The sequence below is a fragment of the Chromohalobacter moromii genome, assembly GCF_023091865.1.
Classification (GTDB): Bacteria; Pseudomonadota; Gammaproteobacteria; order Pseudomonadales; family Halomonadaceae; genus Chromohalobacter; species Chromohalobacter moromii.
On the sequence record NZ_JAHXDI010000002.1, the window covers coordinates 562,881 to 619,501 of the forward strand.

At 61.0% G+C, this 56,621-nt stretch carries 53 protein-coding genes and 1 tRNA gene (2 of these 54 cut by a window edge); 37 read left to right on the forward strand and 17 right to left on the reverse strand.

The genetic code is table 11. From position 1 onward, the window contains the following. The 6 genes from KZO83_RS09105 to KZO83_RS09130 all read left to right on the forward strand — a co-directional run. Positions 1-640, forward strand: partial view of a FadR/GntR family transcriptional regulator gene (locus KZO83_RS09105; protein WP_247620541.1) — the 3' portion only. The gene continues 143 nt to the left of window position 1, outside the view; only the last 640 of its 783 coding nucleotides appear in the window; the start codon falls outside the window, past its left edge; the stop codon is at positions 638-640. A gap of 36 nt (positions 641-676) precedes the next feature. After that, positions 677-1,825, forward strand: a complete 1,149-nt coding sequence (gene dgoD / locus KZO83_RS09110; protein WP_247620542.1) for a galactonate dehydratase — start codon at positions 677-679, stop codon at positions 1,823-1,825. 10 nt (positions 1,826-1,835) lie between these two features. Then, a complete protein-coding gene (locus tag KZO83_RS09115) occupies positions 1,836-2,522 on the forward strand; it encodes a 2-dehydro-3-deoxy-6-phosphogalactonate aldolase (protein ID WP_247620543.1) in 687 nt (228 codons plus the stop codon). Beyond that, positions 2,519-3,430: a 2-dehydro-3-deoxygalactonokinase gene (locus KZO83_RS09120; RefSeq protein WP_247620544.1), complete on the forward strand. Its 912-nt coding sequence runs from the start codon at positions 2,519-2,521 to the stop codon at positions 3,428-3,430. Before KZO83_RS09115 ends, KZO83_RS09120 begins: the two co-directional genes overlap by 4 nt. Before the next feature lie 261 nt (positions 3,431-3,691). Next, positions 3,692-4,579: an HAD-IIB family hydrolase gene (locus KZO83_RS09125; protein ID WP_247620545.1), complete on the forward strand. Its 888-nt coding sequence runs from the start codon at positions 3,692-3,694 to the stop codon at positions 4,577-4,579. After that, positions 4,576-5,796: a glycosyltransferase family protein gene (locus tag KZO83_RS09130; protein WP_075370502.1), complete on the forward strand. Its 1,221-nt coding sequence runs from the start codon at positions 4,576-4,578 to the stop codon at positions 5,794-5,796. Before KZO83_RS09125 ends, KZO83_RS09130 begins: the two co-directional genes overlap by 4 nt. A 15-nt stretch (positions 5,797-5,811) precedes the next feature. Here KZO83_RS09130 and KZO83_RS09135 read toward each other — a convergent pair whose 3' ends face one another. The 3 genes from KZO83_RS09135 to KZO83_RS09145 form a co-directional block, all read right to left on the reverse strand. Beyond that, complete coding sequence (locus KZO83_RS09135; RefSeq protein WP_246920255.1) at positions 5,812-6,558, reverse strand: amino acid ABC transporter ATP-binding protein; 747 nt, start codon at positions 6,556-6,558, stop codon at positions 5,812-5,814. Then, entirely contained in the window at positions 6,555-7,229 is a 675-nt protein-coding gene (locus tag KZO83_RS09140) for an amino acid ABC transporter permease (protein WP_097024183.1), read from the reverse strand. The genes KZO83_RS09135 and KZO83_RS09140 overlap by 4 nt, the downstream gene beginning before the upstream one ends. 62 nt (positions 7,230-7,291) lie before the next feature. Continuing rightward, positions 7,292-8,050: an amino acid ABC transporter substrate-binding protein gene (locus KZO83_RS09145; RefSeq protein WP_246920257.1), complete on the reverse strand. Its 759-nt coding sequence runs from the start codon at positions 8,048-8,050 to the stop codon at positions 7,292-7,294. Positions 8,051-8,355: 305 nt separating this feature from the next. On the opposite strand from KZO83_RS09145, the gene KZO83_RS09150 reads away from it, so the two are divergent. The 7 genes from KZO83_RS09150 (at position 8,356) to KZO83_RS09180 (ending at position 15,406) form a co-directional block, all read left to right on the forward strand. After that, positions 8,356-9,267 carry an MBL fold metallo-hydrolase gene (locus tag KZO83_RS09150; RefSeq protein ID WP_247620546.1) on the forward strand — a complete coding sequence of 304 codons (912 nt, stop codon included), beginning with the start codon at positions 8,356-8,358 and terminating at the stop codon, positions 9,265-9,267. 58 nt (positions 9,268-9,325) lie between these two features. Continuing rightward, complete coding sequence (locus tag KZO83_RS09155; protein WP_247620547.1) at positions 9,326-10,594, forward strand: NAD(P)/FAD-dependent oxidoreductase; 1,269 nt, start codon at positions 9,326-9,328, stop codon at positions 10,592-10,594. A gap of 61 nt (positions 10,595-10,655) precedes the next feature. Further along, positions 10,656-12,449 carry a SulP family inorganic anion transporter gene (locus KZO83_RS09160; RefSeq protein ID WP_247620548.1) on the forward strand — a complete coding sequence of 598 codons (1,794 nt, stop codon included), beginning with the start codon at positions 10,656-10,658 and terminating at the stop codon, positions 12,447-12,449. 54 nt (positions 12,450-12,503) lie between these two features. Then, the gene (locus tag KZO83_RS09165; protein ID WP_247620549.1) at positions 12,504-12,962 is read left to right on the forward strand and encodes a YeeE/YedE family protein; all 459 of its coding nucleotides are present in this window, start codon (positions 12,504-12,506) and stop codon (positions 12,960-12,962) included. Next, on the forward strand, positions 12,959-13,372 hold the full coding sequence (locus KZO83_RS09170; protein WP_247620550.1) for a DUF6691 family protein: 414 nt from the start codon (positions 12,959-12,961) through the stop codon (positions 13,370-13,372). Before KZO83_RS09165 ends, KZO83_RS09170 begins: the two co-directional genes overlap by 4 nt. A gap of 13 nt (positions 13,373-13,385) precedes the next feature. Next, positions 13,386-14,087, forward strand: a complete 702-nt coding sequence (locus KZO83_RS09175; protein WP_247620551.1) for a response regulator — start codon at positions 13,386-13,388, stop codon at positions 14,085-14,087. Next, a complete protein-coding gene (locus KZO83_RS09180; protein WP_247620552.1) occupies positions 14,084-15,406 on the forward strand; it encodes an ATP-binding protein in 1,323 nt (440 codons plus the stop codon). The genes KZO83_RS09175 and KZO83_RS09180 overlap by 4 nt, the downstream gene beginning before the upstream one ends. 24 nt (positions 15,407-15,430) lie before the next feature. On the opposite strand, the gene dsbG is transcribed toward KZO83_RS09180, so the two are convergent. From dsbG to dsbD, 3 genes are read right to left on the reverse strand one after another with little or no spacing between them, the layout of a single operon-like run. Continuing rightward, the gene (dsbG, locus tag KZO83_RS09185) at positions 15,431-16,198 is read right to left on the reverse strand and encodes a thiol:disulfide interchange protein DsbG (RefSeq protein ID WP_247620553.1); all 768 of its coding nucleotides are present in this window, start codon (positions 16,196-16,198) and stop codon (positions 15,431-15,433) included. A gap of 13 nt (positions 16,199-16,211) precedes the next feature. Beyond that, positions 16,212-17,036, reverse strand: coding sequence for a TlpA disulfide reductase family protein (locus KZO83_RS09190; protein ID WP_247620554.1), 825 nt, complete (start codon positions 17,034-17,036; stop codon positions 16,212-16,214). Continuing rightward, positions 17,033-18,871: a protein-disulfide reductase DsbD gene (dsbD, locus tag KZO83_RS09195; protein ID WP_247620555.1), complete on the reverse strand. Its 1,839-nt coding sequence runs from the start codon at positions 18,869-18,871 to the stop codon at positions 17,033-17,035. The genes KZO83_RS09190 and dsbD overlap by 4 nt, the downstream gene beginning before the upstream one ends. A 229-nt stretch (positions 18,872-19,100) precedes the next feature. Between dsbD and KZO83_RS09200 the strand changes: the two genes are divergently transcribed. Then, positions 19,101-19,625 (forward strand): DsrE family protein, encoded by a 525-nt coding sequence (locus KZO83_RS09200; protein ID WP_247620556.1) that lies wholly within the window; start codon positions 19,101-19,103, stop codon positions 19,623-19,625. Here KZO83_RS09200 and KZO83_RS09205 read toward each other — a convergent pair. The 4 genes from KZO83_RS09205 to KZO83_RS09220 form a co-directional block, all read right to left on the reverse strand. Then, complete coding sequence (locus tag KZO83_RS09205; RefSeq protein WP_246920296.1) at positions 19,622-19,954, reverse strand: DUF190 domain-containing protein; 333 nt, start codon at positions 19,952-19,954, stop codon at positions 19,622-19,624. The genes KZO83_RS09200 and KZO83_RS09205 overlap by 4 nt on opposite strands. Continuing rightward, complete coding sequence (gene crcB / locus KZO83_RS09210) at positions 19,951-20,349, reverse strand: fluoride efflux transporter CrcB (protein ID WP_247620557.1); 399 nt, start codon at positions 20,347-20,349, stop codon at positions 19,951-19,953. Before crcB ends, KZO83_RS09205 begins: the two co-directional genes overlap by 4 nt. Positions 20,350-20,613: 264 nt before the next feature. Beyond that, positions 20,614-22,416 (reverse strand): sugar phosphorylase, encoded by a 1,803-nt coding sequence (locus tag KZO83_RS09215; protein WP_247620558.1) that lies wholly within the window; start codon positions 22,414-22,416, stop codon positions 20,614-20,616. 120 nt (positions 22,417-22,536) lie between these two features. Continuing rightward, on the reverse strand, positions 22,537-22,785 hold the full coding sequence (locus KZO83_RS09220; protein ID WP_247620559.1) for a GlsB/YeaQ/YmgE family stress response membrane protein: 249 nt from the start codon (positions 22,783-22,785) through the stop codon (positions 22,537-22,539). 188 nt (positions 22,786-22,973) lie between these two features. Here KZO83_RS09220 and nrdR point away from each other — a divergent pair, with 188 nt between their 5' ends. The 7 genes from nrdR to KZO83_RS09255 all read left to right on the forward strand — a co-directional run bounded on the left by nrdR (position 22,974) and on the right by KZO83_RS09255 (position 28,603). Further along, complete coding sequence (gene nrdR, locus KZO83_RS09225; RefSeq protein ID WP_040243189.1) at positions 22,974-23,459, forward strand: transcriptional regulator NrdR; 486 nt, start codon at positions 22,974-22,976, stop codon at positions 23,457-23,459. A 40-nt stretch (positions 23,460-23,499) separates the two neighbouring features. Then, complete coding sequence (ribD, locus tag KZO83_RS09230) at positions 23,500-24,669, forward strand: bifunctional diaminohydroxyphosphoribosylaminopyrimidine deaminase/5-amino-6-(5-phosphoribosylamino)uracil reductase RibD (protein ID WP_247620560.1); 1,170 nt, start codon at positions 23,500-23,502, stop codon at positions 24,667-24,669. Between the two features lie 175 nt (positions 24,670-24,844). Continuing rightward, positions 24,845-25,993: a bifunctional 3,4-dihydroxy-2-butanone-4-phosphate synthase/GTP cyclohydrolase II gene (gene ribBA / locus KZO83_RS09235; RefSeq protein WP_247620561.1), complete on the forward strand. Its 1,149-nt coding sequence runs from the start codon at positions 24,845-24,847 to the stop codon at positions 25,991-25,993. A gap of 199 nt (positions 25,994-26,192) precedes the next feature. Beyond that, entirely contained in the window at positions 26,193-26,675 is a 483-nt protein-coding gene (gene ribH, locus KZO83_RS09240) for a 6,7-dimethyl-8-ribityllumazine synthase (protein WP_247620562.1), read from the forward strand. Next, positions 26,672-27,172 carry a transcription antitermination factor NusB gene (nusB, locus tag KZO83_RS09245; RefSeq protein WP_246974819.1) on the forward strand — a complete coding sequence of 167 codons (501 nt, stop codon included), beginning with the start codon at positions 26,672-26,674 and terminating at the stop codon, positions 27,170-27,172. Before ribH ends, nusB begins: the two co-directional genes overlap by 4 nt. A 1-nt stretch (position 27,173) precedes the next feature. After that, positions 27,174-28,133 carry a thiamine-phosphate kinase gene (gene thiL / locus KZO83_RS09250; protein WP_247620563.1) on the forward strand — a complete coding sequence of 320 codons (960 nt, stop codon included), beginning with the start codon at positions 27,174-27,176 and terminating at the stop codon, positions 28,131-28,133. Then, positions 28,130-28,603 (forward strand): phosphatidylglycerophosphatase A family protein, encoded by a 474-nt coding sequence (locus KZO83_RS09255; protein WP_178999825.1) that lies wholly within the window; start codon positions 28,130-28,132, stop codon positions 28,601-28,603. The genes thiL and KZO83_RS09255 overlap by 4 nt, the downstream gene beginning before the upstream one ends. Before the next feature lie 101 nt (positions 28,604-28,704). Here KZO83_RS09255 and mqo read toward each other — a convergent pair whose 3' ends face one another. Together mqo and KZO83_RS09265 are read right to left on the reverse strand one after the other, a co-directional pair. Further along, positions 28,705-30,231, reverse strand: a complete 1,527-nt coding sequence (gene mqo / locus KZO83_RS09260; protein WP_247620564.1) for a malate dehydrogenase (quinone) — start codon at positions 30,229-30,231, stop codon at positions 28,705-28,707. Between the two features lie 200 nt (positions 30,232-30,431). Next, positions 30,432-31,088, reverse strand: coding sequence for a histidinol-phosphatase (locus KZO83_RS09265; protein ID WP_178999827.1), 657 nt, complete (start codon positions 31,086-31,088; stop codon positions 30,432-30,434). 187 nt (positions 31,089-31,275) lie between these two features. On the opposite strand from KZO83_RS09265, the gene KZO83_RS09270 reads away from it, so the two are divergent. Together KZO83_RS09270 and ptsP are read left to right on the forward strand one after the other, a co-directional pair. Continuing rightward, complete coding sequence (locus KZO83_RS09270; RefSeq protein ID WP_040243185.1) at positions 31,276-31,773, forward strand: RNA pyrophosphohydrolase; 498 nt, start codon at positions 31,276-31,278, stop codon at positions 31,771-31,773. 107 nt (positions 31,774-31,880) lie between these two features. Beyond that, positions 31,881-34,142 (forward strand): phosphoenolpyruvate--protein phosphotransferase, encoded by a 2,262-nt coding sequence (gene ptsP / locus KZO83_RS09275; protein ID WP_247620565.1) that lies wholly within the window; start codon positions 31,881-31,883, stop codon positions 34,140-34,142. Between the two features lie 45 nt (positions 34,143-34,187). Here ptsP and KZO83_RS09280 read toward each other — a convergent pair whose 3' ends face one another. Beyond that, on the reverse strand, positions 34,188-34,970 hold the full coding sequence (locus KZO83_RS09280; protein ID WP_247620566.1) for an NRDE family protein: 783 nt from the start codon (positions 34,968-34,970) through the stop codon (positions 34,188-34,190). A gap of 150 nt (positions 34,971-35,120) precedes the next feature. Here KZO83_RS09280 and KZO83_RS09285 point away from each other — a divergent pair, with 150 nt between their 5' ends. The 6 genes from KZO83_RS09285 (at position 35,121) to KZO83_RS09310 (ending at position 41,941) form a co-directional block, all read left to right on the forward strand. Next, complete coding sequence (locus KZO83_RS09285) at positions 35,121-37,172, forward strand: response regulator (protein ID WP_247620567.1); 2,052 nt, start codon at positions 35,121-35,123, stop codon at positions 37,170-37,172. Positions 37,173-37,257: 85 nt separating this feature from the next. Beyond that, positions 37,258-38,064, forward strand: coding sequence for a prolipoprotein diacylglyceryl transferase (gene lgt, locus KZO83_RS09290; RefSeq protein WP_075368966.1), 807 nt, complete (start codon positions 37,258-37,260; stop codon positions 38,062-38,064). Between the two features lie 63 nt (positions 38,065-38,127). Beyond that, complete coding sequence (locus KZO83_RS09295; protein WP_075368967.1) at positions 38,128-38,922, forward strand: thymidylate synthase; 795 nt, start codon at positions 38,128-38,130, stop codon at positions 38,920-38,922. Continuing rightward, a complete protein-coding gene (locus tag KZO83_RS09300; RefSeq protein WP_247620568.1) occupies positions 38,919-39,455 on the forward strand; it encodes a dihydrofolate reductase in 537 nt (178 codons plus the stop codon). Before KZO83_RS09295 ends, KZO83_RS09300 begins: the two co-directional genes overlap by 4 nt. Positions 39,456-39,594: 139 nt before the next feature. Beyond that, positions 39,595-40,368 (forward strand): ProQ/FINO family protein, encoded by a 774-nt coding sequence (locus KZO83_RS09305; protein ID WP_247620569.1) that lies wholly within the window; start codon positions 39,595-39,597, stop codon positions 40,366-40,368. Positions 40,369-40,843: 475 nt separating this feature from the next. After that, positions 40,844-41,941, forward strand: coding sequence for a porin (locus tag KZO83_RS09310; protein ID WP_247620570.1), 1,098 nt, complete (start codon positions 40,844-40,846; stop codon positions 41,939-41,941). 360 nt (positions 41,942-42,301) lie between these two features. Here the strand turns inward: KZO83_RS09310 and KZO83_RS09315 are convergent, their stop codons facing one another. Continuing rightward, positions 42,302-42,817 (reverse strand): peptidase associated/transthyretin-like domain-containing protein, encoded by a 516-nt coding sequence (locus tag KZO83_RS09315; RefSeq protein ID WP_247620571.1) that lies wholly within the window; start codon positions 42,815-42,817, stop codon positions 42,302-42,304. A gap of 939 nt (positions 42,818-43,756) precedes the next feature. On the opposite strand from KZO83_RS09315, the gene KZO83_RS09320 reads away from it, so the two are divergent. The 5 genes from KZO83_RS09320 (at position 43,757) to KZO83_RS09340 (ending at position 49,641) form a co-directional block, all read left to right on the forward strand. Then, on the forward strand, positions 43,757-45,286 hold the full coding sequence (locus KZO83_RS09320; RefSeq protein ID WP_247620572.1) for a sugar ABC transporter ATP-binding protein: 1,530 nt from the start codon (positions 43,757-43,759) through the stop codon (positions 45,284-45,286). Beyond that, positions 45,267-46,283 (forward strand): ABC transporter permease, encoded by a 1,017-nt coding sequence (locus KZO83_RS09325; protein WP_247620573.1) that lies wholly within the window; start codon positions 45,267-45,269, stop codon positions 46,281-46,283. The genes KZO83_RS09320 and KZO83_RS09325 overlap by 20 nt, the downstream gene beginning before the upstream one ends. A 70-nt stretch (positions 46,284-46,353) precedes the next feature. Then, positions 46,354-47,307 (forward strand): ABC transporter substrate-binding protein, encoded by a 954-nt coding sequence (locus KZO83_RS09330; RefSeq protein ID WP_040242445.1) that lies wholly within the window; start codon positions 46,354-46,356, stop codon positions 47,305-47,307. 67 nt (positions 47,308-47,374) lie between these two features. Next, positions 47,375-48,430: a sugar phosphate isomerase/epimerase family protein gene (locus KZO83_RS09335; protein ID WP_247620574.1), complete on the forward strand. Its 1,056-nt coding sequence runs from the start codon at positions 47,375-47,377 to the stop codon at positions 48,428-48,430. Positions 48,431-48,477: 47 nt separating this feature from the next. Next, positions 48,478-49,641: a Gfo/Idh/MocA family protein gene (locus tag KZO83_RS09340; RefSeq protein ID WP_247620575.1), complete on the forward strand. Its 1,164-nt coding sequence runs from the start codon at positions 48,478-48,480 to the stop codon at positions 49,639-49,641. Between the two features lie 403 nt (positions 49,642-50,044). Here the strand turns inward: KZO83_RS09340 and KZO83_RS09345 are convergent, their stop codons facing one another. Further along, positions 50,045-50,599 (reverse strand): hypothetical protein, encoded by a 555-nt coding sequence (locus KZO83_RS09345; RefSeq protein ID WP_247620576.1) that lies wholly within the window; start codon positions 50,597-50,599, stop codon positions 50,045-50,047. Between the two features lie 1,100 nt (positions 50,600-51,699). On the opposite strand from KZO83_RS09345, the gene KZO83_RS09350 reads away from it, so the two are divergent. After that, positions 51,700-52,059: a hypothetical protein gene (locus tag KZO83_RS09350; protein WP_247620577.1), complete on the forward strand. Its 360-nt coding sequence runs from the start codon at positions 51,700-51,702 to the stop codon at positions 52,057-52,059. An 89-nt stretch (positions 52,060-52,148) separates the two neighbouring features. Here KZO83_RS09350 and KZO83_RS09355 read toward each other — a convergent pair. After that, positions 52,149-52,225, reverse strand: a tRNA-Arg gene (locus KZO83_RS09355). Between the two features lie 66 nt (positions 52,226-52,291). Beyond that, a complete protein-coding gene (locus KZO83_RS09360; protein ID WP_247620578.1) occupies positions 52,292-54,760 on the reverse strand; it encodes a sensor domain-containing protein in 2,469 nt (822 codons plus the stop codon). A 259-nt stretch (positions 54,761-55,019) separates the two neighbouring features. On the opposite strand from KZO83_RS09360, the gene KZO83_RS09365 reads away from it, so the two are divergent. After that, positions 55,020-55,796, forward strand: coding sequence for a methyltransferase domain-containing protein (locus KZO83_RS09365; RefSeq protein ID WP_247620579.1), 777 nt, complete (start codon positions 55,020-55,022; stop codon positions 55,794-55,796). After that, on the forward strand, positions 55,793-56,621 hold the 5' portion of the coding sequence (locus KZO83_RS09370) for a class I SAM-dependent methyltransferase (protein WP_247620580.1). Its footprint extends 167 nt past the window's final position; 829 of the gene's 996 nt are visible here — the first part of the coding sequence; the start codon lies at positions 55,793-55,795; its stop codon lies off the right edge, out of view. The genes KZO83_RS09365 and KZO83_RS09370 overlap by 4 nt, the downstream gene beginning before the upstream one ends.

A 56,621-nucleotide genomic window follows, 5' to 3' on the forward strand; every position in this document is an offset into this window, starting at 1 on the left:
AAGCACGGTGCGTAGCGTTTTGCAAAATCTGGTTTCGGCGGGGCTTTTGGTGCGGATCTCAGGCCAGGGCACCCGAGTGCGTGAACTGACCCAGTGGCATATGCTCGATCCGCGAGTGACCGAGTGGATGGCGCGCTATGCCGAGCCCAATCCGCGCTTCCAACGTGAAATCTATGCGTTCCGTGTGGCTGTCGAGCCGTTCGTGGCGTATCTGGCGGCCACCGCTGCCACGGCGACCGATCTGTTGGCAATCGAGCAGGCCTACGAGGGCATGATGCGAAGCCTTGATGCGCCCGATCATTGCTGGGAAGGGCGCTCGCACGATGATTATGACGTGGCCTTCCATGAGGCGATTTTCGCTGCGACGCACAATGTGGTGTGGACGCAGCTCAGTCATGTGCTGCGGCCCACGATTACGGTGCTGGTCCAGCGCTCCAACCAAAGCGCCGATGAGCTTGCCGATAGCATGGAACGCCACCGCAAGGTAATGGAGGCGATTCGCCTGCGTCAGCCGGCGCGGGCACAAGCCTGTGCCTTGGCGGTTCTCGAGCGCACCGGGCAAGATCTGGGTATCGCCGAATCCCCGACGAACCTGCCTTCATTATCCCCGCTTGGCGGCGCCAATTCTGACGGGCGCTGAGCGAGTCATCATTTTGCATCGACAAGGAGACCTCTCGTGAAGATTACCCAGCTCAAGACCTGGCAAGTACCGCCGCGTTGGCTGTTTCTCAAGATCGAGACCGATGAAGGTTGCTATGGCTGGGGCGAGCCGGTCGTGGAAGGGCGCGCGGCCACCGTCGAGGCGGCGGTGCATGAACTCGCCGACTACTTGGTCGGCCAGGACCCGCACCGTATCGAATACCTTTGGGACACGATGTACCGTGCGGGCTTCTATCGTGGCGGTCCTATCCTGATGAGCGCCATCGCGGGGATCAACCAGGCGCTTTGGGACCTCAAGGGTCGCGATCTCGGTGTGCCCGTGTATCAGTTGCTGGGCGGCAAGGTGCGCGACAAGATGCGCATGTACGCCTGGACCGGCGGTGATCGGCCCAGCGACGTGGGGGCAGGCGCCAAGGCGTTGGTCGACAAGGGTTTCACGGCGTTCAAGATGAACGGCACGCCGGAAATGCAGATCGTCGATTCGCACCGCAAAATCGACGAGGCCGTGGCGCGGGTCGCCGAGGCGCGCGAGGTGGTGGGCCCGGACGTGGGCATCGCCATCGACTTTCATGGGCGTGTGCATCGTCCCATGGCCAAGGTTCTGATGCGCGAGTTGGAGCCCTATCACCCGATGTTCGTCGAGGAGCCGGTGCTGCCCGAGCATCTGCCTAGCCTCAAGCACATTGCCGGCGGCCTGGGCTACCCCATTGCGACCGGCGAGCGGTTGCATACCCGCTATCAGTTTCGCGACCTGTTGGTCGACGGCATGGTGGATATCATCCAGCCCGATCTCTCGCACTGCGGCGGCATCAGTGAGGGTATGAAGATTGCCTCGCTGGCGTCGTGTCACGATGTCGCGCTGGCGCCACATTGTCCGCTGGGGCCGTTGACGCTGGCCGCGTCGCTGCACGTGGATGCGGTGAACCACAATGCGTTCATCCAGGAGCAGAGCATGGGCATCCACTACAATCGTGATAACGATGTACTGGATTACCTGGTCGACAAATCCGCGCTGGCCATCACCGATGGCTTCTGCGCGATTCCCGAAGGGCCCGGCCTGGGAGTCGAGATCGACGAGGAATTCGTCGAGGAGCGCGCCAAGGTGGGGCATCGCTGGCGCAACCCGGTGTGGACGCACGAGGATGGGTCGATAGCGGAGTGGTAAAGGAGGCTTTATGAACGAGACACAACGCGCCGCGCTCGACGCGGCACTCAGGGAATTGCCGCTGGTGGCGATTCTACGTGGTATCCGCCCCGAAGAAATCGATAAGGTCTTCGACGAGTTGGTCGAGGCGGGGTTTCGTCTGATCGAGATCCCGCTCAACTCTCCCTTGCCGTGGAAGAGTATCGAACGCGTTGCGGCACGTTGCCCTGAGCATGTGCTGGTGGGCGCCGGTACGGTGCTGGAGGCCACTGATACAGCCGAACTGGCGCGTCTTGACGCCCCGTTGATGGTCACTCCCAACAGCGATCCCGAGGTGATTCGTGCCGGTGTCGAGCAGGGGCTGGCGCCGCTGGTCGGCTGCATGACGCCGAGTGAGGCGTTGAGCGCGGCGCGTGCCGGTGCTACGGCGCTCAAGTTGTTCCCGGCTGGGCGCCTGGGAACCGGTTACTACAAGGATATCAGCGCGATCCTGCCGCCTGAGCTACCGGTATTCGCGGTGGGTGGCATCGACAAGAGCAACATGTCGGATTGGCATGGCGTGGGCATTCGTGGTTTCGGTTTTGGGAGCAACCTTTACCGTCCCGGGCGCAGCGCCGTCGAGGTGGGCGAGGTCGCGCGCGAGCTCGTCGCCGAATGGCGGCGGCTCGAGGAACTCTACACCATGACCGAATTGTTCGAGCACGAGGGCGATCAATGAGCGCCGAGCAGCGACTGATCGTCATCGACTGGGGCACCAGCAATTTCCGGGCGTTTCTAGTCGATCGGCAAAGCGGTACCTGCCTCGAGTCGCGGCGTAGCGAGGCAGGGCTCAAGGCGCTGGAAACCGCTGAGTTTCCGCATTACTGCCAGGCTCAAGTCGGCGATTGGCGAGAAGGCGGTCGGGTGCCCGTCTATCTGGCGGGCATGGTCGGTTCCAAGCGCGGCTGGAGTGAGGCACCGCAGCTCGATTTGCCCGTCTCGGGGCGTGATCTCGCCGCCCATGTCGTGGCCGCGCCGGGGTTGGAAAACACCTGGATCGTGCCGGGCGTGAAGCACGTCGATGAGACGCACTGTGACGTCATGCGCGGTGAAGAGGTTCAGGCATTTGGTGCCCTGGCGCTGGCGGGCGTCTTCGACGCCGACTGCTGCCTGCCCGGCACCCACAGCAAGTGGGCGCGACTACGCGATGGTCGCCTGACGGCCTTCACTACGCTGATGACCGGCGAGCTTTACCATGCGGTACGTTTCCACACCCTGCCGGGCGAACCCGCCCGCGATGACGCGCCGTTCGATGAAGGTGCATTTCACCAGGGACTGGCGCGTGCCCATAGCGAGGACGGCGTACTGCATGCGCTATTCGAGGCGCGCAGCCGGCACCTCTATCGCGGTCTGTATGCCGAGCAGGTAGGCAGCTTCATCTCCGGGGTGTTGATCGGTGAGGAAGTCCGTGCGATGCGCGCCGCGCGTCCCGATCTCGAGCGCTTGCTGTTGATCGGCGCCGAGGCGTTACGGCGTCCTTATACGCTGGCGCTCGAAACGGCCGGTCTCGAGGTCACGCCGCTGGATAGCGATGCGGCGACGCTCGCCGGGTTGGCGGTGATTGCCGAACATCATCACGCCGAGTAACGCGTTCTGCCCAAGGCTAAGGCTTTATACGCCCCGTTGTAGTGCATTAGATGCGCTGCGACGGGGCATTTTTGTGCCTGGAGGAAGGCAATGCACCGTTGCGACGCGTGCATGAGTCCTTGGTGGCCGGGCTCGCAGGGTTGCTTATCAGAGGGTGGCACGATCCGTGCTACCTTCATCTGAAGAGCACCTTTCATGATCGCATCGAGATCGTGTGGCGCATTCCAGGACATGTGAGGCGGTGCCAAGGGGAGAAGGCTCATGACGCAGTCGGTTTCGCATACGCCGTGGCTGGTGTTCACCGATTTGGATGGCACGCTACTCGACCACGACAGTTACACGTGGCAACCCGCCGCCGCCTGGTTGACTCGGCTCGCCGAGGCCGATGTCGCGGTGATTCCCACGACCAGCAAGACCCGCGAGGAACTACTGGCCCTGCGCGATGAACTGGGGCTCACGGCGACGCCGTTCATCGCCGAGAACGGCGCGGTGATCGGATTGCCGGCGCGTTGGCAACATGCTCGGCTGGATCGTGACCCCGCCGCGCCGGGTGGACTGATCGTCAAGACGCCGTCGCTGGATATAGGGTTCATCCGCAGACGGCTCGACGTGTTGCGTGAGCGGCTGGGCGTGCGCTTTCGCAGCATGGCGGAATTGTCCCTCGAGACGCTGTGCGAGTTGACCTCGCTGAGTGCCGACAAAGCGCGTCAAGCGTTGGCCCGCGAAGGCAGCGAGCCGTTGATATGGGACGACGACGAGGCCGCGCTGGCGCGCTTTCGACGGGCCCTGGAAAGCGATGGCTTGCGGCTGACTCGGGGTGGGCGCTTCTGGCATGTGATGGGGGCGGTCGACAAGGGCCAGTCGCTGCGCTGGCTGGTCGAGCGTTATACGGCGCTACGTGGTGTCAGGCCCGCGACCGTGGGGCTGGGCGATGGACCCAACGATATCAGCCTGCTCGAGGCCGTCGATCACCCGATACTGGTGCGCGGCAAGCATGGTGCGACGGTCAATGTTGCCACTGAAGCACCACTCTTCCGCACCCGGCAACCCGGTCCCGACGGTTGGGCTGAGGGCATCGCCGACTGGTGGCAGACCTGCATGGATGCGACGTCCGAAGACAAGACTCCCCAGGAGGGCACGTCACGATGAGCGATTTCTACCAGAACGGTATCGTCACCACCTTTCATAATCTCACCCAGCGCCCGGTGGAAGCCCTGGAAGCCGATTTGATGAGGTTTTCCAAGCGCCGGCCGATGGGCTTGATACTGCCCTCGCTGTTCTCCGAACTCGAGGGGCCTGCGTTGTCGAATATCGTCGATGAACTGGCGCAGGTGCCGTATCTCTCGGAAATCGTGATCGGGCTGGATCGCGCCGATCGTGACCAGTTCTTGCGCGCCCGTGAATTCTTCTCGCGCCTGCCGCAGCATCATCGCATTTTGTGGAACGATGGCCCGCGTCTGTCGGCGCTGGATGCCGAGTTGAACGCCCTCGACCTAGCGCCGCAGGAGCCCGGCAAGGGACGTAACGTGTGGTACTGCAGCGGTTATGTGCTGGCTTCTGCACGCACGGAAGCGGTAGCGCTGCACGATTGCGATATCGTGACCTATGACCGCGGCATGCTGGCGCGGCTGTTGTATCCGGTTGCCAATCCGCAGTTCAACTACGAGTTCTGCAAGGGCTATTACTCGCGGGTGGCCGATAACAAGCTCAACGGGCGCGTGGCGCGGCTGATGGTGACCCCGTTGATCCGCGCGTTGAAGATGGTCTTCGGGCCGCTGCCGTACCTGGAGTATCTGGACAGCTATCGTTACCCGCTCTCGGGGGAGTTCTCGATGCGCGCCGATGTGCTCGACGGCATTCGCATTCCCAGCGACTGGGGACTGGAGATCGGCGTGTTATCGGAGGTTCACCGCAACCATTCGACCAAGCGGCTGTGCCAGGTGGATATCGCCGATGCTTACGATCACAAGCACCAGCCCGTTTCACCGGACGATCCCAGCGGCGGTCTCAATCGCATGAGCCTGGACATCGCCAAGGCCATGTTCCGCAAGCTAGCGACACTGGGCGTGCCCATTCACTCCGAGACCTTCCGCACCATCAAGGCAACCTACTATCGTACCGCATTGGATCTGATCGAGGCCTACGATAACGACGCGCGCATGAATGGCCTGGCGCTCGACCGCCATAGCGAGGAGCAAGCGGTGGAACTTTTCACCGCGAACATTCTCGAGGCGGGGGCGTCGTTTCTCGAATCGCCTCGCGACAAGCCGTTCATTCCCAGTTGGAACCGGGTAAGCGCGGCGATCCACGACCTCAAGGAACGCATGTACGAGGCCGTGGAACTCGACAATCAGGGCCAGGTCTGACCCGCGAGGCATGCGTCAGATCGGGTTGTTGGCCAGCACCTTGCGCAAAAAGCGTTGCGTGCGTTCGTCCTGGGGGTTGGTGAAAAGCTCGCCGGGCGGGCCTTGTTCGATGATGCGGCCTTCGTCCATGAACACCACGCGGTCAGCGACTTCGCGGGCGAATTGCATCTCGTGGCTGACTACGATCATGGTTTGGCGCTCCAGGGCGAGGTGCTTCATCAGGGCAAGCACCTCGTCGACCCACTCCGGGTCGAGTGCGGACGTGGGCTCATCGAAGAGGATGACTTCCGCCTTGGCGGCCATCGCACGCCCGATGCCTACGCGTTGCTGTTGGCCGCCTGATAGCGATGCTGGATATGCATTGGCCTTGTCGGCGAGACCGATGCGTTCGAGAATCTCGCGCCCTCGGGCATGTGCTTCTGCTTTGGAGAGGCCATCGACGACGATCATGCCTTCGCAGATGTTGTCCAGCGCGGTCTTGTTGGCGAACAAGGCGTAGTTCTGGAACACGAACGCCGTACGCCGGCGTAGCGCGAGAATCTCCCGGCGTGTGGCGTGCTTGGCATCGAGGCTGAGATTGCCCACCGTGAGGCGCCCGGCGTCGGGCGTTTCAAGATAATTGATGCAGCGTAGAAGCGTCGACTTACCGGTGCCCGACGGGCCGATGACGACGATGATCTCGCCTTGCTCCAGTGTCAGGTCGATGTTCTCGAAGACGGTATGCTCGCCGAAGCGTTTGGTGATGCCGTTGAGTGCGATCATCGTTGATAGGCCCGGTTGAGACGTTTTTCCAGCCGTCGTTGTAACCACGAAAGAATTTCCACCACCACCCAGTAGATGATTGCCGCCAACAAGAACGCTTCGAAATAGAGAAAGCTGCCTGCCGCCTCTTTCTGTGTGGCGCCCATCAATTCCGTGACGCCTAGTGTGAAGGCCAGGGAGGTGGCCTTGATCATGTCGATGAAATAGTTCATGAGCGTCGGCGTGGCCACGCGCGTCGCCTGTGGCAGGACGATGCGACGCATCAGTTGCCCTTGGGTCATGCCGATGGACAGCGCTGCTTCCGTCTGGCTGCGGTCGACCCCGACGATGGCGGCGCGGATCGATTCCGCCATGTAGGCAGAAAAGTGCAGGGTCAGCCCCAGGATGGTAGCGGTGATGCCGTTGATCGCGACCAGGAAGGTCAGAATTTGCGGTAAACCGTAATAGAACAGGAACAGTTGCACCAGCAGCGGCGTGCCGCGAAAGAAGGAAATGAACAGCATGGCCAGGGCGTTGAGCCCTGGCATGCGCTGCACGCGTACGACGGCCAGCAGGCAGGCCAGTACCAGCGCCGCAACCATCCCGGCGCCGGCCATTTCCAATGTCAGCGGTAGATAGCCGAGTAAAATCGGCAACAACCCCAGCATGTAGTCGAGATCGAGAACGTGCATGATCGAGTCGCCTAAAAGCATACGACCGAGGCAAGCCCCGGCCGTTCAAATGAAGCGTGGTGTCACGGCGTGGTGATATCGGTACCGAACCACTTCTCTGAGATTTGCGTCAGCGTGCCGTTCTCGCGCAGGTCGGCGAGAGCGTCATCGACGCGATCGCGCAGGGCGCGTCCGTCTTCGTTGTCGCGGAAGGGCAGGGCGTTTTCGATACGCGAGAACGGCTGGCCGGCGAGCGCGAGCGGCAAGGGCTTGTCCTTGATCACCTGGGTGGCGCTGACCCGGTCCATGACGAAGGCGTCGGCGCGCCCCAGGGCGACATCCTGCTCGATGTTGGAGTCGTAGGTCTTGATGTCGATCTCGTCCGCGTAGGGCAGTTCGCGCAGCAACTGCTCGTAGTTGGAACCGAGGTTGACGGCGACGGTCTTGCCCTTGAGATCCTCGACTCCCTGGATGGCGTCGTTGCCCTCACGCACCACGACCTGTGCCCCGTCATACACATAGGGCTGCGTGAAGGCGTATTTGGCCTTGCGCTCGGGGGTGATGGTGATCTGATTGGCGATGGTGTCGATGCGCCCGGAATCCAGCATGCCCGCCAAACCCGAGAAACTCGCGGTGACGAACTCGATCTCGTCGCCGATCTGCTCGCCCACGGCGTTCATGACGTCGACCTCGAAGCCTTTCAGCTCATCCTGCTCGACGAAGGTGAAGGGGTAATAACCGCCCGACATGCCGACACGCAAGGTGTCGGCATGCGCGGTTGCGGCGATTGCACTCAAGGCAAGGCCGGTCAGGGCAAATTTGGCGATTTGGCTTAGTGTCATGGTCGGCTCCTAACGGGTAAGGCGGAAAGCGCAACTCTTAAGCGACGAGCCCGGTAGTGAGACGCGTCGTTTAGCGATGAGTGTAGCTTAAATAGTCCGATAGAGAATAATAGCAACATTTTATATTCCTTTTTGTTTTTGTGCATCCCGCGGAACTTTCCGATGCCATGTCGATGATTATTGCTGTCGTTTATAGCGAGACAGCATGTGTCGCGCCTATATATGAAAAAAAGATATAACGTTAGAACATTAAATGCGTTATCCTGTTTATAATATTCAAGCACTAGGGAGGCGATACGGACGCAATGAAAACCTTTGCTTTATCACGTGCGCATCAATCTGGTCAGCCGGACGTCGCAGGCTTTTTCGATCCGCGTACCTTCAGCATTCAATACGTCGTGAGTGATCCGTCGACTCAGCGGTGTGCGATCATCGATCCGGTGCTCGACTTCGATGAGAAGTCCGGTGCGACAGCGACGCTCCAGGCAGATGAGATTCTTGCCTATGTAAAACGCGAAGGGCTCGAGGTCGATTGGATTCTGGATACGCACCCGCATGCGGATCACTTTTCCGCCGCCCGTTACCTGCATGAAAAAACCGGCGCGCCCACCGCTATCGGCGGGCCGGTGACCCAAGTCCAGGCGTTGTGGAAGGAGATCTACAACTGGCCGGACCTGAAGGACGACGGCAGCCAGTGGGATCGTCTGTTCGACGACGGGGATACCTTTACGCTGGGCGAGATCGATTGCCGCGTGATGCACTCGCCGGGCCATACGCTGGCCTCGATCACCTACGTGATCGGCGATGCCGCCTTCGTTCATGACACCCTGTTCCAGCCCGATTTCGGCACCGCCCGTGCCGACTTCCCCGGGGGAAGCGCCCATCAGCTGTGGCACTCGATCCAGGCGATCCTGGCGCTGCCCGACGAGACGCGCCTGTTCACCGGCCACGATTACATGCCCGACGGGCGCGAACCGCAGTGGGAAAGTTCCGTGCGCGAGCAGCGTGAGCACAACAAGCATCGTTTGAGCGACAGTAGCGAAGCCGAGTACGTCGAGCTGCGCAACCGCCGCGACAGCGAATTACCGATGCCGAAGCTGATCCTGCACGCGCTGCAGGTCAACATCCTCGGCGGCCGTCTCCCCGAGCCGGAGAACAACGGCAAGCGCTATCTGAAATTCCCGCTCGATGCCCTCGAAGGCGCGGCATGGGAGTGAGAAGGCGCCGTCGTCAGGCCATACCGCGCCGCGCCGAATCTACCAACGGGAGTTAGTCATGAACGAATCGACAGTCGTGGACGAAACGAAGACCGAGAACGACAAACGCCATGACATCGTCATCATTGGCGGTGGGGCGGGAGGCATCGCGGTCGCCTCGAGTCTGCACAAACGCCGTTCAGATCTCGATATCGCCATCGTCGAGCCCGCGCAGGATCACTTCTACCAGCCCGGCTGGACGCTGGTGGGGGGTGGCGTGTTCACTCCGGAGCAGACCCGGCGTTCGATGCGCTCGGTGATGCCGAGCTTCGTGACCTGGCATCAGACCGCGGCGGATCGGCTATTACCGGCGTCCCGTCAGGTCATGCTGGGCAATGGCGTGACACTGGGATATCGAGCGCTAGTAGTCGCGCCGGGACTCGAGATCGACTGGCAGGCGATCGATGGCCTCGAGGAGACGCTGGGCAAGAATGGCGTGACGTCGAACTACCGTTTCGATCTGGCGCCTTATACCTGGTCGATGGTGCAGTCGATGCGAGGCGGCAAGGCGCTCTTTACCCAGCCGCCGATGCCGATCAAGTGCGCCGGCGCGCCACAGAAGGCGATGTATCTCTCCTGCTATGAGTGGGAGAAGCAGGGCGTTCTGAACAATATCGACGTTCACTTCCACAATGCCGGTGGCGTGATGTTCGGCGTTTCGGACTTCGTGCCGGCGCTGGATGAATACGTGCAGCGCTACGGCATCCACAAGCAGTTCCAGCAGAACCTCGTCGCCGTGGACGGCCCGGCCCAGAAAGCGCGTTTCCGCGTCACGAGCGAGGACGGCAGTGAAGAGATCGAAACCGATTTCGACATGCTTCACGTCGTTCCCCCTCAGCGCGCCCCACGGCTGGTGCGCGAATCGCCGCTGGCCAACGAGGCGGGGTGGCTCGATCTCGATGCCGATACCCTCCAGCATAATCGCTTCAATGATGTCTTCGGTCTCGGCGATGCCAGCGGCACCGGTAACGCCAAGACGGCTGCCGCCGTGCGTAAGCAGGCCCCGGTAGTGGCGGACAATCTGGTCGCGTCACTCGATGGCAAGCCGATGCCGTCCGGCTACTTGGGATACGGTGCCTGCCCCCTGACGGTGGAGCGTGGCCGTGTGGTGCTGGCCGAGTTCGGCTATGGCGGCAAGCTGCAGCCGACCTTTCCCTCATGGATCAACCAGGCGACAAGACCGACCAAGCTTGGCTGGAACATCAAAGCGCAACAATTACCCTTCATCTACTGGCACCTGATGCTCAAGGGGCATGAGTGGTTGGCCAAACCGCAGCGTCGTTCCTGAACGGTGCATCTTGCATGAATGACAGCTCACGACACGGTTCGGAGAACGAGGCTGAGAAACCATGAATCAGCAGCATCAGGTCGGATTGGCACGCTGGCTGCCGATTCTCGACTGGGGACGGCGCTACAACGGCAAGTGGCTGGGCGAGGATCTGCTGGCGGCGGTCATCGTGGCGCTGATGCTGATTCCGCAGGCACTGGCCTACGCGATGCTGGCGGGACTTCCCCCGGTGGTGGGGTTGTACGCAAGCCTCGTGCCGCTGGTGGTCTACACGCTGTTGGGGACCAGCACGACGTTGTCGGTGGGGCCGATGGCGGTTGTCTCGTTGATGACGGCATCGGCCTTGTCGCAAGTAGCCGAATCGGGTTCGCAGGACTATATCGCCGCGGCTCTGGTACTGGCGCTGCTTTCCGGCGGCATTCTGCTGATCATGGGGCTCTGCCGGCTGGGCTTTCTGGTCAACTTTCTGAGCCACCCGGTGATGACCGGCTTCGTCAGCGCCTCGGGCGTACTGATCGCGGCGAGTCAGCTCAAGCAGTTGCTTGGAGTCGACCTGTCGGGCTCGACGTTACCGGCGTTGGTGGCTCAGCTGCCTTCCGTGCTGGAGGATGTCAGTCTACCGACGATGAGCATCGGGCTGGGATCGCTTCTGGTGTTGTGGTGGGTACGGCGGTGGGGTAAATCCGCGTTGGAACGCTGCAAAGTACCGGCCAGGGTGGCGGGCGTGCTGGTCAAGTTGGCGCCGATCGCCACCATCGTGCTGGCGACGTTGGTGGCCGGTGCGGCGGGATGGCTCGGTAATGGTGTCGCCGTCATCGGCGAGATTCCCGCCGGACTGCCACCTTTGACCCTGCCCGATTGGGAGCCAGCGCTGTGGCGATCACTGATCGGCTCGGCAGTACTGATCAGCATCGTCGGCTACGTGGAGTCAGTGTCAGTAGCGCAGGCGCTGGCGGTGCGCCGCGGCGAACGCGTCGACCCGGACCAGGAACTGATCGGGCTGGGCGGAGCCAACCTGGCAGCTTCGTTCACCGGCGGCATGCCGATCACCGGCGGCTTCTCCCGTTCCGTGGTCAACTTCGATGCCGGTGCCCGCACCCCGGCCTCCAGTGCTTTCACCGCCGTGGGCATCGCGTTGGCCATGCTGTTTCTGTCGCCCTGGCTGCGACAATTGCCGATGGGAACGCTGGCGGCGACCATCGTTATCGCCACCGTGTCGCTGGTCGATCTGGCGGCATTCAAGCGTGTCTGGCGCTATGCCCGTGGCGAGGGCATCGCCATGTCGGCGACCGCGCTGGCGACACTGATGCTGGGTGTGGACGTGGGCATCTTGGTCGGTGTTGCCATGTCGCTGGCGTTGCATCTTTATGGCACCAGTCGGCCGCACAGCGCGGAAGTCGGTCGCATCCCCGGCACCGAGCATTTTCGCAACGTCCGTCGCCATGCCGTGGAAACCGACGTCAGTGTCGCCATTCTGCGCGTCGACGAGAGCCTTTATTTTGCCAACGTTCGCCACCTGGAAGACCTGATCACGGCGGTGGTCAATCGCGATCCTCCGCCGCGGGATCTAGTGCTGGCCTGTCAGGCGATCAATGTCATCGATGCGACGGCATTGGAGAGTCTCGAAGCGCTCAATCGGCGTCTTCGGGACCGGCGGATCGGGCTGCATCTCGCCGAAGTAAAAGGACCGGTGATGGATCGGCTGAGTCGCACTGAACTGCTCGAAACGCTCAATGGCCGGGTCTTTCTGAGCACCTTCGATGCCTGGTGCGAGCTGCATGGCCGCGGGGCGGGGCGATTGAGCCATCCCTGTATCGCATCGCCCGGCCCCGGGCATTCGGCGACAGCCGGTTGAGACGCGACAGCTGGTTTAGACAGTCATGGTGGAGACAACATCAAGAGGAATGAGATGGAATCGATGAGTGCGTTGCAGGGGTTGCTGGGCGGGGTCCTGATCGGACTTTCCGCCACTCTGCTCATGGGGCTGCTGGGACGGGTCGCCGGTATCAGCGGGATTCTTTCCGGGCTGGTTTTCGAGCGCGGCGGGGACAGGCCCTGGCGTGTCGCCTTCCTGCTGGGCCTCGTCTCTGGACCGGGACTTTTGATGCTGTCCGGCCTGGGTTGGGGCAATGTGGCGGGTGACAGCGGGGCGATGATCGGTGCTCCGGCGAGCGGGCTGACGACAATGTTGGTCGCCGGCCTGCTGGTCGGGTTGGGCACCGGTCTGGGCAGCGGCTGCACCAGCGGGCACGGGGTCTGCGGGTTGGCGCGTCTGTCGCCCCGGTCGATGGCCGCGACGCTCGTCTTCGTGCTGGTCGCCATGCTGACGGTATTCGTCGCGCGGCACCTGCTGGGGGGCTCGGCATGAAAGCGCTGGCGGGATATCTGGCAGGACTGCTGTTCGGGCTCGGGCTGGCGATCAGCGGCATGACCGATCCGGCACGGGTCATCGGCTTCCTCGACGTGGCCGGCGACTGGGATCCGACCCTGGTCTTCGTGCTGGGCGGTGCGGTCGTCACCACTTTCATCGGTTACCGGCTGGTCTGGCGACACCAAACGCCGCTGTTCGAATCCCGGTTTCAACTGCCCACCCGCCGTGACCTCGATACCCGTCTGCTGGGTGGTGCCGCGCTTTTCGGCATCGGTTGGGGGCTCTCCGGCTATTGCCCGGGGCCGGCGGTCGCCTCGCTTTCAGGGCTGAGCTGGCCGCTGGCGGCATTCATCGTGACGTTGATAGCGGGATGGTGGCTGGCCCGGCGAATGAACTCGCGTCATTGAGGGGAAAAAATACATGCATGTGCTTCTCGTTGAGGACGATGAACTGGTGGCGGCCGGTATTCGCGCGGGGTTGGAGAGCCATGGGTGGGCGGTCGATACCGTCGCCTCGATGGCAGCGGCGCGTCATGCCCTGCAGGTCGTGACCAGCGATGTCGTGGTACTCGACCGCGGTCTTCGCGATGGCGATGGGTTGACGCTGGTCGAGGAATGGCGCGAGGCCGGCAAACGCGTGCCGGTATTGGTGCTGACCGCCCGCGATGCCGTCAGCGACCGCATCGCGGGGCTCGATGCCGGCGCCGACGATTATCTGGTCAAGCCCTTCGATCTCGACGAACTGGTGGCGCGATTGCATGCGTTACTGCGTCGCGCGGGTGGCCGGGCCCATCCGTGTATCGTCCATGGCGCGCTGCGGCTCGACCCTCAGACGCGCCAGGTCACCTGGCGGGGGCACCCTGTCACGCTGTCGCGGCGGGAACTGGTGCTGCTGGAGACCTTCCTGCAGTCGCCGGGCAGCGTGCTGAGCGCGAATCAACTGCGCGATAGTCTCTACGGCCTCGACGACGAGGTGGAGAGCAATGCGCTCAACGTTCACATCCATCATCTCCGCCGCAAAGTGGCGCCGGCCGTGATCGAGACGGTCCGTGGCCTCGGTTATCGTCTCGGCACGCCCGAGGCTCTGGCGGAGGCGGATGCCTCGTCGGTGGCATCGCGATGAGCCTCAAGACGCGCTTGCTGGTGATACTCGGCGTGACCTTGACGGTCACTTGGAGCCTGGCGGCGGCCTGGCTGTGGTGGGGCCTCAACGATGAGGTGGAGCGTACGCTCGACCGCCGCCTCGCACAGTCGGCGAACATGGTCGCGGGCCTGATGGCGCGATTGCCTGAGGACAGCTGGGCGGCTGATGAGACGCGGCGGGCGTCCATCGTGGCACCGCTAAAGGGCGTCGCCTGTCAGGTGACGTCCGCGCAGGGCCAAGTGCTGGCACGTACGCATACGAACATGGCCGCGATCCTCGATGTGGGCCAGCCGGGTTATTCCTATCGGCAGCGCGAGGGTGAGGACTGGCGTGTCTATACGCTGATACGCGATGGCGTGACGATCACCACCGCCGACCGCGTGACGGAACGGCGTAGTCTGATGCGCGATATTCTAGCGCTGGTGGTCGTGCCCTTCGCGGTGGCGCTGGTAATCAGCGGGGGCGTGCTGTGGTGGGGGACCCGGCGTGCCTTGCGGCCGCTCGATGGGTGGCGCGAGGCGCTGAGCCGCCGGCATCGTGATGATCTCTCGCCGGTGACGGCTACCGGCCTGCCCCGTGAACTGCATCCGTTGATCGCCACGCTCAACGCCCTGTTGGAGCGCATGCGTGCTGCCATTCATCGTGAACAGCGCTTCACCGATGCTGCCGCGCATGAGCTGCGGACACCGCTGACCGCCGTCAAGACGCACCTTCAGGTCGCGCGACGCGTAGAGGGCGATGCGATTCGCCAGGCCGTCGTGCATGCCGAGCAGGGGACCCAGCGCTTGGCCGCCACGCTCGATCAATTGCTGGCCCTGGCGCGTATCGAGGGCGCCGGGGTGCAGCACGAGACAGACGGTGCGACAGTGGCCGATATCGTCCGTAGCGCCGTGCGCGATACGCAAGAGCCTGCTCGTATCGTCGTCCCGGCTAAACTCCCGGATGCGCGCGTGGGAGTGTCGCTGGAACTGGCCGCCACGGCGCTGCGTAACGTACTCGACAACGCGCTCAAGCATGGCCCGGCCGGTTTGCCGGTGACGTTGGACGTAGACTTGGCGCCGCATGAGACGAACGCCACCGCGTGGGTTGAGCTACGCGTGCACGACCAAGGGTCGGGCGTGCCCGATGAGGCGCTTGCTCATGTCACCGAGCGCTTTTGGCGGCATTCGGCTACGTCGGGTAGTGGTCTAGGGCTTGCGATCACGGCCGCGATTGCAGAACGTGCCAGTGGCGAACTGCAATTTCAGCACCCTGCAAGCGGTGGCTTCGAGGTGTGCATGAAGCTGCCACAGGTCTGATTTTCGTGCCCCTGATGCGGGTGATCAGGGGCGTGGCGAGCCCATGACGGCGCGCATTTTTTCCTCGTCTGGCATTCCCTGAGCAACCTCTAACTTGCCGTCCTGATGATAGACGATCGCCGGTGTACCCCGAAGGTTCAGCTCGCGCATGAGGGTGTTGTTGTCCTGAACTTGCTGCTCGATATCGGCCGGTTGTGCGGATGGGGCCACCTCGTCGCCGCGATTGTGTGCCGTGAAGGCGGCTACGGGATCGTCGGCGCCCAGCAGTGTGGCTGCTTTGGCGGGGCTATCCGACTTGAGAACGCCAACCATGATGTGATGCAGCTGGACGTCACCGGCCTCGACCCAGGGGCGTGCGGCGTCCCAGAAGCTTTTGCAGTATGGGCAGTTGGGGTCGGTGAAGACGTACACCGTGCGCGGGGCGTCGCTGCTGCCGTCGAGGATCCAATGACTGTCCTCGAGGCGTTGCCACACGGCGGCGTTCTGCGGCCCCTTGACGAATTCGTCGAGCGGCTCGCTCGACAGGTTTTTGCCTTCGGCATCGACAAGGTTGCCGACGATGGCGTGCTGGCCGTTTTCGGTGACATAGATCGCCACCGGCTGGCCTTGTGCGCTAGCGGCGTAACCTGTCAGGCCATCGGGGGCCTCGAAGCGTTCGTGCACTGTCAATCCTTGATCGACGAGTGCTTCGACGGGTGCGGGCAGGTTCTCGGGCTGGCTCCAGGCGGGCGTGGCAGCCAAGGCGAGAGCACTGATGAGACCTAGGCGTATGGTGCATGCGATCAAAGACATGCGGATTCTCCTATTAAGGTGGAGTCAGGCGTGACAAGGCGTGTTTCAAGGTGGCTTGCGAGAGTTCGCCGAAATGCGTGTCGACCAGGCGACCATCGGCGTCATAGAACAAGGTAGTGGGCATCGCTTTGACGCCTACGTGCTCTCCGAGCGCCAGCGTCTCGTCACGTAGCACGTTATCGAGATCGAGGGATTCGTCGTCCAGATAGTGACGGATGACCTGGCGAGCCTCGCCCTGATTGACGAACACGAAGGTGACATCGTCACGGCGCCGCTGCGTATCGGCGAGCAGCGGCATCTCGCGCCTGCAGGGCGGGCACCAGCTAGCCCAGAGATTTACTACCAAGGGTTGATCGTCTTGTAGGGCAGGGAGGTCGATGGCAGCGCCGTCGATTGTCATCAGCGACGTCTTGGGCAAAGCGCTATGCCCATCCTCGTCAAGCTTGACCAGAGCATAGACTGCCCCCGCCCAGGTGAGAGCGCCGGCCAGCAGTGCGGCACTCAAAGCGCGACGCTGGCGAGGTGCGCGCCATAGTCGCCAACCACAGTAGACCAAGGCGGCGGCAAGCCCGCCCCATGGGTCGAAGCCACGGTCACGGATGTCGAGCATGGCCCACAGGGAATCGTAGGAATCCCAGTAGCGCACGATGAACACCAGGCGCGCGCCGACCAGGGCGACGAAGACTACTGTAAAGAGGGTGTCGCTGACACCGATGCGTTGTCGACGCCCGACCAAGGCGCCGGTGACGATAGCAACGGCTAGCGCGAAGACCAGCAACAATTGGCCGAGGCTGAGCGCCAGCGGTCCGATGGCCACGCTGCGGTCGAGGACCGTCATGCGTCGTCTCCCGCGCGGGGCGTGTCTTTTACTCGCTCGAGGCGTTCAAGGAACTCTTCCGCACTCAATTCACCCACGATGCGGTTTTCTCGACGTTCGCGGCCATCGGCGCCGTAGAGCAGCAGGGTCGGGGGGCCGACCACGCCCAGGGCTTGCATGATGGCCTGATCTGCGGCGTCGTTGTCGGTAACGTCGATGCGTATGAGTTGCACGTCTTCCAGAGCCGCTTGCACACGTGCATCGTCGAACACTTCTTCCTCGATGACCTCGCAACTGATGCACCAGTCGGCGGTGAATTCCACGAGTGTCTGACGTTGCTGTGCTGCTGCCTCCTCGAGACGCGCGTTCAACGCGTCGCGGTCGTCGACGGTCTCGAAGCTGAGTGTCGAGGATGTCTCGGTGTCATGCGAGCCGCCGCTGCCCGTGAAGTCTGCCAAGGGCCGCAACGGATCATGTTGGCCTCCCGCCGCGCCGACGAGCATGAGAATTCCCCATACGCCGAGGATCGTGGCCAGGCTGCGTCCCAGCACCTTCAGCGCGTCGTGCAGTGCATGTGCCGTTGCCCAGATGGCCTGGGCGAGGCCGATGAACAGAGCGCCCCAGGCGGCCATCTCCAGCGCAGGGGGCAGGATGCGTGCCGCGAACCATATCGCCATGCCCAACAATACGAAGCCGAAGATAGCGCGTACGCGAGTCATCCACGCCCCGGGGCGCGGCAGAATTCGCGGCCCGAGCAGTCCTACTGCGAACAAGGGAGCGCCCATCCCCAGCCCCAATGACCACAGGGCCAGGCCGCCTTGCCATGCATTGCCGCTTTCGGCGATGTAAAGCAGGGCCCCGGCCAGCGGTGCCGTCATGCAGGGGCCGACCAGTAATGCCGAGAGTACGCCCATGATGGCCGCGCCTTTGAGACGCCCGCTGCGTTGGCGTTCCAGGCGTGCATCGAGCCGGGTACGTAACCCTTGGGGTAACGTCAGCTCGAACACGCCGAACATCGCCAGGGCAAGCAGCACGAAAAGCACGGCGAAGCTGGCGATGAAGATAGGCGCTTGGAACAGCATCTGCAGGTTGGCCCCGGCCAGCGCCGCCGCGACACCCAACGCTGCATACGTCGTGGCCATGGGCAATATGTAGGCGAGCGAGAGCACGGCACCGTCACGCATGCGTGGCCGGCCGTCGCGTGTGGCACCCACGATGAGACTGGAAAGGATCGGCACCATGGGCAGCACGCAGGGCGTGAAGGTCAGCAGCAACCCCATGCCGAAGAAAGCCAGTAGCACCCAGCCCAGCCGGGCGTCGGCCAGCTGGGATGCGAGGCGTTGATCGTCGGCCTGAGCGGCATCGGAGGGGGGCGATGCATCGCTCGAGTTTGCCGCATCATCGGTGCCGGGCTCGAAGGCAGTGTCACGTGCATGATCCGTGGTGTTGGCGCTATCCGCTTTGCTGCTGGCGGCGAGCGTGTCGGCATCGAAGGTTCGGTGCTGCGGCGGATAACACAGCCCGGCTTCGGCACAGCCTTGCCAAGTCAGCGTCACCTGCTCGGCATCGCCCAGCGCGGCACGCAATGCCACTTGATGATGGTAGACCTCTGAGCGACCGAAATAGTCGTCCTCGATGGTCTCGCCCTTCGGTAGCTCGATATCCACCGGGCCATCTTCGGTTTCGACGCTGAAGCGATGCCGATACAGGTAATACTCTGGCGCGATGTCCCACTCGGCGATGAGCGTGCCGTCATCGCGCGATACCGACAACGAGAAAGCCTGCTCGGCGGAGAGGAAGTCGTCTTGGCTGGCAAACGGCGATTCGGCGAAGGCCGGGGTGGCGAAGACGAGCATGAGCGCGGCCAGACAGGCTGCGAGCCCATGGCTTAGGGAGCGAAAATGGCATATTGGCCGGCGCGAAGCGTGAATCATGATAGTCCATACGGGTGACGAGATGGCGCCTAGCATAACGGCATGGGATTAGCCGAGCATTAAGAGCGATGCATGTCGGTATGTCGCGGCGCTTGCCAAGCGAGCGGCAACGCGCTGAAGTGGTGTGATTGCAATCCGTGGGAGGGGCGATATGACGACAAGCTGGAATAACTGGATATCACGACAACCACCGAGCACCTCGCCGTCGCCCATCGACGAGGTGCCGCTCGCCGGGCAAGAAGAGGCCCAGTGGTTGCCGCTGGCGCATGGCACCTACCGGGCGCTGTTCCAGTGGACGACGCCCAGCGCGCAGGCGGCCATGGCGAATGCCGGGCTGCTGCGCGCCGTGCGCGCGGTGAACCTGTTCGCGGCGGCCGACGTGCCGGCCGAGCGTCGCCACATGATCGTCCTCGTTTCAGGAGCAGCGACGCCGTGCCTGCTCGAGGATGCCGCCTATGCGCGTCATTACGGATTGCCGGACGCCTCGAACAATCCCAACCGCGTGTTGATCGAGGCGCTTCAGCGCGAAGGCGTCGGCGTCATGGTGTGTCTGCAAGCCTGGCACGGTCAGGGATTTGCCCGCGATACCCTGTTGGCCGATATCGAACTGGCGCAGTCTGGCATGACGGTGGGCATCGCGCTGCAAAATGCCGGCTTCGCGCTGGTGGCAGTTTAACGCGATCCCCCCAACTGGGCGTAATTCACCTCGCGGCGGAGCACGAAGACGTCGATGCCAGCCTGGTCGACGGCGTCGATAAGACGCTCGGTCAGCGTCTTATCCAGCACGAAGAGGAGTTCGATGGGCCGGTCGGCCAATTCGAAGAAATGCGCCGAATGCGTGCGCCCGTCGGCACCAGTGCCTTCACTGGCCGTGCGGCGCGTCATGCGTTCGATGCCCAGCGTCTTGGCGTGTTCGGCCACGGCGTCGATGACGGGTTTGCCATGGTGACGACGCGACTCTGGCGCCATGAAGATGACTTCGTAACCGTGTTGCCATTCGCTCATTTCAAAACTCCCGTCAGGTGTTTGAGGGCACCGAAGGTGGCGATGCCTACGCCGGTCATGACCAACGAGCCGAGTACGTGCACGGCGATGCCCGATAATGCCATGAGGTAACGCCCGGCCTGCAGGTTAGTGAACATCTCGGCAGAAAAAGTCGAGAAGGTCGTCAACGCCCCTAAAAAGCCGGTTACCACGAATAGGCGCCACTCGGGGGAGAGATGCGGCAACTGGGCGAAGAAGGCTATGGAAAGGCCGATTAGCCAGGCGCCTAGCCAGTTGGCGGCCAAGGTGCCGGGGGGGACCGCGGGGAAGAGGGCGTTGAGCCATATTCCCAGTAGCCAGCGTAGGTTGGCGCCGAGCGCTGCACCGGCGCCGATCGCCACGATGGAAAACCACATGCGTTCGATTCCTCGCAATTGAGAATGATCAACGAGGTGGGCGTGCGGGGGCGGCGAGGCTGAAAGAAATAACCGTGAATACCTGCGCACGACGCACCTCGAGTGCGTTGGCAGGCATCATTAGCACTGGCGAGAACGCGTCGGCGATGTGGTGCCGATGCCAGGCGGTTTGTCGCGATGGGCGCCGTGTTTCGGACGCCGATGACGACGGGAGGAATGCCATCTCCACGCGTACAGTAACCAGCACGACGCGCGTCGGCAAGCCTATGTCGGTGTGCCAGGCCGTTGCACCAGCCACAAGCTGCGATAGGGGCGCAGTTCACGCGGGGCCTGCGCATCCCAGGGCGCATCGGCAAGCAGATCGTACCAGCCGTCTTCGTCGAGGTCGGGTAAGGGCAGTGGCTGGCGTTTGTCGGTGACGTTATAGATCGCGAGCAGGCGACGTCCATCGGCCAGCGGACCTCGCTGCACGGCGAATAGCGTCGGCGGTGTGTCGACGATGTGCTGCTCGACCTGGGGATGAAAGCAGGGCTCCTGGGCACGTAGCTTGAGGCGCCGGCGCAAGGCCATGAAGACTTCTCGCGTGGGCGTGTTGCGGCTATCGAGGAGTTCGTCCAGGGCCTCCTTCTGCCAGCGCCGACGGTTGATGGTACGCAATTGTCCACTGCGCTCGACGCCTTCGTGGTCATTGAGCGTGGCGGTCAGGCAGTGGAAATAGATGCCCGGCACGCCCTGCAGCGCGAGCATCAAATGTTGGCTGCACAAGAAACGTTCCACCTGCCACGGATCGGCGCCGCGACGTGTGCCGCGTAGCGCATCGAAGTAGGTGATGTTGACCTCGTAAGGCGTGTCCTTGCCATCGGCGTTGGCCTTCATGCTCACATACCCGCCGAAGCGGTGCATGAGCTCGAGCATGGCATCGATCTCGTGGGGCGGTAATAGCCCTTCCAGCGCGCGTACGCCGATGCCGTCGTGGCTGGCGGTGAAGTTGAAATAGGTGCAGCCAGGCGGCAACGCGGGGAGGCTGCGTGCCCAGGCTTCCAGCGCCGTGGCATCGCCGCTGGTGAGCGTGTGCACCAACAGTGGCGGCAGCGTGAACTGATAGATCATGTGCGCTTCGTCGGGGCGCGTGGGTGCGTCCGACGTGGTGGTATCGTCGAGGCGTTCGAGGCCGAAGTAGCTCATGTTCTCGCGGTGTGGCACGTTGGTTTCGGTGATCAGCAGCGTGCCGGGGGCGAGGTGGTCGAGCACGGCGCGTAGCAGCCGGACTACGGCATGGGTCTCCGGCAGATGGATGCACGAAGTGCCGATTTTCTTCCACAGGTAGGCGATGGCGTCGAGGCGTATGATGCGCGCGCCTTGCTCCACGTAGTAGAGCATGATGCCGATGAACTCGATGAGCACATCGGGGTTGGCGAAGTTGAGATCGATCTGATCCTCGGAAAATGTCGCCCACAGATAACGTGTCCCGCGGCGCGTGGAAACCGGCACCAACAGCGGCGAGCTACGTGGCCGGGTGACATGCGATAGATCGGTGTTCGGGTCCATTTCGATGAAGTAGTCGCGCCCCGGCTGGGTGCCGGCCAGGTAGTCGACGAACCATAGCGATTCCCGCGAGACGTGATTGATGACTAGATCGACCATCAAATCGCCGTGGCGCGTCAGACGGCGGATGTCTTCCCAGTCGCCTAGTGCGGGGTTGACCTCGCGATAATGGATCACCGAGAAGCCATCGTCGCTGCTCCAAGGAAAAAAAGGCAGCACGTGAACGCCGCTGAAGGTGCCCGCGAGGCGTGTCTCGAGAAACTCGTCGAGCACTTGCAGCGGAGGCCGCTCGCCGTCGAGCAGTAGATCGCCATAGGTGATCAACAACTGATCGCGCTCGCTCCATAGTGGACGCGAGCGTTCGGGAATGGCACCACGTTGGTGCGATATCAGGCGTTGCAGGCGCCGCAGGACTTCATCGGCCCGCGGTCCGTAGATTTCTTCGAGACGCGCCTTGGCGCGTGCGATGAAGGCGGCCTCATCGAGTTCGGTCTGTGGGGCTGGGGAGGTGGGCTGGGGCATCGAGGATCCTCGCGAGAATCGGTGGCTCGCACGTCGACATTGTTATTGCTGTTGTTGCAGGAGTCGTGCCATGCGCGACACACGCCAGCGGATGGCCGGCGTGTATGGCCGCGACAAAGGTCATTTCTTCACGATGCGGTAAAGCCCCAGCAGGATGATGGCGCCGAGTACGGCGATGACGAAACTGCCGAGATTGAAGCCTTCCACCGAGCCGAACCCCAGCGCGGTGCCGACCCATCCTCCAACGATGGCCCCGAGGATTCCGATGATCATGGTGATGATCATGCCACCGGGATCGCGCCCCGGCATGATCAGTTTGGCGACAAGGCCGGCCAGCAGACCGAAGACGATCCATGCAATGATGCCCATTGGCTTATCTCCTAGGGATGCCTTGAAAGCATGCTTGGCCAATGCGGAAACGCAAGCAGCCTCATGAGCTTGGTCGGCCTAGCGGCAGTGCGCAAGCGAGTTTCCGCGTGGCGCGGGGACAGGCTACAATGTCGAGCAATCTCAATGACAACGACTCATTCTCGATACTCAACCGCGGACGCGCCACGATGCACTGCCCCTTTTGTGGAAAGTATGACACCAAGGTGACCGATTCGCGCCTCGTGGCCGAAGGGGATCAGGTGCGTCGGCGCCGCCAGTGCAATGACTGCGGCGAACGCTTCACCACCTACGAGACGGCGGAGCTGGTCATGCCTCGCGTGATCAAGGGCGACGGCTCGCGGGAAACCTTCGATGAGCGCAAGTTGCGCGCCGGCATGTTACGCGCATTGGAAAAACGCCCGGTCAGTGCCGAATCCATCGAGGCGGCGGTCGAGCGTATCCGTCAGCGTCTGCGTGCTCGTGGTGAGCGTGAATTGGAGGCGCGCGAGATCGGCGAGGAGGTCATGCGTTCGCTGAAACGGCTCGATCAAGTCGCCTACATCCGCTTCGCCTCCGTCTATCGACGCTTCCAGGACCTCGACGAATTTCGCGCCGAAATCGACCGCTTGGCGCAAGAGCCCAGCTTTGTGCCCGATGATAACGATCAGCGCTGACCTCGATACGTACCGACCCGAATCGCTCACGGAGTGACGCATGACACAGGACGCCGCCGTGCCGGCGCTATCTCACGAAGTGTGCATGGCGCGCGCGCTGCAACTCGCCCGACGAGGCTGCTATACCACCCATCCCAATCCGCGCGTCGGCTGCGTCGTGGTCAATGGGGGGCGAATCGTCGGTGAGGGGTATCACGCCTACGCCGGTGGCCCGCATGCCGAGGTTCACGCCTTGCGAGCCGCTGACGAGGCGGCGCGAGGCGCCACGGCCTATGTCACGTTGGAACCTTGCTCGCATCATGGTCGCACACCGCCTTGTGCCCGGGCGTTGATCGACGCCGGCGTTCACCGTGTCGTCATCGCCATGGTCGATCCCAATCCGCAGGTGGCTGGGCGTGGTGTAGCAATGCTGCGTGAGGCAGGCATCGAGGTTGAGGTGGGTTGCCTGGAGGCCGATGCCGAGGCGCTCAATATCGGTTTCGTGAAGCGCATGCGCGAGGGGATTCCGTTCGTACGCCTTAAGATGGCGATGAGCCTGGACGGTCGCACCGCCATGGCCAGCGGGGAGTCGCAATGGATCACTGGAGGGAGCGCGCGTACCGAGGTGCAACGCCTACGGGCGCGCTCGAGTGCAGTGATGACCGGGGTCGATTCGGTCATTTTCGACAACTCGCGCCTCACGGTGCGTTCCGCGCAGCTCGAGCTGGACGAGGGGGATGCGATCGCCGAGCGCCAGCCCTTGCGTGTTGTGGTCGACTCGCGGCTGCGATTGCCGGTGGCGGCGGCGTGCTTGCGTGAATCGGGGCGTACTTTAGTAGCGACCGTCTCGTCGGACGAGGCGCGCCGCGCGACGTTGGAAGAGGCCGGGGCCGAGGTGCTCGTCCTGCCCGAGGCGGCCGAAGGACGCGTCGATCTACGTGCACTGCTGGCGTATCTGGCGGAGCGAGAGCAATGCAACGAGGTGCTGCTCGAAACCGGTGCGACACTGGCCGGTGCCATGCTCGATATCGGCGCCATCGATGAGATGCACCTATTCGTGGCACCCACGCTCTTGGGGGGTGAGGCACGCCCACTGTTCGCGTTACCGGGGCTCGAACGCATGGCACAGCAGCGTCCATTGCACATCGACGATATCCGCGCTGTGGGGCGCGATTGGCGCATCGTCGCGCGCCCTTTGGCGTCAAAATCCGCAGCCTCCGACAGCGCCTGAAGCGGCAATCGCATGTATGCTGCCACTGGCGCACAAGCGCGCTTGCAGGTACTCTGGGCGCCGACCTGACTGGGTGTCGAAGAGTAACGACGCCCGCGTCGTGACACCACGACACACCTTTGACGGCGCCGGCGACAAGACCGTATCGGCGTACGAGACGAGCAGCGGAGACACCATGGCGCTTTCATCCAAACAGGGCTTGGCCTCCATCGAAGCCATTGTCGAAGACATTCGTCAGGGCAAGATGGTCATACTCATGGACGATGAGGATCGCGAGAACGAAGGCGATATCATCATGGCCGCCGAGTGCGTCGAGGCTGAGCATATCAACTTCATGGCCCGCCACGCACGGGGCTTGATTTGCCTGCCGATGACCCGTGAGCGCTGCGAGCGTCTCGAGTTGCCGCTGATGGTGCGCGACAATGGTTCCGGCTTCGGTACCAAGTTCACCGTCTCCATCGAGGCCGCACGCGGTGTCTCCACGGGTATTTCCGCCTCCGATCGCGCGCGCACCGTGCGTGCCGCAGCGGCGCGCGACGCCGTCGCGGCGGATATCGTCCAGCCTGGGCATATCTTTCCGCTGATGGCCGAGCCGGGCGGCGTACTGCGTCGTGCGGGACATACCGAAGCCGCTTGCGATCTGTCGGCCATGGCCGGGTTCGAGGCCAGCGGTGTGATCTGCGAGGTAATGAACGACGATGGCAGCATGGCGCGCCGCGACGAATTGGAGCGTTTCGCCGTCGAGCACGGCATCAAGGTCGGCACGATCGCCGATCTGATCCACTACCGCATCCATCACGAGCGCACCGTCGAGGAAGTTGAGCGTACGGTCGTCGACACGGCATTCGGTGAGTTGACGCTACATGTCTTCCACGACCGTATTCAGAACGCTCATCATCTGGCACTGGTGAAGGGCGTGCCACACAGCGAGACGCCGACCACCGTGCGCGTGCATATCGCCGATACGCTGCGGGATCTGCTGATGCTGAGTAAGCCGGAGAGCCATAGTTGGACGGCGTCCAGCGCCTTGGCGCAGATTGCCGAAGCCGAGGCTGGGGTCTTCGTGCTGCTTGATGATGGTCGACCGCGTCTCGACCTCAAGGACCAGCTCGACGTGCTGCTGTCGCGCAAGCCAGCGCCACGCTCGAGTGCCTCCGACGGTGCCGGTAACTATCTGACCATTGGTACTGGATCGCAGATTCTGCGCCAATTGGGCGTCGGGCAAATGCGCCTTTTGAGTTCGCCGTGGAAGTTTTCCGCTTTGTCCGGCTTCGACCTAGAGGTCGTTGAACGTGTGGGTGGCGATACCCCTGAGAGCGACTAGCCGGTAGAATAAGTCTTTCATTCATCCGACCGCCGGGCCGTAGGGCGCCGGTGGCCGCGCGTGCCGGTGAAGAAAAGCGCTTCTCGGCGATGGTGATACCATGCGTCATCTGGAAGTAAGTAATCGCTTCACTGGCATGCACTGACACAGCTGATATATCGTGCGCGAAGTGTCGCGCATTCAGACCCGGGATTTGACAATGCAACCGATCTCTCAAGTCGAGGGTGGCTACACCGATGTCGATGGCCGTTATGTCATCGTCGTGGGCCGCTTCAATCATCACGTGGTCGATAGCCTGGTGGAAGGGGCGGTGGACAGTCTCGTGCGCCATGGCGTGGACGAAGAAAACGTCGATATCATCCATGTGCCAGGCGCCTGGGAGCTGCCGTTGGCCGTCAAGCGCGCCGTGGAGGTGCTCAAGCCCCATGCCGTCATTGCCCTGGGGGCAGTGATCCGCGGCGGGACGCCACATTTCGACTACGTTGCGGGCAATTGCAACAGTGCCATGAGCAGCCTGCAGTTGGAGCTGAATACTCCCATCGCTAACGGAGTATTGACCGTCGATTCTATTGACCAAGCCATCGAACGTGCCGGCACCAAGGCTGGCAACAAAGGTGCCGAGGCGGCGATGGCAGCGATGGAAATGGTCTCTCTGTTCAAGCGAATGGGAGGGCAAGCATGAGCCAATCACCCCGTGATGCGACCCCGGCCCAGCAAGCGCGCCGTGCGGCGCGTGAGTTGGCGGTGCAGGGTCTCTACCAATGGCAGATGACCGGCAAGTCGATCACGGCAGTGGAGTCGGAGTTTCGTGCGCAAATCGCCGATGAAGACCTCGAAGATCACGAAAACTGGCATAAGGTCATGGGCATCGCTGATCTGGCGCTGTTTCATGAGCTGCTGCACAACGTGGCCGGCGACCGCGAAGCCATCGACAAAACCATCGCGCCGCTGCTCGACCGTCGCCTAGAGGACCTTGATCGCATCGAGCTGGCGATTCTTAGGCTGGGTGCCTATGAGCTCAAGTATCGTCTCGAGGTGCCATATCGTGTGGTGATCAACGAAGGCATCGAATTGGCGAAGGGCTTCGGTGCGACCGATGGCCACAAGTACGTCAACGGTATTCTCGACAAGCTGGCGAGCCGCTTGCGGAGTACTGAGGTCGCTGCGCGTCGTCGTTGACATGCTGGGAGAATTCGACATCATCGCGCGTTATTTCGCGACGCCCGATCAGTCCCCGCCCGTCGCTGGTATTACGCTGGGGCCGGGCGACGACTGCGCGCTGTTGAGCCCCGCAGAGGGAACCGAGCTTGCCATGAGCGTGGACACCTCGGTGGCGGACGTGCATTTCCCCAGTGATGCGCCGCCTGAGGCCATAGGGCATCGCGCGCTGGCAGTGGCGCTTTCCGATCTGGCGGCGATGGGGGCGCGGCCGCGGGGCTGTCTGATGGCCCTGACGTTGACGCATGCCGAACCCGCGTGGCTGGAGCGGTTCGCTCAAGGGTTTCTCGGTTTGGGCCGACGTATGTCGACGCCCTTGATCGGCGGCGATGTCACGCGTGGTACGCTATCCATCTCAGTCACAGTGATCGGCGATGTGCCTGCTGGCCAGGCGCTGCGGCGGAGTGGTGCGATGCCAGGAGAGCGTCTGGCGGTGACCGGTGCGCTGGGGGGCGGTCACGGCGGCTTGCGCATGTGGCAGGCCGGAGGTCATGACCTCGAGGATCCGTTGTTGGCTGCCTACTTGACGCCAACGCCTCAGCTCGAGGCGGGTCGTGCACTGCGGGGGCTGGCCTCCGCAGTGCTGGATATCTCCGATGGCCTGCTGGCCGACCTCGGGCACTTATGCCACGCCTCGGGCGTGGGTGCTAGCCTTGACCCGGCGTGCATTCCTCTAGCGCCGACGCTGGAAATGACGTTGGGAAGCGAGGGCGCCTTGCATGCCGCGCTGAACGGGGGCGACGACTACCAGCTTCTGCTCAGCGTGCCTGACTCGGCTTGGGAAGAGGCCCAGCGGCGCTGTGCCGAGTGTGATGTCACGCTGACCGAGATTGGTCATGTCGTCACCGAGCCCGGTATCCGAGGGGTTCCCGAGACATTGAAGGGCGCAGGATGGCAGCATTTCACGGGAGGCGGGCCATGAATCGCTCACCGCGCAGCGTCTGGCGCCGTCCGACTCATTTTCTGGCGTTTGGTCTGGGAAGCGGGGCGATCCCTTTCGCGCCCGGCACTTTCGGTACATTGGCCGCCATCCCGTTCTATTGGTTATTGTCGGGGCTACCTCTGGATTGGTATCTGGGGTTGGTAGGCGTGGCTTCGATCCTGGGCATCTGGCTTTGCGAAAAAACCTCGCGCGATCTGGGCGTTCATGATCATTCTGGCATCGTCTGGGACGAGTTCGTGGGCTATTGGCTGACCATGGCGGCGGTTCCCTTTTCGTGGGAAGCAGCGCTGTGGGGTTTCGTGGTGTTTCGCATGTTCGACATCATCAAGCCTTGGCCGATCCGTTGGGTGGACCGCCACGTGGCCGGGGGCTTCGGGATCATGTTCGATGATGTGCTCGCCGGCGTATATGCCTGGAGTACCATGCACTTGTGGTTCTGGTTGCACTAGCGCTTCTATGCGCGCTCTAGCCGTGTCATGAAAAGCGCCTCGATCTACCGATCAAGGCGCTTTTCATGCGGGTGGTACATATTTTTAAGTGACCGACGCTTTTATGTGACCGGCTCTGGTGCGGGCTGCGCATCGGCGAGTTTGAGCGTGGTGTGCGTGCGGTGGCGTACTTTGCGTAACAGCTCGCCGTGATCGGCCAATGTGTCGGCGCGCGCGGGGACGAGTTCATGCAAGCGCTGCTGCCAGGCATCGCTGGCAAATTTCTCGGGGAAGCACTGTTCGACGAGATTGATCATGATCGAGGTGGCCGTGGAGGCACCCGGTGAGGCACCGAGCAGCGCCGCGAGCGAACCGTCGCTGGCGGCCACGACCTCGGTGCCGAATTGCAGCACACCGCCTTTTTCCGGATCTTTCTTGATGACCTGGACGCGTTGACCGGCAACCTCGAGGCGCCAATCTTCGCTCTGCGCCGTGGGGTAGAAGGTGCGCAGCTCGTCGACGCGCTGCTCATGGGAGAGCCGTACCTGGTCGAGAAGGTATTTGACCAGGCTGAAGTTATCGCGCGCGACCGAGAGCATCGAGGTCAAGTTGGACGAGCGCACGGACTTGACCAGATCCAACACTGAGCCGGTCTTCAGGAACTTGGTAGTGAAGCCGGCAAAGGGGCCGAACAAGAGCGAGGGCGTGCCGTCCACATTGCGCGTGTCCAGGTGCGGCACCGACATCGGCGGTGCGCCGATGGGGGCTTTGCTGTAGACCTTGGCGTGATGCCGGGAGACGATTTCAGGCTTGTCGCAACGCAGCCACTGACCGCTGACCGGGAAGCCTGCGTAGCCCTTGCCTTCGGGAATGCCGCTTTTCTGCAGTAGATGCAATGAGGCACCGCCGGCGCCCAGGAACACGAAGCGTGCACGCAGGGTGCGCTTGGTGTTGTCGTTGCCTGTGACCTTGAGAGTCCAACTGCCATCGTCGTTGCGGTCTAGATCCTCGACCGTTTGGCCCGTGGTGATGCGTACCTGCTCGTCGGGCTTTTCTTCGAGGCGGTCGAGGAGCTGGCGCGTCAACGCGCCGAAGTCGACATCGGTACCGCCAGCGACGCGTGTCGCGGCCAACGGTTCGTCGCCCTCGCGTCCATCCAGCAACAGCGGCGCCCATTGGCTGATGACGCTGCGCTCCTCGGTGTATTCCATCCCCTCGAAACACGGATGCTCGCGCATGGCATGGTAGCGGTCGCGTAGGAAGCGGACGTCGTCTTCGCCGCGCACGAAGCTCATGTGCGGTACCGGGTGCACGAAACGTGCCGGATCGCCGAGGTTGCCCTTTTCGACCAAGTAGCTCCATAGCTGCTTGGACTCCTCGAACAGGGTATTGGTATGGATGGCCTTGTCGAGCACGATCGAGCCGTCCTCGGCGCGGGGCGTATAGTTGAGTTCGCACAAGCCGGCATGGCCAGTGCCGGCGTTGTTCCAGGCAAACGAGCTTTCGCTGGCAGTGGTGTCGAGACGCTCGATGATCTCGATGCGTGCTTCCGGCTCCAGCTCGTGAAGCAGTGTCGCGAGCGTGGCGCTCATAACGCCTGCACCCACGAGTACGATGTCTACTGACTCATCCATATGCGTGCCAACCATTCACATAGCCCTTGAGAAGGTGCGTCGGTCAGCCGGCGAACGGCATCTCGAACTGCGACCGGCGCGATGGAATTCTGCGTTGCATTATAACGCTTTTGACGCGGAAATACTGCCTTCCCAAGCTCGACATTATGACTAATGACAAAGCCATAAGGGATCCCTTTGGCGTCTTCTATATAGGCTGCAGGATCGAGGTACCCTCAATCACGCAGGCTGATGATGCGCCAGCCACGTTGCTCGGCTGTCTCACGAAGGGCATCGTCGGGATCGACGGCGACGGGATGGTCGACGCGTTCTAGGAGAGGCAGGTCGTTGTGCGAGTCGCTGTAGAACCAGGCGCCGTCGAGGGTGACGTCTTCCTCGGCGAGCCAGGTGTCCAAGCGCGTCACCTTGCCTTCGCGGAAACTCGGGGTGCCCACCACGCGACCTGTGTAGCGGCCGGCATCGATCTCGGGCTCGACGGCGATCAGGTCATCCACGCCCAGGCGTTCGGCGATGGGGCCGGTGATGAAGCGGTTGGTAGCGGTGATGATCAATAGCCGATTGCCTTTGGCGCGATGGCGTGCCAGCAGTTCTTCTCCGCGCGTCAGAATGTGCGGCTCGATCTTGCTGGCCATGAACTGTTGATGCCAGGCGGCTAGTTGTTCCGGTGTGTTCTCGGCTAATGGCTGTAGTGCCAGGGCCAGGTACGCCATGATATCGAGATCGCCGCTCTGGTAATCTTGGTAGAAGCGCTCGTTGGCGTCGCGATAGGTCGTCGCGTCGACGGCGCCTTGCTCGATGAGGAATTCGCCCCAGGCATGGTCGCTGTCGAGGTCCAGTAGGGTATTGTCGAGATCGAAGATCGCCAGGCTCAAGGAGGACTCCTTGCATCGTGCTGGGTGAACAGGAGATTGCGTGCTGGGTGAACAGGAGATTGCGTGCGGCGTAAAAGAAGGTGGATTATCGCAGAGTTACTGAATGTTGCCCACCACAAGGCGTATTGATGCGCTTTCTGGCTTTGTGGAAGAATGGCCTCAACGAATATTCATTAAGGTGATGTCCGTGATCGACGCTGACGGCTTCAGGCCCAACGTTGGCATCATCATTGCCAACCGCAGTGGACAGCTGCTCTGGGCGCGTCGTGTGGGACAAAATGCGTGGCAATTTCCGCAAGGAGGAATCAAGGCGCATGAGACACCGGAACAGGCATTGTATCGGGAGCTCGAGGAAGAGATCGGCTTGACGCCGGAGGATGTCGAGATCCTTGCCTGTACGCGCGGATGGCTGCGCTACCGTCTCCCACGACGCATGGTGAGAACGCATTCGAGGCCGATATGTATCGGTCAGAAACAGAAGTGGTTCCTGCTCAAGATTCGGTGCCGAGATAGCCGGGTTTGCGTGGATTCCACCCCTAAGCCGGAGTTCGATGGCTGGCGGTGGGTGAGTTACTGGTATCCGCTGGGGCAAGTCGTGCCTTTCAAGCGTGAAGTCTATCGTCGCGCCTTGCGGGAACTGGCGCCGCGCGTTCATCGCTTGGCGAACGAAGAGGGGCCATGCTAACCGCAGGCGTGTCTCCTGCCTATGCGTCCCGGCTTGGCGCTACGCGCCACGTTCGCCTCAGATCAACCGTCGCACGCACGTCGTGACGACAACAAGAAGAAACGCCCATGCTAGACGTTCTCCGACGCATCATCCAGGAAGTCAACGGCGCGCGTAGTCTTGAGGCCGCGCTGGCGACCATGGTGCGCCGAATCCGCAAGGCGATGCGCACCGATGTGTGCTCTGTTTATCTGTTCGATGCTGAGCGCGATTGCCTGGTGCTCATGGATACCCTGGGCTTGCGTACTCAGGCGGTGGGGCAGGTCAGCATGCCGCTGGGCGAGGGCCTGGTCGGGCTGGTCGGTCAGCGCGAGGAGCCTCTCAACCTTGAGGACGCACCGTCGCATCCGTATTTTCGCTACTTTGCCGAAACTGGCGAGGAGCGCTTTTCGAGCTTTCTCGGTGTGCCGATCATTCATCAGCGGCGCATGCTCGGGGTGTTGGTCGTGCAGCAACAGGCCATGCGTCGTTTCGACGAAGGCGAGGAAGCGTTCCTGATTACCATGGCGGCGCAGTTGGCCGGTGTGCTGGCGCACGCCATGGCCACTGGTACGCTGACCCGCCCGACCCAAGCCGATGGCCAGGCGATGTTTTCCGGCGTCGCGGCGTCGCCCGGCATGGCGGTGGGGGAATTAGTGGTACTGATGCCACCGGCTGACCTCAACAGCGTGCCGGATCTGATTCCCACCGATATCGAGGCCGAAATCACCCGCCTGCACGAAGCGATCGCTAATGTTCGCCAGGAAATTGGCGTCGCGGCGGCACGCTTGGTCAAGCGTATCTCGGCGCAGGAAGTGGCCCTGTTCGATGCCTACCAGCAAATGCTGGGCGACGCGGCGCTGGGGCAAGAGGTCGAGAAGCGCATTCGCGAAGGTCAGTGGGCGCCCGGTGCTCTAGCCGATGTGGTCAAGCGTCATGTGCAGTACCTGGAGCGTGTCGACGACAATTACTTGCGCGAGCGAGCCGCCGACATTCGCGATCTAGGTCGCCGCGTGCTCGCCCATCTGCAGGAGGACAGCCCGCGCACGCCGGATACGTTCCCCGAGCAGACCATCCTGATCGGCGATGAATTGAGTGCGGCATCGCTGGGCGAGGTGCCACGCGACAAATTGGTGGGGTTGGTGTCGATTCGTGGTTCGAGTACCTCGCATGTCGCCATTCTGGCGCGTGCGATGGGCATTCCCACCGTGTTGGGGATGGTCGATCTACCCCTGCCGAGGCTCAACGGCGCTCGAGCGATTCTCGACGGCCATCGCGGTCGGCTGTTCGTGCGTCCCGATGCCGAGCGTGAGCATCATTACGAGACCTTGATCGCCGAGGAGACGGCCCTTAGTGAGGTCCTCGAGCACGAGCAGGATCGCCCCAGCGAAACCTCCGACGGGTATCACATGCCCTTGATGGTCAACACCGGGCTCGCCGTGGAGGCCGTGGCGTCGCTCAAGTCACGGGTCAGTGGCGTGGGCCTTTATCGCACCGAAGTGCCCTTCATGATGAACGAGCGCTTCCCCAGCGAGCAGGAGCAGACGCGGCTTTACCACGATCAGCTCGAGAGTTTCGCGCCGTTGCCGGTGGTGATGCGCACGCTGGATATCGGTGGCGACAAGGATCTGCCGTACTTTCCCATCGACGAGGCCAACCCCTTTTTGGGGTGGCGTGGAATCCGCGTGACACTCGATCATCCGGAAGTGTTGATGGTGCAGTTGCGCGCCATGCTGCGTGCCTCGGTGGGGCTCGACAATCTTTGCATCCTGTTGCCGATGATCTCGAGCATCGAAGAAGTCGATACCGCGCTCAAGCTCATCGACCGGGCCCAGCGGGAACTGATCGAGGAGGGCGTCAAGCTGGCGCGCCCTCAGGTGGGAGTAATGATCGAGGTGCCGGGAACGCTTTATCAGCTCGATGCGTTGGCCGCCCGTGTCGATTTCTTCTCGGTGGGCAGTAACGATCTCACCCAATACCTGCTGGCGGTAGATCGCAACAATCCTCGTGTGGCGAGCCTCTACGATGCCTGCCATCCAGCCGTGCTGGGCGCCTTATCGCATCTCGCCAGCGAGTCGCGACGCTTGCAGGTGCCAGCCTCGGTATGCGGCGAGCTGGCAGGCGATCCCGCGGGTGCCTTGCTGCTGATGGGGATGGGCTTCGAGGCGCTATCCATGAATGCCCCTAGCTTGTCTCGCGTGCGCGCGGCGATCCGGCGTGTTTCCCTTGCAGACACGCGGACGCTGCTCGACGAAACGCTGGCGTTGCCCACCACCGCGGCGGTGCGGGCGCACCTTCGCCAGCGTATGGGCGAATGGAAGCTGGCACATTTACTGCCCCCCGATGACTGAGTCCTGGTGGCGTGCGCTGCCGCGGGGCCGTTTGATAATGAGTCGTCAGGATTGAGTGGCGTCCGTCAGGGCGAGTGAATATCGGTGACTGTCGTACTCGATGCCGTTCGGGCCGAAGCGTGATTCCTGTAGCTCGATGCCGGTGGGGCGCCATTCCACGAGTGTCGTGGCGCGAGTGCCGTAGCGCTCCCCGCGAATGAAGATCGGTGATAGGAAGCTTTCCATTTCCATGCCCACGCCGGTATCCGGTAGCTCCGATGTCGGCGCCGACCGGGTATCGTGCATCGTCTCCAGCGCGGGCGCCTGCCACGCGGGCTGCGTCAGTGCATGCCCGAAGCCGTCCCGTGCGCGGATGACTTTCGGCCAGGGGGTATCCAGGGTGGCATTGGAAAGGCCATGCACACCGGACGAAACCCGGGCGAGCGTCGTGCCTGCCGGGCCATGGTGAACATGCACGAGCGTGACGCCGTCACAATAGAGCAGATTGAACCAGGCATAGGCCTGCGCCTCGCCCGCTGCGAGGGTCTCGAGCCAGGCGAGCGGTGCTTCGTGCGTCAGTGCCTGGTAAGGCAGAGCGCCACGGCTGGGAGGTGAAGGCGGTGCTGTAGCGTAGGCGTCGCGGACATTGGTCACTGCCGCGAGGCGTCCCGTTTGCGATGCCGCTAACCACGTGCCGCCGGCACGTAGATCACGGCCGCCGACGAGGGTGGGGGCGTCCGGCCATGCGGTCAGCGCTTGTGTCGGGCGGGCGTGAGTTTCATCGCGGTTGGCGGCCAAACGCAGTGGTGTGTCACTGCCTGGGCGCCAGTCGAAGACGATCAAGCACATGTCATATTGCTCCCACAAATGGCTTTCGTAGACGGTGTTATCGTGAAGGCGATGGCGCGAGCGTAGCGCGCCATGCCAAGGCCTGCACGTGCCATGACAGCCGGTAAGCGAGCGCGTACACTCGCTGGATCGTCACGAGCAGGGTAGGGAATGCACAAAGCCGCGACTCCTTCGAGCCCCCACCGTTCGCGCTGGAAAGCGTTACTGTGGCCGTTGTTGCTGGCCGAGATAGGCTTCACTCTCGTATGCCTGGGTGCCGGTGCGTTGATTTGGCAGGCCAGTGATCGTCGGGAATCGGAAAACGCGCTGGCGCGTCTACAGGCCTCGCATAGTGTATACGCGCGCCAGTTGGACGCCCGCTTGACTGCTCAACAGCAGCATCTTGTGATGCTTGCGCGTGGCTCGCGACGCATTCTGCAGTCGGTGGAAGAGCATGCTTCGTCCTCCCCGAGTATGGCTCCGGGACTGCCGGCCGTGCTGTCGCACGACGATACCCAGCGGCGGCTGACGAGGCTGCTCGATGACTATGACGGCATGGATGCCTTGGTTACCCGCCTCTTTGTCTTGCCGGTGGGTATGCGCGATTTCAGCGTCCCCGAACCGTTGGATGGCATCGATGACGATCTCCCTCCCTATCAGCGAGAACGCGTCTCTGAGGATGCGGAACACGTCACCTGGTGGACTGGAGCACAAACGCCATCCGGACGTTTGGTTGCCACCCTCGATGTCGTGTGGAACGAACGTTACCTCGCGCGGGTAGGTATGGAAATCTCCCTACCACGATTGAAGCGTTTGATTCGTGATGAGACGGGCAACACGGGGAAGCACTGGTTGGTCGACGGCGCCGGGAATGCCTTGATGCGCGATGATGTTTCCCGCGTGTTGCCGGACGCCGCGGGGCGTTATGGGATGCAGTGGCTGGAGGAAGGGCGTCGGGCGCTGATCTGGGACACGCTTCCCAGCACCGGTTGGCGGCTGGTGAGTCGCCTTAGCCTACCCGACAACAGTGCCTGGCAGAAGGCATTGCCATGGCTGAGTATCGGCTTGATTCTCGGCAATGTGCTGATCTTCGCAGGCTTCGTGACCGTGCTCTATTGGCGGTTGCAACGCGAGGAAGACGCCTGGCAGGCCGCGCTGGATAGGCTCAAAGGCTGGCTCCCCCGTCCGCAGGGCGATGCGCCGGACATCACCGCCGTCTCGCCCGCTACCTTGAATGCGCTATTGACGCGTCTCGAACCGCAATTGGGCACGCGCGTATTGAACGATGCGTGGGACATGCCGGCGTGGCTCAATACACTGCAACTACCGGCCTTACTGACCAACGGCGACGCCATCGTTACGCTGAATCCCACCTTGGCAAGGTTGCTCGGCGAGCGCCCTGAGGCATTGCGCGACATCCTGTTGGCCGAGTGGTTAAAACCGCGGCTCGTTGACGAACAACGGCGCCGGGTGCGGGTCACCGATGCGGGGGGAGGCGCGCGCGAATATCGCCTCGAATGCTTGGCGGTGCATGGTGACCACTCCGTTTGGGCGTTGATCGATCAGACCGAGGCGGGCGAAACCTTGCACCGCTTGCGCCTCGCCCGGGATCAGGCGCGCGAGGATGCGCGTCTCAAGACGGGGTATCTGTCGCACCTGCGCCAAGAGCTCGAGGCCTCCGTAAAAACACTGACCACGCTCCCCGAGGTCGATGCGCCCCATCATTCGCCGCAGTGGGAGGTGCTGCGGCGACGATTGGAAGACGCCATGCTATTGCTCGACACCTTGACGGAGGAAAAGCCGGCGGCCGATACGTATCCAAGTGATGCGAGCCCCCGGGTGCTGATCGTCGATGATGGCCCCGTCAATACGTTGCTGGCCTGTAGTGTGCTCGAGCGCCAGGGCTGTCATGTCGAGACCGCGACGAACGGTGAGGAGGCGCTGGCGCTGGCCGAGCGTCAGTCGTTCGATCTGGTGTTCATGGACATCTACATGCCGACTCTCGACGGTATGGAAACCAGTCGCCGCTGGCGTCGGTTGGAGCGTCGACTGGCCAGGCGGCATGCCAGCGTGCTGGTGGCGTTGACTGCCAATGTCACGCAATCCAGTCGAGAAGCCTTTTTGCAGGCGGGCATGGATGATTGCTTGGCCAAGCCTTATCGCCCTGGCGATCTAGTCGCGATGGTGCGCCGTTGGGTGGGCAACGAGGCGTCCGAGACGTAGCCGATGCTGTGCGCCGTTGCCGCCCGGCAGCGGCTGTCGTAAGGTGTCGGGCCCACGCCGACCAGAACGTATGCAAGGAGTACGCATGCTCAGTTACCCCGATATCGATCCCATCGCCATTGCCTTGGGTCCTCTCAAGGTGCATTGGTACGGGCTGATGTATGTCATTGGTTTCGTGGGGGCCTGGTGGCTAGGGCGCAAGCGCGCCGCCCGCATCGGTCTCAAGCCCGATGATATTGGGGACTTGCTGTTCTATGGGGCGCTTGGGGTCGTTCTCGGTGGCCGCGTGGGGTATGCGATCTTCTATGGTTTCGAGCGCCTGATGGCCGATCCGTTATGGATCTTTCAAGTTTGGGATGGCGGCATGAGCTTTCACGGCGGCCTGGTCGGTGTCTTGATTGCCGCTGGCTTGTTCGCCCGCAAGCATCGCTTGGCGTTTTTCCAACTGACCGATTTCGTGGCGCCGATGGTGCCGATCGGCCTGGGGGCCGGACGCATCGGCAACTTCATCAATCATGAATTACCCGGGCGTGTGACCGACGTGCCCTGGGCACTGGTGTACCCCGGCCTGGGGCCCGAGGGGCGTCATCCTTCGCCGCTTTATGAGTTCGCGCTGGAAGGCGTGGTGATGTTCGTCGTGCTGTGGTGGGTCTCTAGTCGGCCGCGTCGGCGTGGTATGATATCTGGCCTGTTTTTGTTGCTTTACGCGGTGTTTCGCTTCTCGGTCGAGTTCGTGCGTCAGCCCGACCCACAGCTAGGTTTCATCGCCTTCGGCTGGCTGACGATGGGCCAATTGTTGACCGTCCCCATGGCCTTGGCCGGCATCGCCTTGATTGTCTGGTCGCGCCGGCAGTCGGTCGACGACGCGCGTGAAGCGTCGCCGTCAGCGTGAGCGGCCAGGCGTCCAATTCCGGCGTGGCAATGCCGCGCCTTCATCGTTCAACGTTCGGATGACATGCAGCCTTATCTCGATTTGATGCGCCATGTGCTCGACAATGGCGTGGAAAAAAGCGACCGCACCGGGACCGGGACGCGCAGCGTTTTCGGTCATCAGATGCGCTTCGACTTGGCCGACGGCTTCCCGCTGGTAACCACCAAAAAACTCCATTTGCGCTCCATCATCCATGAGCTGCTGTGGTTCTTGCGTGGTGACACCAACATCGCCTACCTCAAGGAAAACCGGGTCCGTATCTGGGACGAATGGGCCGACGAGAACGGCGACCTGGGGCCGGTTTACGGCTACCAGTGGCGCAGTTGGCCGCGGCCGGATGGCGGGCATGTCGATCAGATCGCCAATGTCGTCGAGCAAATCAAACGTAACCCCGATTCGCGCCGGCTGATCGTCTCCGCCTGGAATCCCGCGCTGGTCGATGACATGGCGTTGCCGCCGTGCCATGCCTTGTTTCAGTTCTATGTCGCCGATGGCCGGCTGTCGTGCCAACTGTACCAGCGCAGCGCCGATATCTTTCTTGGGGTGCCATTCAATATCGCCAGCTACGCGCTACTCACGCACATGATCGCGCAAGCATGTGACTTGGCGCCGGGCGAATTCATTCATACCCTGGGCGATGCACATCTCTACCTCAATCATCTTGACCAGGCGCACCTTCAATTGAGTCGCGCGCCACGTCCGCGCCCGCGCCTGGTGCTCAACCCTGAGATCACGGATGTGTTCGATTTCACCTTCGATGATATTGCCATCGAAGATTATGATCCGCATCCGCATATCAAAGCGGAGGTGGCCGTATGAGCGAGCCCACGAACGCCTGTGTCGATACGGTGGTGCCCATTGCACTGGTGGCAGCGATGTCGCGGGAACGTGTCATCGGCGTCGATAACAAACTGCCGTGGCATCTGCCGGAAGACCTCAAGTTCTTCAAGGCCGTGACCATGAATAAACCGCTGGTCATGGGGCGCAAGACGTTCGAGTCCATCGGCAGGCCGCTTCCCGGACGGCTCAATATCGTTGTCACGCGTGATCGTGGCTATTCCCATGACGGAATCAGCGTTTGTCATGATCTGGCCAGTGCTCTCGAAATGGCCGATAGCCAGGCCATCATCGAGGGCGTCGAGGATATCTGCGTGATCGGCGGTGGCGAAATCTTCACTGCAGCTTTGCCCTGCGCGACGCGACTTTACCTGACCGAGGTCGATGTATCCGTGCAAGGCGACGCCTGGTTTCCCGCGTTCGACACTGAGCATTGGCAGGAAACCCAGCGCGTGCCGGGGCAGGGCGGCGACGGCAAGCCCGACTACGCCTTCGTGCATTACGAACGGCGATGAGGTTGCCAGCGCGGCGAAGCTGGCACAGACTTACCCGGTAGCCCGCATGGGCCGGGCCTGTCTGCCGTATCGGTGTTAAATCACTACGCAGACGCTTCGAGGCCCAGTGTTTGTTCAAGGCAATCAGGGAGTGCACGCCTTGCTGACCGACCAAGCAGACGCCCTGTTCAGGGCATTGGAACATCAAGCCGAGGCCTGTCGGGCCAACCTCGAGGCCGCTCGTGGGCAGGTCTCGGCGCTCGAGTCGGAAAACCGTGCCCTGCGTGAGCGCCTCCTGGCGCTTGCCGAGTTGGAACCCGACGATACCGAGACGCCCGCCACCCAGGCGGAGTTGCCCGACGCCGGTGCGAAAGCAAGAGGGCTAGGGCCCATCGCGTTTCGTGGTCCGCGTCGGTCAGCGGGAGAAGCCACCGAAGATCATGCCTCCTCCGCTTCTGACTCGCCGTCGGAAGATCAAAGCAGAAGCGCTAGCCACGCTGAAAGTGAAGCCCCGCAGGCAAACCTGGCGCTGGGCGCGGAACATGAGCCGCCTTCTCCCCAATCGTTGCTGGCGCAGTGGTATCAGCGCTACCCGGAAACCTTCTTCAAGGGCCATACTCAGCCGCTCAAGACGGGCATTCATCTCGATCTGGTGGCGCGCGAGCCTTGGCCGGAGAAGCTCGTGCGTCGCGCCCTGGCGTGCTACGTGCACTTGCCACGCTACCTCAAGGCGGTGCGCGCCGATGTGGTGCGGGTGGATCTCGACGGCCAGGCGGCAGGCACCGTGAGCGAGGGCGAGGCGCGCCATGCCCGCAAGCAGCTCGATGAACTCACGAAAAAGCAGAAAAAACAGCAGAAGCAGCACCACGAGCGCAAAGAATCCGAGCAGCTAGAGCGCAAGTTGAGTCAGTTGCTCGCCAAGCACGGCCGCTAACATTCGGGTGAAAGTATTGAAAAAGAGGGGCGCAAGCCCCTTTTTTCATGCCATGTTTTTCCGTGTCGGGTGGGGGTTATCTCCGCGTTATGCGACTTTTGTAGTAAAACTTGCCTTTGTGGCGATTTGCCCCTTGCCAGAGAGAGCCTTGAATCGTAAAGATGAGCGCGTCGCTGACGTCATGCCAATGTCATATTGGCGGCGTAAAGTGGATTTCAGGCCTTTCAGGGCTGGCTCGCGGAGGAGATGGTCTTGACCGAATCGTCAGGATGCGCGGAAGGAAAACAGTGTTTTTTTCTTGTTGCGTTCTCCAAAAGACCGGTATATGGTTTCCCTGCGAGCATTGGATAACAACAAGGCTTTACGGACTCGTCGCGGTGTTGCTTAGCAGACCGTTGAATAAACAAGCCGGGCCGAAAGCCGACTGCATTTGCAGACACGATCGAACAGTAAGCTAGTTAAGGAACTTATCGCGATGAAAAAGACACTCTTAGCGACTGCCGTTGCCGGTGCCCTGGGCGCCTCCGCTGGTGTTGCACAAGCCGCCACCATCTACAACCAAGACGGCACTCAGCTCGACTTGTACGGCAACATCCAGATTGCCTACCGCTCCATCGACAATGAAGCCGGTGATGCTGAAGACGACCTGTTCGACAACGGTTCTACCGTCGGCTTCTCCGGTCAACACGTCATCAACCCGGGCCTGACCGGTTACTTCAAGGCCGAGTTCGAGCACGAAGCCGATGAAGAAAAGACCGGCGCCGGCCTCAGTGGCGGCGATCAAGCTTATCTGGGTCTGAAGGGTAACTTCGGTGACGCCCGTGTCGGTTCTTGGGATCCGCTGATCGACGACTGGATCCAGGATCCGATCACCAATAACGAATACTTCGATGTTACCGATTCCACCTCTGATCTGGGTGGTCTGTACGGTGGTAGCACAGTGGATGCTGTCGACACTGACCGTGAAGGTGACAAGATTCAGTACATGTCACCGTCCTTCGGTGGTGTGCAGTTCGCTGTGGGTAGCCAGTACAAGGGCGATGCTGAAGAAGAGTTTAACTCCGATAACGAAACTGCGAATGTTTCCAGCAACGGTTCGAACGCTTCCTTCTTCGGTGGTGTGAAGTATACCGTTGGTGCGTTCTCAATCGCCGGTGTCTATGACGATCTCGATAACTACGATCTTCGTGATGAAACCACTGGTGATGAATATAGCGCCAAAGCTTACGGTGTGAACGCTCAGTACACCATGGACGCACTGCGTGTTTCCGCCAAGGTGGAAAACACCGACGTTGATTATGCCGGTGAAGATGGCGACATCATGCGCTACGCGCTGGGTGCCCGTTACGGCTACGGCTTCGGTGATGTCTACGGTGCTTATCAGCGCGTTGATGCCGACGAAGAAGTCGCTACCGTCGTTGACTCTGGCGGCGACGACAGCTTCAACGAATTCTCGTTGGGCGCTACATACAACCTGTCTCCGGCGATGTACACCTTCGTTGAGTACGCTCAGTATGATCGTACTAACGACGAAGGCGACGGCGTTGCCGTGGGTGCTGTCTACAGCTTCTAAGCTGTCGATGCCCCAGCGATCTTGAAGATCGCACAAAAACGAAGCCGGCTCATTGCGAGCCGGCTTTTTTAATGAGTATCCGTAAGGTTTGATACTTTTTAGTAAGAAATATGTACGGCACTGGCAGAAGGCTACGTCTGGGTTTCCATGGGGGCTTCCAAGGATGACTGCGCCAGAATTCGGGGGGCATCGTCGCGTATTTCTTCACGCCGCGAGCTGGGCTCTAGGACTTTGACACTGGCCAGAAGATGGACGTCATCGAGCGATATAAGACGCTAACTGCGTCACCAGAACAATATGTCTGTCAGGGACCGGGAATGGAGGTGCTGGGGCCGCGGAGAAGCGGCCCCAATGGGGCGCTTAAATCTGCCCCAAGAGCTGCATATCGTCGCGCAAGTTGTCGGGAATGTCCTTGAGAAGGACCAAGTTTAACTCTTGAGAGCCCTCACGCTGGGCGACACTCTCTCCCAAGTTACCATTGATCTCGTCGGGGCTAAGCGTATACATGGCACCTGTCAGCGGATCCACGATCAACCAGCCAATGAGGCCGCCGAAGACTAGGTTGCCCCCGATATACCAGCCGTTGGGTGAGCTGGAAATAGAAATAGCTCGTGACTCATAGCCATCTTTACTGAGAGTGACATTATAGTCTTTGCCTCCGAAATAGGAGCCATCCGCTTTTTTGAGCGTGACGGTGGTCGGCGTTTGACCTTGAAAGACTGCCTGGTTGGTCTCATCCGTGATCACGAGGTCTGCCTGAGATGGCGTACTGTTGATCGTGATTTGCTGATCCTTGTCACCGACGATACTGGCGCAGCCAGACAGCGACACCATTCCCGCTGCGCATATTGCGAGCGCAGTCATTTTTAGATTCATGAGATTCCCTTGCGTAATTCGAATTTTAATTAGCCTTAGGAGGCGCCGAAATATTACGCAATTACGATCATATTAGCAATCCGAATAAATGGTGCTTTGAAAGCCTGAATTCAGCCTACGGATTGAACTGGCGGGTTCGTCCGGCACCGAGAGCGTGGCGACACTCTCTGTCACGGCAGCCGCGGTCAGTATGCGGAAGGGGACGCCTAACGGACCTATCATTACGGCTACTACGGTGAAAGTGGCTGACCGGCAATGTGTAGCCCTGCACAGGTTGAGCCTCTTTGGCGCTCAGGCCATGTCATGTCGAGCTGGCCATGATCGCGTGGTGGGGTCCCTGAGGGAATCGCCGACCTTGGATCGTGGTTGATCAGACGACGCTCTCACGTTTTTGATCTTGCCCTCCAGGAAAACACATAGATCGGAAAACGAATGGGCATGAGTGTCCAGCGTATACAACTCAATTTTTTGTATCTGACTACAAAAATCGCCTACTGTTCCCTGAATATAATCGACTGAAATCTTTGCACAGATGATGAAAGCCGCACGTGATTTGAGCTGCATCAGTGTTTTGGGTTGTTTTTATTCCTGTGCCTGGCTCTATGCCTTTGTGCGCTTAAAAAAATAAATGGCTTTTATCTGGGACCTAAGTTGCATGGCTAGGGGTTTAGTTTGTCGTCTAAATTAAAAGCGTGCTCGCCCTTACAACGACAAGACTTTTTGGTGACGCCATGCTTTGGAAACTGCCTTGTTCACGATTTTTCTGGGTGGTCTTGCTTGCCGCCCTGCCGTTACCGGCGCTCTCTTGGGCCGTGTTACGAGGTGTCTCAAGGTGTGCCTGACGCCTGAGTATGTGGCGCCGAGCGCACTGCTCCTCGCTGCCGACGACAACGACCAATTGACCAGCCAGGGATTTCCCTTCGATGGGGGGTGGTACGGATGATGAGCGCGCCCCCGATTCGTCTTCAAGGGCATCGAATTTCCCGATCTTTTGGTGGCAATCAGGTGTTGTTCGACGTCGACCTGACGCTTCATGCCGGTGAGGTACATGCTCTTCTTGGCGAAAATGGAGCCGGTAAGTCGACGCTGGTGCGTATTCTGTCGGGATATTTGCCTCCGTCATCTGGCGAGATAAAAGTGTCGGGCGAACCCCGCCGCTTTCGCTCGAGTGGCGAGGCCGAGGCGGATGGCGTGGTGATGATTCACCAGGAATTGGCGCTTGCCGAGCAACTGACCGTCGAGGAAAACATGTTCTTAGGCCGCGAGCTTCGCCGAGGGCTGTTCCTGGATCGCCGGGCCATGCGTGCACGGTGTCGTGAGGCACTCGTCGAACTCGAGACCGAGATCGACCCAGCAACGCGGGTCAAAGACCTGAGTACATCCGACCAGCAGATGGTGGAGATCGCCAAGGCCGTCACGCGAGATGTGCGGGTCCTGATCATGGATGAGCCGACTGCGTCGCTGACCGAGCGTGAGGTGCAGATTCTGTTTTCCCTGGTCTCGCGATTGCGAAAGAAGGGGGTGGCGATCCTGTATATCTCCCACAAGCTTCGCGAAATCGAGCAGATCGCCGACCGGGTCACGGTGCTGCGCGACGGACATTTGATCGACACGGGGCTTGCCGAGGGCCGCAGCAAGGAAGACCTGGCCAGGCTGATGGTCGGGCGCGAAATCAACGAGATGTACCCAGCCCGCAGCAGCGTTGCATCAGATGCTCCGATAGTGCTTGAAGCGCGCAATATCGAGGTGCCAGGTGCCGTGCGCTTGGCCAGTTTTACCTTGCGCAGGGGCGAGGTCCTGGGGTTCGGCGGTGTGGTCGGCGCGGGACGAACGGCCCTGTGCGAGGCGATCCTAGGGTTGCGTCAGCGTCGTTCGGGAGAGGTGCTACGCAACGGCAAGTCCGTCTCCTTCAGGCACTTGCGCGACGCGGTACGTTACCGTATCGCCTACTTGACCGAAGACCGCAAGGGCAAGGGGCTGGTCCTCAACATGGGACTGCGACCCAACCTGACGCTGCTCAACCTGCGCGCCTACTGTCATCCTCTGATCAGCCGTCAGCGCGAGGCACAAGCCTATGCCGAGGCGGCGAAGCGCTTCGATATCCGGCTGCGTACCGATGTAAGCACCGCTGGTGAGCTCTCCGGTGGTAACCAGCAGAAATTGTTGCTGGCTAAAGTCATGTCTATCGATCCCGAGATAGTGATCATCAACGAGCCCACCCGAGGCATAGATGTGGGGACAAAACAGGAAATCTATCGCTTCATACGCGACCTGACCGAGTCGGGGTGTTCGGTCATTCTCATTTCTTCCGAAATGTCCGAACTCATCGGACTCTCACATCGTGTGGCAGTGATGTGCGCCGGGGTGCTGACCGGTGTGCTCGAGGGTGACGAAGTCAATGAACAGGAAATCATGCAGTACGCATCCGGGATCAAGGGGGTAGGGGTGAATGAGCATCGTCGTGCCTGACAATAATAAACCCATGAAGCGCAATGGCTTTCGTTTTGATATCAAGACCTGGGGGCCTTTCATCGCCCTGATAGCACTGGCCATTCTCGGTGTGCTCATCAACTCCGCTTTTCTGGGGGCCGACAATCTCTCGAACATGCTTACCCGCAGCGCGTTCATCGGCATCATCGCGGTAGGCGCGACGTTCGTGATCACGGCAGGGGGATTGGACCTGTCCGTGGGGTCAATGGCGGCCTTCATCGCTGGGGTGATGATCATCCTCATGAATGGTTTAGTCGAGCAGTTCGGCGTCGGAATAACGACTGTGCTGTTCGGCATCGGGGCATCGCTTATCCTGGGAATGGGGGCAGGCTTCATCAACGGTGTCGTGACCACCAAGGGCAAGATCGAAGCCTTCATCGTCACGCTCGGCACTATGGGCATTTATCGTTCGCTGGTGACCTACCTGGCCGATGGCGGCACCCTGACGCTGGACTGGAACGTTCGCGACGTCTATCGCCCGGTCTACTACGAGAGCCTTCTGGGTATCCCGATCCCGGTCTGGGTTTTCCTGCTGGTCGCCCTGGTCGGCTACGTCCTGCTCAACTACACCCGCTTCGGCCGCTACTGCTTTGCCATTGGCTCCAACGAAAAGGTCGCCGAGTACAGCGCAATCCACGTCGACCGGGTCAAGACGCTGACCTACGTATTGCAGGGCGTCTGCGTTTCACTGGCCACCATCATTTATGTGCCGCGCCTGGGCTCGGCCTCAGCGGCTACCGGTGTACTTTGGGAGCTCGAAGCGATTGCCGCGGTGATCATCGGCGGCACCGTACTCAAGGGCGGTCATGGGCGCATCTGGGGCACCGTGGTCGGGGCGATCATGCTGACCATGATAGGCAACATCCTCAATCTCACGGATGCCATCTCCAACTACCTCAACGGCACCGTGCAGGGAATCATCATCATCGTTGCGGTGTATCTGCAGCGCGCATCATGGAAAAAGAACAACGTCTGAACGCCATCACCGAAGCCAGAAAGCAGAAAGCGCCAACAAGATAACAACGCAAGCCGAGAGGAGCGTGACCATGCCAACCCTAAAGACAACACTTGCTGCATTTGCCACCGCTGCCGTGCTGGGCGTACCGGCAACCGCGTCGGCGGAGGATTACACCATCGGCGTCTCGATTCCATCTGCCACGCATGGCTGGGCCGGCGGCCTTAACTTCCATGCCGAAGAGGCCAAGAAACGCTTGGAGAAGCTCTACCCTAACGTCTCGATCACTATAGCCACTGCCAGCAACCCCGGGGAACAGGCCAACGATCTTGAGGATCTAGTGTCGCTGCGCCACATCGATGCTCTAGTGGTATTGCCGTTCGAATCCGGGCCGCTGACCGATCCGGTCCGCCGGGTGAAGCAGGAAGGGGTGTTCGTCACCGTGGTCGACCGTGGGCTTACCGAGGATGGCATCCAAGATCTTTACGTTGCGGGCAACAACCAGGAGATGGGGCGCGTCTCGGGAAAGTATATTCGTGAGCGGCTCGAAGACGAAGGCAAGATTGTCGTACTGCGCGGGCTTCCGACGGTGGTCGATGACCAGCGTGTCGAGGGATTCCAGTCCGCACTTGAAGGCTCGAATATCGAGATTCTCGACATGCAACACGCCAATTGGAACCGTGACGATGGCTTCGAAGTAATGCAGGACTTCCTCTCCCGCTTCGATGATATCGATGCTGTGTGGGCCCAGGATGACGATACCGCACTGGGTGTTATCGAGGCCGTCCGGCAGGCCGAGCGTGAAGATGAACTGTTCATCGTCGGCGGGGCCGGCATGAAGGACATCATCAAGCGAGTCATGGAAGGTGATGATCTGGTACCGGTAGATGTGCTTTATCCGCCGGCGATGATCGCAACGGCAATGGACCTGACAGTCCAGCACTTCATGTCCAACGGGCCGGTGCTTGGCGAATATATCCTGGCTTCGCCGCTTATCACCCAGGATAACGCGGAGCAGTATTACCATCCCGACTCCCCCTTCTGACATGCCTCCGCACGGGCCCAAGTGGGCCCGTGCCTTTGCGACACACAGAGAACAAGGAGCGCGCGCCATGAAGACCATCAAGGGACCGGCTATCTTTCTCGCTCAGTTCGCGGGTGACGAGGCCCCTTTCAATCGCCTCGATACCATTGCTGCCTGGGCGGCGGGGCTGGGCTACACAGGCGTACAGATTCCCAGCTGGGATACCCGTCTGATTGACTTGAAGCAAGCGGCAGAAAGCCAGGATTATTGTGATGAACTCAAGGGGATCCTGGCCGATAACGGGGTGGAATTGACCGAGCTCTCGACACACCTACAGGGGCAGCTCGTGGCAGTACACCCCGTTTATGACGAAGTCTTCGATGGCTTCGCAGCCCCCGAGGTGCGGGGCAATCCTTCTGCCCGCCAGGCCTGGGCGGTGGAGCAATTGCACTTGGCGGCCAAGGCTTCCCGAAATCTCGGGCTGACGGATCACGCCACCTTCTCTGGATCATTGGCCTGGCCGTTTCTTTATCCTTGGCCACAGCGGCCTGCCGGCCTGATCGAAACCGCCTTCGATGAATTGGCACGGCGCTGGCGTCCGATTCTGGATGCCTTTGACGAGGCCGGGGTAAACCTTTGTTACGAAATTCACCCAGGCGAAGACCTTCACGATGGCATCACATTCGAGATGTTTCTTGAGCGTGTCGGCCACCATCCTCGCTGCCACATTCTTTATGACCCTAGCCATCTGATCCTGCAGCAGCTCGATTATCTGGGCTTTCTCGATGTCTATCGGGAGCGGATCAAGATGTTTCACGTCAAGGACGCCGAATTCAATCCGAGCCCGAAGCAGGGGATCTATTCCGGCTATCAGTCTTGGACCGAGCGCGCGGGTCGGTTCCGCTCGCTTGGCGACGGCCAGATAGACTTCAAGCGTATCTTCTCGTGGATGGCTGCCCACGACTATGATGGTTGGGCCGTGCTCGAGTGGGAGTGTTGCCTAAAGCACCCGGAAGTTGGGGCGCGGGAGGGGGCCGCTTTTATCCGTGACCACATCATCGAGGTGACCGAGCGGGCCTTCGACGATTTCGCCGATGCTGGCTCCGACCAGGCCGCTAACCGCCGCATACTCGGGCTAGATTGAATCCAGCCGGACATGGCAACGACAGACGGCACGACAAGGAGACGATTATGAGCGACCACAACAGCGCTACGCGTCGGCTACGCCTGGGCATGGTCGGAGGCGGCGACGGGGCCTTCATCGGTGGCGTGCATCGCATCGCGGCCCGGCTCGACGATCAATACCAGCTCGTGGCGGGCGCCTTTGCCTCCAACGCCGAGCGCAGCCAGGCCTCGGCGGCGGCGTTGCACGTATCGCCGGAGCGGGCCTACCCGGACTATCGCACCATGGCCACGGCCGAAAGCCAGCGCGAGGACGGCATCGATGTAGTGGCCATCGTGACACCCAATCATCTCCATTACGATGTGGCGAAAACCTTTCTCGAGGCGGGAATCGACGTTATCTGCGACAAGCCGATGACTACTACCCTGGAAGATGCCCAGGCATTGGCCGAGCTGGTCGAGAGAAGCGGACGCTTTTTCGGCCTGACTCACAACTATTCCGGTTACTCGTTGGTGCGCCAGGCTCGTGAAATGGTGGCGACCGGAGAACTGGGCGATATCCGCGTGGTTCAGGTGGAATACCCCCAGGACTGGCTTTCCACGCCCCTGGAAGAGAGCGGCGTTAAACAGGCCGAGTGGCGTACCGACCCCAAACGCAGTGGGCCGGCCGGCTGTCTGGGCGATATCGGTACCCATGCCTACCATCTAGCCCGCTTCGTCACAGGGCTAGAGCTCGAATCGCTGGCGGCCGATCTTCACGCCTTCGTCGAAGGGCGGGTCCTCGATGACAACGTGCACATGATGATGAGGTTCAAGGGCGGTGCGCGGGGCATGCTGTGGTCGAGCCAAGTGGCTCCAGGCAACGAGAACGGCTTGAAACTTCGTGTCTATGGCAGTCATGGCGGACTCGAATGGCGACAGGAAGAGCCTAACCGACTTATTCATTCGCCTTTGGGCGAGCCTTCACGGATTCTCACGCGCAATGGCCCCGGCCTAGGGGCGGCGGCGCTGGCGGCTGCACGCATTCCGCCGGGGCACCCCGAAGGCTATCTCGAGGCCTTCGCACAGCTCTACAGTGATTTTGCCGAACAGATCCGGGCACGACGCGAAGGGCGCGAAGCTCAGATCTTGGCACAAGGCACGCCCAACGTTACGGATGGAGTCGATGGTCTCAGGTTCATCTCTCTGGCACTGGCATCATCGGAACAGGGAGGCGCCTGGGTCGGGCTCTAAGAGCCTGTTGGGCTTGACGTTGCACGTGTGTAAGTGGGGGGATTGTTGGCTTCCGGTAGAATTCTATGTTTTATATAAGGTTATACTTTATAAAAAAGCCATGGAAGTCGCTTATACCAAGTGATATACCATGAGGCCTTATTAGCTGCTCATTAGGCACCCGAATTATGACAGCGTGAGAGGGCTAGCCGCTTACGGCCAAGAGCGGACATTGAGCCAGAGTAGATATAACGATATGCATCAGCCGCGTGTGTTAGCGCGTCGGCTGCATTCACTTGTTCGGCAGAGCGAGATGCTTGGAACCTAGAAGCACGCGCGAGCGCTTCTGCGTGAAGGCGATGGTGGATCAAGGCAAATAGTGCAGCCTTCCGCACTTAAGGCAGCAACGCGCTTCAAAAGATTGTCAGTTACACTCGGTCGTGCAGGTAAATCCGCTTTTCAAACTAATCTCGCCGCCGCTATTACCATCGCATTGAAAATAGTTTACGATCCGGTCAGTTGCACAAATGGCTACGACTGAGCCAGCTAAGAATGCTGCAATCGCGAAGGGCCCCGGGTCATCGCTCACAAAAATGAATGCGTTTGAGCCTTGAGAATAGTACTGACTGCGAACAAACGTTTGCTCTCCAGCCGCGTAGGTGTGCTCGCCGTAAGTGAATAACTGATCCACGGCTGGAATTTCGGCCACGCCACCAGTGGTATCGACCTTGACCTCATCAACCAAACCATCATCAATGCTTATTACGACCGGCCGCGGACCACCGAACTCATTGCTCCAAATGGTACCGTCGAATTTGTACTGATTTTGCTCTTCAGGTAGCTCTCTCGACTGGATGCTCAATGACGTGATAATGCCCTGCGAGTCAACCCTAACTGAATCCACGAGCGCGAATTCATCTTCCGCAAATGACGAAGCGGAGCACACTGTCAATACTACGGCCGCAATCATTCTTATCATGGTGGCTCTCCTTCAAGAGACTCAATTTTGTAGAATCCCAGTTGCCAGTACCAAGCGCCATACCTCGCTTATCGTGTAAGCTATGAGAACAACCAATCGAAAATAATAGTCCAATCAGCCAAATATTCATCCTCGGACGATCTATAGCACGATCGGAAATGCCACCATTCGTTTGACGTAGATACCAGAAGTCGACAAGATTGCTCGCCTGTCTTTGTATGGCGTAATGCCCTAGTGTGGTGAGCTCCCCCTACTTGATTCTTGTTGGCCGACACCAAAAAATCAAATGTTTCGGAGAAATCCGCAAAGCGCGGTGGTTAACGTGACTGGGTGCCGCCGAACAGATATTAGGTAGCACGCGCCTTTTCACACTTGAACGCGCATGCCGTTCAACAATGTTATGCAGCGAGCTCGACTACCTCTTATCTTATTGAAAAATCCATAAAACAAGTATAGTTTGGCAGCATGCTACGGTTCATCGTGCATGCCGCATATCCCCGATGGACGTGCTGGTAACCTTATGCCGGTATGTCCGCTTTGGATCGGAAACGGTCAGTTTTCTCAAGCAATATTGAGAGTAACACTCTGCCTCACTCCACTTCGCTTCTCTACGAAAAGGCCCTAGCCTTTCATCGTGTAAGCGGTAAAACGCATCATTCCGCATCATTTTTCTGGCCCATGAACCGCTACGCACCTCAGCAACGGCGGGGGCTTGCCACTCTTCACAACGCCCCATCAGCCCGCAGGCGGAGCGTGGAGTCGACAGCGCGCCGTCGCCGAAGGGCGCAACCGGGGTTGTTCGGGCCCCAGGAGAGGCCACAGCCACCCTAATTGATACATTCCAGTAACACTCTGGACTATACAGGCTTAGTCAGGAATCACTAATTCGTCTAGCGGCCTGGGTATGGCTGGGCTTGAACGTTACCTGGACTGATCGACTGATTTTGAGTGGTTAGCTTGATCACTCGGCGGGCGCTTGCCGCTATGCTGGTTGATAGGTATTGCTGCGGGCATAGGGTAGGAATCGAGTGCAGCGAATCGGTTGGTGGTCTAATGCAGGTTCGAGAGGCTTCGTTCTCCTAACAATCAGGGGGTGACACATGAACAATTTTTGGGCGCTGGGCACTGCCATCTTGGCCATGGCGACTCCCTACGTCTCGGCAACTGCCAGCGCCGCTGACTTCGAGTGCAGTCGGGATGGCATCCGGTCATCAATGATTGAGAAGCGGGGCGCTTTTCTTGTGTTTCTAAAGGGGGTCGAGGATCCACAACCGGTTCTCGAAGAGTTTCAGAACGAGTTCAAGGCACTTCAGGAGCGAGATGATTACGAGAGCACCTACGCGGAGCTAGAAAGCCTGGACGAGAATCCCGATCAGCAGCCATCGCCTGAGCTTTGTGAAAGGGTTCAGGAGTCCGGCGAGATCGTTGATAACTTCATCGAGTCCAACTCTGGTCGTTGATTCTTGTCAGAAAGCGCCCGATCCAGATGCTGACGGTTACAGGACGAAGAAGACGAGTAGCTGCGAAGCAGGCACGATCATGAGTGACGTGGCGCCCCCGATAGGGTTCGAACCTATGACCTATCCCTTAGGAGGGGATTGCTCTATCCAGCTGAGCTACGGGGGCGTGGCGGGGTGGGCATTATAAGCGTCCCGGGACGCGGGATAAACCCATGGCACGTTTCGGCGTGCCCTATTGTGCCTGTAACGCCAAGGGATAGAGGGGGAGGGGCGTGCCGGCCAGATAGTGTGCTTCGAGTTCTTCGCTTGGTACGGGATGCCCGATAAGGAAGCCCTGTGCCATGTCGCAGCCCATTTGGCGCAAGACCTCGAGTTGCTCGGCCGTTTCGACGCCCTCGGCGAGTACCATGCGTTGCATGGCATGTGCCATGTCGATGATGCCACCGACGAAACGACGTTGCTGTGGACGTTCGACGAGATGGCGAATGACGGCCTGGTCGATCTTGACGATATCGATGGGAAGCTGGCTGGCGTACGTCAGCGATGAGACGCCAGAGCCGAAGTCATCGAGGGCGATTTGGGCGCCCAGCCGTCGTGCGTGCTGGAGTTGGTTATAGGCCAGGTCGATGTCATGAAACTGGGTAGTTTCCACGACCTCGACATTGAGGAACGGCGAGGCGAGGGCATGGCGCTTGCGTGCTTGTGCCATATCCTCGGCGAGCTGGCCAGACTCGACCTGATCGCGCGTGACGTTGATGCTCACGGTGACTGCCATGTGGCAGGCCTGAAAGCGTTGGGCGGTACGTGCTGCCTGGTGGACGAGCCAGGTGCTATAGGCGCGCTCGAGTGAGGAATGATTGACGACATCGATGAAATGGTGCGGCGCGAGCAGACCCTGCTCGGGGTGATGCCAGCGCACCAGGGCCTCGAAGCTCACGATGCGCTCATCGGTCAGCGACAAGATGGGCTGATAGAACAGCGCCAACTCTTCCTGGTCCAGCGCGTTCTGCAGGCGTGTGTAGAGATCGTAACCATCGCTTGGATGTCGTTGACTCATCGCGACGCGGTTCTTGCCTTGGCTCTTGGCCTCGTACATGGCGCTGTCGGCGGCCGCGATCAATGCGTTCGCTGCGAATTGACTGTCCTCGGTATAGGCGACCCCGACGGAGGCCGAGAGCGTAATGCTATGCTCGTTGCGCAGGCTGATGGGGCTGATCAGGTCGTCGAGGATCTTCAAGGCGACTTTCTCAGCCTTTTCTGCGCTGCGCATGCCTGCCAGGGCAATGACGAACTCGTCGCCTCCCAGCCGCGCCACCAAGTCAGTGCTGCGTGTTTGCTGCTTGAGCCGCTGGGCGATGATCACCAGGGCTTCATCGCCTGCCGCGTGGCCGTATGTATCGTTGATGGGTTTGAAATCGTCGAGATCGATGAATAGCACGGCGATCCCGATCCCGGTGTAGGACAGTCCGGAGAGCAGGTTTTCCAGCGCCCCTCCAAAATGCTCGCGATTGAAGAGGCTGGTGAGCGGATCGTAGATGGCGCGCCGCTCGAGTCGTGCCTGCTTCAGGTGTTTCTGGGTGATGTCGCGAAACACGGCGATGTAGTGCGTGATGGTGCCGTGGATATCGTGGATCGCCGAGATAGTGACGTTTTCGATGAGCTGACCACCGTCCTTGCGAACGTTCCAGATATCGCCCGTCCAGTACCCTTGTTGGTGCACGGTGTCGAACAAGTTGGTATAGAACTGCGCATCATGTTTACCCGAGGACAGTAAGTGAGGCGTGTGTCCCAAGGCTTCCTCCGCACTGTATCCGGTCAACTGCGTGAAGGCGGGATTGACGTCGATGATGCGTTTGTCGGCATCGGTTACGAGGATGCCATCATGGGTGCTGTCGAAAACCGTCTCGGCTAGCGCCATGCGTTCCGTGGCGAGCTTGCGTGCGGTGACATCGGTCAAATAGCCATGCCACAGCGTGCCTCCGTTGGCCAGCCGTGTGGGCATGGCGGCGCATTCCAGCCAGCGCAACCCCCGAGTGGGATGATGATAACGAAAGGCCCTTTGCCATAGTCTTAGCGATGTGGCGGAGCATGAAAGTGCGTCACGCAGCTGCTGTCGATCCTCCGGAGCGATCCGGGACAATAATGTCTCGGCGTCTTGTTGCAGGGCGTCGCGCTCGATGCCGCAATAGTCGCCCAGCCGGGGGCTGATGTAGGAAAAGTGGCCCTGCCCGTTGGGCCATTGCCGATATTGAAACAGCACGCCGGGTGCCTGGGCACTGAGCTGTTCGAGGAGGCGGCCTTGGATGCGCCAGCGGGTGCGAGATCGATGTTGTTCATTGATATCGCGCTGCACGCTGATCAGGTAGCAATGTCCCTCCTGACTGTATAGTGGGGCCAGCATCAGTTCGCTGTCGAAACGGGTGCCATCCTTGCGGCGGTTTTCGAGGGTTAGCGTCAGCGGTGTGTGTTCTTCGATGGCACGGTGCAGGCGATGGTTGGCCTCTGGGTCCGTGTCGCCCGTCTGCAGCAAGCGGCAGGAGCGCCCCAACACTTCCTCGCGATCATAGCCGGTGAGTTGCTCGAAGCCCTTGTTGACGAATATCAGGGGGCTGCCAGGCTGCTCACCATCGGCAATCGTGAGTGCAACGCCTGATACTTCCAGCAATTCGGTCAGTGACGGAGGCAAGGTATGTGGGGCCAAGGTCTCGTGTCCTCTACGACATCCACGCGAAGACGTGGGAATGGCGCTATTTCGCCGGCCACCGGCCGGAGCGCGATCGAGTGGCGTCATGTGTGTTGAATAGACGCCGTGCGCCGTGCGTGAAAGCCCCGTCTGGTCTGGGCTGGAGGCATACGGCCAGCAGCGATAGACTACCCCTTTTTTACATTCCAGTGCCAGGCTTTGAGTGGAAAAGTGTCTTCAATCGCCGACATTTTAGAAAACGCTGGATAGTTAGGGGATGTCATTGGTCACCCACGACCGCATTTTCGACGGCTTGGCCGACAAGTTTGAACGCGGCCTCTACGGCACGCCGCGCGGTGCGATTCGTTTGGCGGTTCTGGAACACGTGTTACCGCGCGAATTGCCCACCGATGGGCGGCCCGTGCTGGATGTGGGCGCCGGCCTGGGCCAGATGAGCATGTGGCTGGCGCAACGTGGCCATGCGGTCACCATGGTCGAGCCCTCGCGGGACATGCGTGAACGTGCCATCGCGGGCATAGGCGATCTGGCCGTCACGCCCGTCGATGCCACCTGGCAGACACTGCCCGAACGCGCGCCGGGGCCGTGGGGGCTGATCGTATGCCACGCGGTTCTGGAGTGGTTGGCAGCGCCCCAGGCGGCCTTCGCACAACTCGCCATGCTGCTGGCGCCGGGTGGCTATCTTTCGTTGATGGTCTTCAACCGCGATGCGTTGCGGTTCTCCAACGTGATCAAGGGCAACTTGGACAAGGTGCTCGATGATCGGCTGGAAGGGCTCGGGAAACGCCAGCGCCTGACGCCGATCTCGCCGCTCACCGATGCCCAAATACGCGCATGGAGTGCGGCGGAAGGCTTGTCGATCGAGTCGGTGACGGGCGTGCGCATCTTCCACGATTACCTAGCGGAGCGCCATCCCGCGCCGGAGCAGCTCGAGAAGATCATCGAACTCGAGCGTCGTTACTGCCAGCAGGAACCGCACTGGCGTCTAGGGCGTTATCTGCATTACACCCTGTACAAACCGGAGACCGTGTCATGAGTGCGGAGACGCCCCCTTGCCAGTTGCTTGCCCGTCAGTCCCATGATTATCGCGATTGGTTATGGGTCGCGCCGCCTCGCGATGCCTGGTTGGAAACGAACGGCGGCAGCGTGTGGAGCGCGGATGCGGCGGTTTGTCAGGCATGGCGGGCGCGTGGAAGCCGCGTTTACGACGGCCTCGCGCCGGTGCTGGAAGCGCCGGTCGCCGGTGCCGTGTTGTTCTGGCCCAAGACGCATGCGCTAGGCGAGTGGTGGTTGCTAGCGCTATGCGCGGTGTTGCCCGAAGGTACGCCGCTGCAGGTCGTCGGCGAGCATCAAGGGGGCGTCAAGCGGGTGCTCAAATCGCTGGCCGCCCTGGGGCTCGGATGCCGCAAGGTGGATAGCGCGCGACGCTGTACGCTGTACGCTACGCGCACGGCGTCGCTGTCCCTGTCGCCAGAGGCTGCTTGGACCACGTTCGAGGCCGCAGGACTCAGCGTGGCGAGTCATCCCGGCGTATTCGGCCATGGCAAGCTCGATGACGGCACGCGCTTGTTGCTCGAGACACTGCCCGGCGCTCTCGGCGATCCGGCGGGGCGTCACCTGCTCGATATGGGATGTGGCGACGGCATTCTCGCTGCCTGGCTCGGCGTACGAGGTGCAAGCGTCTCGGCGGTGGATCTCAACGCCTTCGCGGTGGCTGCGACGCGTCGCACACTCGCCGCCAATCAGGTGGCGGGGGAGGCATGGCAGAGCGATGTCTACAGCGAAGTGTCGGGAAAATTCGATGCCATCGTCAGTAACCCGCCTTTTCATCAGGAGCGTGCCATCGACTACGGCCCGGCGG

Coding starts and splice junctions, on each gene's coding strand:
- KZO83_RS09115 (WP_247620543.1), top strand. CDS start 1,836: ATGAACGAGACACAACGCGCCGCGCTCGACGCGGCACTCAGGGAATTG.
- KZO83_RS09120 (WP_247620544.1), top strand. CDS start 2,519: ATGAGCGCCGAGCAGCGACTGATCGTCATCGACTGGGGCACCAGCAAT.
- KZO83_RS09125 (WP_247620545.1), top strand. CDS start 3,692: ATGACGCAGTCGGTTTCGCATACGCCGTGGCTGGTGTTCACCGATTTG.
- KZO83_RS09130 (WP_075370502.1), top strand. CDS start 4,576: ATGAGCGATTTCTACCAGAACGGTATCGTCACCACCTTTCATAATCTC.
- KZO83_RS09135 (WP_246920255.1), bottom strand. CDS start 6,558: ATGATCGCACTCAACGGCATCACCAAACGCTTCGGCGAGCATACCGTC.
- KZO83_RS09140 (WP_097024183.1), bottom strand. CDS start 7,229: ATGCACGTTCTCGATCTCGACTACATGCTGGGGTTGTTGCCGATTTTA.
- KZO83_RS09145 (WP_246920257.1), bottom strand. CDS start 8,050: ATGACACTAAGCCAAATCGCCAAATTTGCCCTGACCGGCCTTGCCTTG.
- KZO83_RS09150 (WP_247620546.1), top strand. CDS start 8,356: ATGAAAACCTTTGCTTTATCACGTGCGCATCAATCTGGTCAGCCGGAC.
- KZO83_RS09155 (WP_247620547.1), top strand. CDS start 9,326: ATGAACGAATCGACAGTCGTGGACGAAACGAAGACCGAGAACGACAAA.
- KZO83_RS09160 (WP_247620548.1), top strand. CDS start 10,656: ATGAATCAGCAGCATCAGGTCGGATTGGCACGCTGGCTGCCGATTCTC.
- KZO83_RS09165 (WP_247620549.1), top strand. CDS start 12,504: ATGGAATCGATGAGTGCGTTGCAGGGGTTGCTGGGCGGGGTCCTGATC.
- KZO83_RS09170 (WP_247620550.1), top strand. CDS start 12,959: ATGAAAGCGCTGGCGGGATATCTGGCAGGACTGCTGTTCGGGCTCGGG.
- KZO83_RS09175 (WP_247620551.1), top strand. CDS start 13,386: ATGCATGTGCTTCTCGTTGAGGACGATGAACTGGTGGCGGCCGGTATT.
- KZO83_RS09180 (WP_247620552.1), top strand. CDS start 14,084: ATGAGCCTCAAGACGCGCTTGCTGGTGATACTCGGCGTGACCTTGACG.
- dsbG (WP_247620553.1), bottom strand. CDS start 16,198: ATGTCTTTGATCGCATGCACCATACGCCTAGGTCTCATCAGTGCTCTC.
- KZO83_RS09190 (WP_247620554.1), bottom strand. CDS start 17,036: ATGACGGTCCTCGACCGCAGCGTGGCCATCGGACCGCTGGCGCTCAGC.
- dsbD (WP_247620555.1), bottom strand. CDS start 18,871: ATGCTCGTCTTCGCCACCCCGGCCTTCGCCGAATCGCCGTTTGCCAGC.
- KZO83_RS09200 (WP_247620556.1), top strand. CDS start 19,101: ATGACGACAAGCTGGAATAACTGGATATCACGACAACCACCGAGCACC.
- KZO83_RS09205 (WP_246920296.1), bottom strand. CDS start 19,954: ATGAGCGAATGGCAACACGGTTACGAAGTCATCTTCATGGCGCCAGAG.
- crcB (WP_247620557.1), bottom strand. CDS start 20,349: ATGTGGTTTTCCATCGTGGCGATCGGCGCCGGTGCAGCGCTCGGCGCC.
- KZO83_RS09215 (WP_247620558.1), bottom strand. CDS start 22,416: ATGCCCCAGCCCACCTCCCCAGCCCCACAGACCGAACTCGATGAGGCC.
- KZO83_RS09220 (WP_247620559.1), bottom strand. CDS start 22,785: ATGGGCATCATTGCATGGATCGTCTTCGGTCTGCTGGCCGGCCTTGTC.
- nrdR (WP_040243189.1), top strand. CDS start 22,974: ATGCACTGCCCCTTTTGTGGAAAGTATGACACCAAGGTGACCGATTCG.
- ribD (WP_247620560.1), top strand. CDS start 23,500: ATGACACAGGACGCCGCCGTGCCGGCGCTATCTCACGAAGTGTGCATG.
- ribBA (WP_247620561.1), top strand. CDS start 24,845: ATGGCGCTTTCATCCAAACAGGGCTTGGCCTCCATCGAAGCCATTGTC.
- ribH (WP_247620562.1), top strand. CDS start 26,193: ATGCAACCGATCTCTCAAGTCGAGGGTGGCTACACCGATGTCGATGGC.
- nusB (WP_246974819.1), top strand. CDS start 26,672: ATGAGCCAATCACCCCGTGATGCGACCCCGGCCCAGCAAGCGCGCCGT.
- thiL (WP_247620563.1), top strand. CDS start 27,174: ATGCTGGGAGAATTCGACATCATCGCGCGTTATTTCGCGACGCCCGAT.
- KZO83_RS09255 (WP_178999825.1), top strand. CDS start 28,130: ATGAATCGCTCACCGCGCAGCGTCTGGCGCCGTCCGACTCATTTTCTG.
- mqo (WP_247620564.1), bottom strand. CDS start 30,231: ATGGTTGGCACGCATATGGATGAGTCAGTAGACATCGTACTCGTGGGT.
- ptsP (WP_247620565.1), top strand. CDS start 31,881: ATGCTAGACGTTCTCCGACGCATCATCCAGGAAGTCAACGGCGCGCGT.
- KZO83_RS09280 (WP_247620566.1), bottom strand. CDS start 34,970: ATGTGCTTGATCGTCTTCGACTGGCGCCCAGGCAGTGACACACCACTG.
- KZO83_RS09285 (WP_247620567.1), top strand. CDS start 35,121: ATGCACAAAGCCGCGACTCCTTCGAGCCCCCACCGTTCGCGCTGGAAA.
- lgt (WP_075368966.1), top strand. CDS start 37,258: ATGCTCAGTTACCCCGATATCGATCCCATCGCCATTGCCTTGGGTCCT.
- KZO83_RS09295 (WP_075368967.1), top strand. CDS start 38,128: ATGCAGCCTTATCTCGATTTGATGCGCCATGTGCTCGACAATGGCGTG.
- KZO83_RS09300 (WP_247620568.1), top strand. CDS start 38,919: ATGAGCGAGCCCACGAACGCCTGTGTCGATACGGTGGTGCCCATTGCA.
- KZO83_RS09310 (WP_247620570.1), top strand. CDS start 40,844: ATGAAAAAGACACTCTTAGCGACTGCCGTTGCCGGTGCCCTGGGCGCC.
- KZO83_RS09315 (WP_247620571.1), bottom strand. CDS start 42,817: ATGAATCTAAAAATGACTGCGCTCGCAATATGCGCAGCGGGAATGGTG.
- KZO83_RS09320 (WP_247620572.1), top strand. CDS start 43,757: ATGATGAGCGCGCCCCCGATTCGTCTTCAAGGGCATCGAATTTCCCGA.
- KZO83_RS09325 (WP_247620573.1), top strand. CDS start 45,267: ATGAGCATCGTCGTGCCTGACAATAATAAACCCATGAAGCGCAATGGC.
- KZO83_RS09330 (WP_040242445.1), top strand. CDS start 46,354: ATGCCAACCCTAAAGACAACACTTGCTGCATTTGCCACCGCTGCCGTG.
- KZO83_RS09335 (WP_247620574.1), top strand. CDS start 47,375: ATGAAGACCATCAAGGGACCGGCTATCTTTCTCGCTCAGTTCGCGGGT.
- KZO83_RS09340 (WP_247620575.1), top strand. CDS start 48,478: ATGAGCGACCACAACAGCGCTACGCGTCGGCTACGCCTGGGCATGGTC.
- KZO83_RS09345 (WP_247620576.1), bottom strand. CDS start 50,599: ATGATAAGAATGATTGCGGCCGTAGTATTGACAGTGTGCTCCGCTTCG.
- KZO83_RS09350 (WP_247620577.1), top strand. CDS start 51,700: ATGAACAATTTTTGGGCGCTGGGCACTGCCATCTTGGCCATGGCGACT.
- KZO83_RS09365 (WP_247620579.1), top strand. CDS start 55,020: ATGTCATTGGTCACCCACGACCGCATTTTCGACGGCTTGGCCGACAAG.